This window comes from Polyangium sp. 6x1 (assembly GCF_029946515.1).
Lineage (GTDB): Bacteria > Myxococcota_A > Polyangia > Polyangiales > Polyangiaceae > Polyangium.
Map to the genome: position 1 here is coordinate 1 of NZ_JARZHH010000041.1, position 57,671 is coordinate 57,671.

The following is a 57,671-nucleotide window of genomic DNA, read 5'->3' on the forward strand; positions in this document are numbered from 1 at the left end:
GGCGGCGGCGGCTTCGGCGGCGGCGGCGGCCGTGGCGGTGGTGGCGGCTACGGCGGCGGCGGCGGTGGCCGCGGCGGCCGTGGCGGCGGCGGGCGCGATCGTTACTGATCGGCGCACGTCGGTCGGAAGCGGCGCGGCGGGTTTGCCGAAAGGCACCGCCGCGCCGATTCGTCTTTCCTTCCCATCTTCTCAGCCACGTCCTTCGGGACGCGCAGAACCTCAAGCGAAAGGCATGTCCGTATGCAGAGGCAGGGAGCGCTGAAGCGCCAGAAGGAACGCGCGCGCCAGGAAAAGCAGCGCGAGAAGTCCGCGAACAAGCTCGAGCGTCGCAAGGAAAAGGACGCGCGCGGCACGAACGCGCCGGGGGAAGATCCGGACATCGCCGGCATCGTCCCGGGCCCGCAGCCGCCTGCTTCGGACTGAGCCCGAAGCTGCGTTTGTGCGGGAGCGGAGCGGCGTGATACGCACCTCCCATGCGGCACGTGAGACATGCGGGTGTCGTGCTGGTCCTCGGGATCGCGGCGTGCGGCGGGTCGTCGGACAACACCGGTGGGGCGAACACCGTGGCCACGACGGCGGGCCCTCGAGACGAGGCGAAGGGCGGGGGCGACGTCGGGGGTGACGAGATTCCCAAGGCGCCCGAGTCGCAGAAGCCGAGCCGGTGCGCGAAGGGCGGGCCTTTCCCGCCGGTCTCGGCGACGCCGAAGCCCGCGACGGAGCCCACGCCGCTCGCGTGTCGCCCGAAGGAGCCGGCGGCCGAGAGCTCGATCGCGACCGACATGCGAGCGCAGTTCAAGCCCACGCGGCCCGGCAGCACGCTCGACGTCTCGTTCGGATGTGACGGGCTCGATCAGCCCCTTGCGAAGCTCGTGTACGAGCGAGGCGCCGGGCATGGAACGCGCCTCGAGATCGTGCAGATCTCCCGCTCGGATCCCGCGGACGCGGCGTACGACGTGATCGGGATCCGCGAGCCGTCGCGGTTCAGCAACAACCCGAAGACGCCGCCGCTCGAGGTGCTGCGCGGGAAGATCCCGACCGACGCCGTCCACGCGCGCATGCCGTTCGTGCGCGCCGCGCTCCGGACCACGCTGCGCGAGGTCCTTCCGAAGCCGGAGCCGAGCGGGTACTCGACGTTCGGCTCCTCGTCGACCGTGCACGTGCTCGTGCGCATCGAGGACGCGGCGGGGCGATCGATCGAGAAGAAATACTCGGACTCGATCAACAGCCGCGGCCAGAACCAGTACCTGCCGCTCCTGCGCGCCGACGCGGAGGTCCGGCAGCTCGTGGACAAACTGCCGTGGCAAGGCGAGCCGGCGTCGGAGGACGTGCTCAGGCTCTTCGAGGAGCGGTTCCTCGCAGCGATGGTCGAGTCCGCGGAGCCGGATGCGTGGTGGGTGCGCAGCGCCTACCTGGAGCTCGCGGGCCGCGCCGGGGCGCGATCGCTCGTGCCGTCGCTGCTCGGGATGCTCGGCGCGCCGAGGTCGGAGGGGCCCTCCGACGGCTGGCAGCGAGATCTGGAAGGTGCGATGGCCGCGCTCGCCGCGCTCACGGGGTGGGACCCGCGAAAGGACGAGAAGGGCGCGGCGCGCCCGAGCGACGTGGCCGCCCGTGAGTTCCTGGCGGAGTGCGGGAAGGTCCCGCCCGCCGCGCGATGACGCAGGCGCTCGGGCCGCTCCTCGGCGGGCTCTCGCTCGTGCTCGCCCTCGGCTTCGTGCTCGCGCGCGTGCGAGGCCTCGGCGCGCGCGAGGCCGACGTGCTGAATGGGCTCGTCGTCGACGTCACGATGCCCGCGCTCCTCTTCGCCGTGCTCGCGCGCGGCGGCATGGCGTGGGGCGCGGCGCGCGTGCTGCCGTGGTCCGCGACGGCGCTCCTCGCCGCGCTCGGCGTGGGCGCCGCCGTGGCCCGGGCGTTTGGCCTCGACGCTCGCGCGGTCGGCAGCGCGGGGATCGTCGCGTCCTTCAGCAACACGGGGTTCCTCGGTTTGCCGCTCCTGCTCACGCTCTTCCCGGGCGACGCGGCCGCGAGCTCGGCGGCGATGATGATCGACCTCGTCATCACCACGATCCTGCTCTGGACGCTCGGCCAGGCCTACGCCGAGCGCTTCGGCAGCGGCAAGGCGTTCGACGTGAAGGCCGCGCTTCGCATCTTCAAGAAGCCTCTCGTCCTCGCCGTCCCGCTCGGCGCGCTTGCGCACGCGCTCCACCTGCCGATTCCGCCGTTCTTGCTCACCACCCTCGAAGGGCTCGGGCGAACCACGACGTACCTCGTGTTCCTCTCGCTCGGCCTCTCGCTCGACGTGCGCGCGCTCTCGGGCCGCGTCGCGCCGGCGATCGCGATCTGCCTCGTGAAACTCCTCTTCGCGCCGGCCGTCGCGCTCCTCTGCGTCCGTGTCTTCTCGGTGCCCGAGCCGATCGCGACCGTCGCTGTTCTCCAGGCGGCGATGCCTTCCGCGCTCGCGAGCGTGATCATCGTCGCGCTCACGGGGTGTGATCGTCCGCTCGCGGCGGCGGTCTGCACGCTCGCGTCGCTCGCGTCGATGGCGACGTTGCCTCTCGTCTCCTGGATCGTCGAAGCGACGCGGCCCTGAGCCTGCTAAGGTCGCGGCCGTGCCGAACCCGAACTACATCACGCCCGAGGGGGCGCGCCGGCTCTCGGAGGAGCTCGGGCGACTACGCTCGGTGGACCGGCCGCGGATCGTCCAGGAGGTCGCGGACGCGGCTGCGCAGGGCGATCGGAGCGAGAACGCCGAGTACATCTACGGCAAGAGGAAGCTGCGCGAGATCGACCGCCGCATGCATTACCTCACGAAGCGGCTCGAGAGCGCGGTCGTCGTGGATCCGAAGGAGCAGAAGGGGGACAAGGTCTTCTTCGGCGCCGCCGTCGAGGTCGAGGACGAGGACGGCAAGCGGCACACCTATCGGATCGTCGGCGAGGACGAGATCGACAGCAAGGCGGGGCGCATCAGCTGGAAGTCGCCGGTGGGCCGTGCGCTGCTCGGCAAGACGCCGGGCGACGTGGTGACCGTGCGTCGTCCGGCGGGCGACATGGAGATGGAGATCGTGAGCGTGAAGTACACGTGAGGTGATAGGATGTCCGCGTATTCCGTCGAAGCGTGCTGCCCGACGGACCGGAGCCATCGATGCCGCCGCGTGTCTTCTTGCCGCTTGCTTTTGCCTCGTTCGTTGCCCTCGGCGCCTCCGCCGCGCTCGCGGCGCCTCCGGTTTCGCCGCCGCCCGCGCCGCCCGCCACGACGAACGTCGCGCCCCTGCCGAGCCCCCCGCCGGCGCCCCCGGCTGCCGCTCCCGCTGCCGCTCCCGAGGCCGCTCCCGAGGCCGCTCCCGCTCCCGCTCCCGCTCCTGCACCTCTCGTCGCGCCGCCTGTGCCTCCGGGCGCCCAGCGCCCTCCTCCGTGGGCGTGGCGCGCGCCTCCGCCGGCGTATGGGCCGTATCCCGGCTGGCGGCTCGAAGAGGAGGCGCCGAAGTCGAGCGAGACGAACGAACGGACGTGGTACGGCTGGCAATCGCTCCTTGGAATCATCCCTTCGCACGGGCTCGCCGTGGTGGGCGTCCTGGATCATGACCTCTATGGCCTGATCGTCGTCGGCGCCCTCGGGCATTGCTTCACCTCGCCGATCGTGCACTGGGTGCACGGAAATACGGGGCGTGGATTCATCAGCCTCGGGATGAACGCGGGCCTGCCGATCCTCAGCTCGGCGCTCATCAACGTGGCCTCATCGGCCGATATGTTCTTCGGCGTGGCCCTCCTCGCGGTCGTGGGCTGGCCCATCGTCGATGTCGCCGTGCTGAGCTACGAGGATCCTCCCTCGAAATCGAAAGAGAAGACCGCAGGCTTCATCGATTCCTTCGGGGTCGTACCGATGATCGACCGCGAGAAAAAAGGTTTGTCGCTCGTCGGCAGGTTCTGACGAATCCCCGGCGGTATGGCTCCCCAAGGTCCTCCCTCCGCCCGCCCCCCGTCCCCGCGCGACGCGGCCGTGTCGATTCTCCGGCCGCGGGACGCCGAGGGCGCGCTGCACACGTTCGTCGCGGTGTCCCTCACGGCCGCGGGGATCTGGCTGTCCTCGCGTTCGTCCTGGGCCGCGTGGTTCGCGGGGCAGCTCGTGTTCGCCGTCTCCTTCGCGAAATGGTTTTCCCTGCTGCACGAGGCCGGGCACCACACGCTCTTCGCGACGCGGGGCCTGAATACCCTCGCCGGCCACCTCGCCTCGGTGATCTCGGTCCTCCCCTATGCGAGCTGGAAAGCCATCCACCGCATGCACCACAAATGGACCGGCTTCCAGGACAAGGATCCCACGACCTCCTCGCTCGTCCCGCGCCCGCTCGGCGCCTTCGAGCGCGCCGCCATCAATATCGCCTGGCGGGCCTGGATCCCGCTGTTCTCGTTCCTCTACCGGGCGCAGAGCTTCTGGCACCTGCCGCGCCTCTTCCGCCTCTTTCCCGATTCCCGCGCGCGCCGCGCCTTCGTCGTCAATGCGATCGCCCTGCTCGCGCTTTATGCCGCCGCCTTCGTATTCATCGGACCCGCGGCCCTGCTGCGGCTCTTCGGGCTCGGGCTTTTTCTCGGGTTCGCGTGGATGGATGTGATCATGTTGAGCCAGCACACGCACATCCCGCTGGAGCTCTCGCAGGGGGCCGACGTCGCGCCGATCCCCGCGCCCGAGCAGGCGCCGTACACGCGTTCGCTCCGGTTTTCTCGATTCTTGTCGACGTTCGTTCTGACAGGGTTCGACGCGCACGAATTGCATCACGTCTTTCCTTTCGTGCCGGGCCCGCGCCTTCGGGAAATCCCGTGGACGCCGCCGAACGAGGCGCCCGCGTGGGCCTGGATTCGCGCCGCCAAGGCCGTCCCGGCCGAGGTCTTTCTCTTCAAGAACCGGAAGACCTCCGGCCTCTCGATCTAGGCCCGTGGAGCCCGTGGCGCTCTCTCCGCTTGCTTGTGCCGGGCTCCTCGTCGGGAGCTTCGTCGTTGGCGGCGCTTGCCAGTCCGCGTGGTTCGCGCACCCGCTCTCGAAGCGCTTCACGCGTCCGCTCGACGGAGGGCGCACGCTCCGGGGGCGACGCATCTTCGGCGACAACAAGACCACGCGCGGCTTCGTGGTCATCGTGCCCGCGACCGCGCTCGCCATGGCCGGCCTCGGGACCGCGGCCCAGCGCCTCGGCCTCGGCGTGTGGCCCGTGTCCTTGCCCGGGCTCCTCCTGCTCGGCGCGGTCGCGGCGCTCGGGTTGATGCTCGGGGAGCTGCCGAACTCGTTCGTGAAACGTCAGCTCGACGTCGAGCCGGGGGCGCCGCCGAAGCACCGCGTCGGGCGCGTGATCTCGGCCGTGGCCGATCGGCTCGACTCGGTCGTGGGCGCGCTCGTCGGCGCATCGTTGGTGGTCGAACTATCCTGGAGGACGGCGTTCTTCTGCCTCCTGATCGGGCCGCCGATCCACGGACTTTTCAGCGTTCTTTTGTGGGTGCTCGGGGTGAAGAAGAGGGCAGGATGAGGGGGCGCGGGGGCATCGGGGCGGTTCTTCGGAAGCCGCCGTTCGTGCGGGGGTTCGACGCCGTCGACGACGTCGCGCTCGTCGGCGGGAAGGGGCGATCGCTGCAGGAGCTCCGCGGCGTGGGGGCGCCCGTGCCCGAGGGCGTGATCCTGACGACGGCGTTCTCCGAGGCGCTGACGGACGAGGGCAAACCCATGCCGGCGCGCTGCGTGGAGGCGCTCGACGAGGTGCGCCGGAGGCTCGGCGGCGGCCCGCTCATCGTGCGGAGCTCGGCCGTCGGCGAGGACGGGACGACGGCGGCCTTCGCGGGCCTGCTCGAATCGATCTTTCCGGTCGACGGCGCGGATCCCGCGGCGCTCGTCGAGGCCGTGCGGCGCTGCGTGGCGTCGCGCGCGGCGGCGCGCGTGCGTGCGTACGAGGAGGCGCGGAACGTGCGTTTGCAGGGCGTCGCGGTCGTCGTGCAGCGGCTCGTTCCCAGCGCGGCGGCCGGCGTCCTCTTCACCGACGGCGTCATGCTGCGCGGCGAGTTTTGCCGCGGGCACGGCCAAGCGCTCGTCGACGGCGCGATCACGCCCGGCGCCTTCCGCCTCGATCGCCGGGCCACCGAGGGCGCGCGGCGTGTCGTACACGTCGAGCGTTTGCCCGAGGACGGGAGCCCGTTTCCCCTGACGGACCAGGCCGCGCGCGAGCTCGCGGCGCACGCGACCACGCTCGAACGGCGGCGCGGGCTCTCGCTCGACATCGAGTGGGCTGTCGATCCCGAGGGCAAGCTCTGGATCGTGCAGGCGCGGCCCGTGACGGATCGGCGCACGTTCTTGTGGTCGAACGCGAACATCAGCGAGAACTTCCCGGCGCCGGTGACGCCGCTGCTCGTCTCGTTCGCCCGCGCGGGATACGACGCGTATTTCCGCAACCTGGCGCGCGAGTTCGGGATCGAGGAAGCGCGCATCGCGGCCCACGACGAGGCGTTCCGGGGCATCGTCGACGCGCACGGCGCGCGGCTCTACTACAACCTCTCGCACATCCACGCCGTCCTCCGGCTCATGCCGTTCGGCGACTGGCTCGTGGACAGCTTCGACGTCTTCGTCGGCGCGGGCGCCTCCTCGCCCGAGGGGCGGCGCGTGACCGACGAGATCACGGCGCTCGGCCGCGTGATCACGCATGTGACGCGGGCGTATCGTGATCTGCCGGCGCGCGTGGCCCGCTTCGAGCGCGCCGTGGACGACGTTGCGTCGCGTTTTCCTCCGCGCGAGGTCCGGGCGATGCCCGCGCGCACGCTCGCCGAGGGGCTCGAAGCGATCCTCGACGTGCGGCTGCGTCGCTGGGTCGATGCCTCGCTTGCTGATTGCGCGGCGGCCGTCACGTACCGCGCGCTGCAAGCGCTGCTTCGCGTGATCGAGCGCGACGACGCGGGCGCGAGCGGGCATGGCGCGGACGATCCCGCGGCGCGGCATCATGCGCTGCTCAAGGGGCTCGACGTCGCCGGCGCGTGGTCGCTTCGCGCGCTCTGGGATCTCGCGGTCGTGGTTCGCGCGGGCGCACCCGCGCGCGAGGCGCTCGCCGCGTGCGGAGGGAGCTTTGCCGTGTTTCGTGGCGCGCTCGGCCCGGAGCTCGGCGCGCACGTCGATGCGTGGCTCGATCGCTTCGGTTTCCGCGGCTCGGGAGAGCTCTTGCTCACCGAGCCTTCCCTCGCGGAGGAGCCCGATCGCCTCTTGCCGCTGCTGACGCGGTACGTGGAAGCCGTTGGAGATCAAAGCATCGAGAGCCCCGCGCGCGCGTTCGAGCGCCAGCGCGCCGAGCGGGAGCGCGAGACGGCGCGGCTTCGCGAGCGGCTTGGGGGAGGGGCTCGTCGCGCCTTGCGACCACTCTTCGATGCGCTCGTGCTCGCGACGCAGACGTCCGTGCAGCTCCGCGAGCGCGCGCGATTCCGGCAGGCCTTGCTGTACACGCGCCTGCGCGGCGTCGCGCTCGCCCTCGGCCGTCAGCTCGCCCGAGCAGGCACCACGGACGTTGAGGACGACGTGTTTTTCCTTCGGTTCGACGAGCTCGCGGATCTCGCAGCGGGCCGCGGCTCTCCGGGGGATGTGCGCGCCCTCGTCGCGTCGCGCCGCGCTGAACATGCCGCGCTCTCCGCGCTCGATCTGCCCGACGTCTTCACGCTCGCGGCGGGCGCGTTCGTCGTGCCTTCCGCGCTCGAAACGTCTGCCGCACCCGCGCCCGTGCTCTCGACCGACGACGGCGTCTTGTGCGGCGTTCCGGCGAGCGGAGGCCGTGTTTCGGGGCGCGCCGCGGTGCTCGGGGGCCTCGCTGATGCGGCGAAGCTCGCGCCCGGCGACGTGCTCGTGGCGCGGCAGACGGATCCCGGCTGGGCGCCGCTGTTTTTCCTGGTGAAGGGCCTCGTCCTCGAGCGTGGCGGCATGCTCTCGCACGGATCGATCCTCGCGCGGGAGCTCGGCATTCCTTCGGTCGTCGGCGTCCCCGAGGCCACGGCGCGCATCAGCCACGGGCGCGACATCGTCGTCGATGGAGACACGGGGCATGTTCGCCTCGCGTGACGGTCATTGGTCCGTGACGTGGTTTCGCGAGCGCGTCCTCGCGTCGTGGTACCTGCTCGCGCCGCTCGCGCTCTTCATCGCGCTCGCGGGCGGGATCGGCAGGCTTTCGACCCGGACCACGACTGCGCTCTTCGCGATCGTCGCGTTTCGCTTGTGGGACGACGTCGCGGATCTTCCGCACGATCGAAAACACCACCCCGAGCGCGTGCTTTGCCGCCGCGTTTCCACGACCGAGCCCCTTCTCTTCGCGCTGATCGGGCTCGCGTTCACGGCGGCCTGGATCGGGTTCACCCGAGCCGCGATCGCGCCGTTCCTCGGCGCCGTCCTCGCGTCCCAGGGCGCCTTCGCCGCGCGCGTGGCGTGGCCGCACCTGCGTGGCCTGTTTGCCCATGTGATCCTGCTCAAGGTGCCCGCGCTCGTCCTCGGGCTCGCCCTGCCGGACACGCCCCCTCTCGTTGCGCTCGGCCGCGCGATCTCGCTGTACGGCGTGGTCGCCGCCTACGAGCTCGTGCACGACGAAGACGCGCGCCGCGGCCCTCTCGCGCCGGCGCTGGTCCTCGTCGACGTGGTTTGTCTTTGCGCTGGACCTGCGCTCTGGCTGCTTCACGGCGGCGTTTTTCCCTGAAGGACACGACGATGACGATCGAGGCGACGATCCCCGACACGAAGCCCCGCATGGAAGACAATGCCTGCCCTGGTTGCGGCGGGCGCGACGCTGATTTCCTGATCGAGGCCGAGGACGATCTCACCGGCAAACCCGGCCGGTTTCGATTCGTGCGTTGCCGTTCGTGTGACCTCGCCTATCAGCGCCCGCGGATCCTCCAGGACGACATCGGCGCGTATTACGATTCCGAGTACATCGCCCACCGCAAGAAGAAGGATTGGGGCGTGTTCACGCCTCTGTATGAATGGGGCATGAACGGACACGATCGCCGCAAGGTCGAGATTTGCGGGCAGTACGTCGCCCTGAGGCGCGGCATGCGCGTGCTCGACATCGGCTGCGCCGTGGGCAGTTTTCTCCAGATGCTCCGCCGGAAGCACGGCGCCGTCGTGACCGGGGTCGATTTCAAGGATCTGCGAGGAAACCCGCTGCTCGAAGGCGTCGACTTTCGCCTCGGCCTCCTCTCCGACATCGATTTCGGCGACGCCCGCTTCGATCTGATCACGATGTGGCATTTCCTGGAGCACGATTACGAGCCGCTCCGGACCCTCGAGCGCGCGCGGAGCCTGCTCGCGCCCGGGGGGCGCGTCGTCATCGAGGTGCCGCGCCTCGATTCGACGAGCTTCCGGCTCTTCAAGGACCGCTGGCCGGGGCTCCAGGCGCCGCAACACACGGTGCTCTTCGACTGGCGAACGCTCCGCGCGCTGTGCGAGAAGAGCGGCCTTTCGATCGTCGATCACCTGCCCTGGGGCGCCTTCCCGGCGTATTTCTACCTCTTCGCGGGTACGGCGTTCCACGTGCTGCGCGGCAAGGGGCTCGACGTGGGCAAGGCGATCGGCCCGTATTTCGCGGGACAGCTCGCGCTCTCGCCGGTCTTGCTCTTTGAAAAACAGCTCAACCTGGCCATGCAGACGATCGTCCTCGAACGGCCGGCGTCGGGGGCCTCGCCGTGAGCCTGAAGCGTATTCGCGGCGTCGTCGCCCTCGTCCTGACCATTTTCTTCGTCACGGCGCTCTCGCCGCTCTTCGTCCTCGTGCGTCTCTTTTTCGGTCGGCGCGCCGCCGCGGAAGGCCTCGGGGCCTGGGCCGCTTCCGTCGTGCTTCGCCTCTCCGGCGTCTCCGTCGAGGTGCGTGCGCCCGTGATTCCGCTGCCGGAGCGCCGCGTCGTGTACGTCTCGAACCACACCTCGTCGATCGACCTCTTCGTTTTGCTCGCGTTGCGCCTTCCGCGCGCGCGATTCTTCATGAAGCGCGGCGCGTGGGTGTTCCCGCCGGGCGCGCTCGTGGCCGTGTGTGTCGGCACGTTCTTCACGGTGCCGCAGGCGTATACCGAGAAACGCCGCAAGCTCTTTGCGGCGGCGTGCGAGGTGCTCCGAAAGACGGGCGACGCCGTGTATTTGAGCCCGGAAGGGACACGCGTGACGTCGGGCGGCGTGGGTCCGTTCAACAAGGGCGCGTTTCACATGGCGGCGGCGCTCGGGACGCCGATGGTGCCGCTGTATCTCGAGATTCCGCGGACCGAGAACCCCGGAAAGAGCTGGGTCATGACGCGGACGAAGGTGATCGTCCACGTCTTGCCCGAGATCGACACGAGCCACTGGCGACCCGAGACGGCCCGCGAGCACGCCGACCACGTGCGCGGCATCTTCCAGGCGTTCGAGGCCACGCTCGCCGCGCCAAACCCCGAGCGAGCGGCGGCGTGAGCGACGCATTCACGTTCTTGCCCCGGAAATTGCGCCGGCGCGCCGAGGCGCGGGGGGACGAGCTCGCGCTCGGTTTCCTCGACGACGGCGAGGAGATTTCGGCCTCGTTCACCGTGTCCGCGCTCGACGCGCGCGTCGATGACGTGGCCGCCGCCCTCGTCGAGCGTTTTCCGGAGGGCGCGCGGGTGCTCCTGCTCTTCCCGCCGGGGCTCGATTTCGTGGTCGCTTTCCTCGCTTGCCTTCGCGCAGGGAGGGTCGCGGTGCCGGCGATCCCGCCCGACCCCCACAAGCCGGCGCGGAGCCTCGCGCGGCTCGGCCACCTCGTCGCGAATGCTGGGCCCGAGGGAGTGCTCTCGACGGCCGTGATTTTGCCGTATCGGCCCATTCTCGACGAGGCCGTGCCCGCGCTCGCGTGTTTGCCGTGGATCGACGTGACGGAGGTCCCACGCGCGGGCCGCCGCGTCGAGGAGCCGCGCGAGAATGGCCTCGCGTTTTTGCAATACACGTCGGGCTCGACGGCCGCGCCCAAGGGCGTGCGCGTGCTGCGGAGCAACCTCTCGCACAACCTGCACGTCATTCACGGCGTCGCCCCCACGATTCCACGCGCCTCCGTGAGCTGGCTCCCGCAATTTCACGACATGGGGCTCATCGAGGGCATCTTGCTCCCGCTCGACGGCGGCTGGCCGGCGTGGCTCATGCCGCCGTGGGTGTTTCTGGAACGACCGCTGCGATGGCTCCGGGCCATCGAGCGATTCGGGGCGATGCGCAGCGGCGGGCCGAATTTTGCTTATGACCTCTGCGTGCGAAAGATCGATCCGGCCGTACGCGAGACGCTCGATCTCTCCGGCTGGGCCCAGGCGTATTGCGGCGCCGAGCCCATTCGCGCGAGCACGCTCGCCGCGTTCGCCGATGCATTCGCGCCGGCGCGCTTCTCGGCGAAAGCGTGGTTTCCCTGTTACGGGCTCGCCGAGCATACCGTGCTCGCTTCCTGTCGCACACACGCGTCCTTCACGGTGGAGCGCCTCTCGGCCGCGGCGCTCGCGCGAGGCGAGGCCGAGGAGGCAGGCGACGAGCGCGCGATCGACGTCGTCTGCGTGGGCGAAATTCCGCCACTCGTCACGTTGCGGGTGGTGGAGCCCGAGACGCGGCGGCCGCTCCCGGACGGGCGTGTCGGCGAGATCTGGCTGAAGAGCGGGAGCGTCGCCGATGGGTACTGGCAGGACGAGGAGACGACGCGCGCCGTGTTTGGCGGGACGATCGCGTCTCCGGACGGCGAGGCGGGGCCGTTCTTGCGCACCGGTGATCTCGGGTATCGACGCGGCGCTCGCCTCTTCATCGTGGGCCGGCAAAAGGACGTGCTCATCGTGCGCGGCGAGAACCATCACGCGCACGACGTCGAGCGCACGGCGGAGGGCGCGCATCCGGCGATCCGGCGGGGCTGCGTCTGCGCCGTGCTGCGCGAGGACGTCGCGGAGGGAGGAGAGCCGCGGCCCGTCGTCGTTTGCGAGGTCGACGGTCGGCTCGACGAGGCCGATCGCGCCGCGGTGATCGCCGCGGTCCATCGCGCCGTGTCGTTCGAGCACGGGATCTTCGTCGACGTCGCGCTCGTCCCGAGACATACGCTGCCGAAGACGTCGTCGGGCAAGCTCCAGCGGCGCGCGACCGAGGCGCTTTTGCGCGCCGGCGAGATCGAAATGCCCGTCCACCCGCCGCCCGCGCCCGACGTTTGCCCAGGGGAGGGGAGCGCGCTCTCCGCGGCGCATTTCATGCTCGCGAAGGTGACGGGGCTCTCGCTCGCGGAGATCGATGTGGAGGCTCCGCCCGCGCGATTGCCGCTCGACTCGCTGAAGGCCGCGGACGCCGCGGCGGCGCTCGGGGATCTGCTCGGTCGCACGATTTCGCTCGACCTCTGGGGGCGCGCGCCGTCCCTGCGAGCGCTCGTCGAGGGAATGGATGCGCTCGATGCGCCCTGGCTCCAGGATTTGGAGCGTCCTCTGCCGCGGGCGAAGCCACGTCGATCGGGCGGAGGCGTGATTCTCGTCACCGGCGGGACGGGGTTCGTCGGGCGCGCCGTCGTCGCCGAGCTCGTGCGGCGTGACAAACACGTTCTCGTGCTGGCGAGAGGCGCGGAAGGGGCCTCGGGTTTGGCCGGGGACGTCTCCTTGCCGCACCTCGGGCTCGGGGAGGATCGTTATCGTGCGCTCGCCCGAGAGCTCGATGTGGTCGTGCACGTGGCGGGGGCCGTGAACTGGGTGTTGCCTTATTCGTCGCTCGCGCCCACGAATGCCTCCGGGACGGCGGAGGTGATCGCGCTTTGCGCCGCCGCGGGGGCGCGGCTCGTCCATGTCTCGTCGCAGATCGTATGCCATGACGGCGCAGCCGCGCCGGGGGACGTGCTCGACGACGACGAACCCACGTCGGTCCTCCGCGCGCGGCTCCCGCGTTTGCCGCTCGGGTATGCGTCCTCGAAGGCCGTGGCCGAGCTCCTCGTGGATCGCGCGCGAAAGGAAGGGCTCTCGGCCACGATCGTGCGGCCTTCGCTCGTGCTCGGCGGGAGGGACGGCGAGGCGAGCGTGGACGACGTGGTGGCCATTTTGCTCCGCGCGTGCGTCGAGGCGGGCGCGGCCCCGGACCTCGATTTGCCGTTTTCGGTTTGTCCACGGGATCACCTCGCTCGGGTGCTCGCGGACCTCGTCGAAGCGGGGCCGGCGCTCGTTCACGTGGGCGACGAGTCGCGCTCGCTCCGTGAGGTGGTCGCGTGGCTCGCGCTCGCGGGGTACGACGTCGCGTTGGTTCCGTGGGAAGCGTGGCTCGCGCGTGTCGAAGGGCTCGGCCTTCACCAGCGGGGGCGATTGCGAGGCCTCTGGCCGTTTTTCCGCGCTGGTACGTTGCGACGATACGAGCGGCCGCGGCGCGTGCCGATATCGATCGCTCCTGCGTTCCGCGGGGCCGAGCCGGTGGATCCCGCTTTCCTCGACGATCGCGTCGCCGCATGGCAAGCGGTCTCCGCGCTCCCGCCACCGCCCCGGCGCGGCGCCCGCGCCACCGCGGCCTCCCGCGCGCTCCCGGAGGCCCCTCGGCGGGTCGTCGTCGACGGCGTATCACATGAGGTCACCTCGGCACGCGTGATGCCTGCGATCACGGGCAGCGGCCTCTTGAGCCGCCTCGCGTGCGGATTCTGTGATCGGCCCGTCGGCGTTTATCCGGCGGCGTTGACGCTCGACGACGGCCGCGTGCTCGACGTCGTCCTCAAAGCGTCGGCCCGCGGCGACGAGCTGCGCGCGCTTTGCACCGGCGTCGCGCGTGCATCGAGCCCCGCACTCGCGGCTGCGCTGGAGACGCATGGGCACTGGCTCGACGTCGCGGCCGCCCATACCCGCGAGCGGGCGCTTTATGGGCTCGATCATGCAGCGCTCGCGCGCGTGCGGGCGCGCTGTTTTTCCTCGCCGGACGAAGCGATCGGCAGTCCGTTGGTCCTCGAACGATTGCGCGCAGGCGAACAGGTGGAAGCGCTGGACGCCGTCACCGAGCCCTGGCCGATCGATGCGGTGCGGCGCGCGGTTCAGGGGCTCGCACGATTGCATGCGTCCTTGCGAGGTCCTGCCGTGGCGCTGTCCGTGGTGCCCTGGGCGCGGGCCGCGGGGACACGCGCGGCGGAGCTCGTGCCGCTCTGGGAGGCGCTTTTCGCGCACGCGCGGACACGGATCGACGCGGATGTCGCGGCGGCGGCGGCGCCCCTGCTCGACGACGTCGGCTGGGCCGAGGCGCTCGCCGTGGTGCCGGCGACGCTGCTGCACAATGACGTCAATCCGCGGAACCTTGCATTGCGGCGGGGGGAATCGGACGCGGGGATCGTCCTCTACGATTGGGAGCTCTCGGCGCTCGGACCCGGGACGCGGGATCTCGCGGAGCTTCTTTGCTGGACGCTTTCCCCGGAGGTGAGCGCGGAGGAGACGTTTTCCCTCGTGCGAGCCCACGCCGAGATGGCCGCGCCGGGGCTCGACGACGAGGTGTTGCGTGCCGCGTTTGGCGCGTCGCTCGCGTGGCTTTTTATGGATCGATTGACCACGTACACGGTGGTCTCGCCGGTGTTCGATTTGCCGTGGCTCGGGCGCGTGCTTTCGACGTGGCGGAGGCTCGTCCAGATGTTTGCGCCGGTGGGGTGAGGCCCACGCCGCGCGGAGCGGGCGTCATGGCCGACCCATTCGCCGCATGCATTCTCGCAAGCCGTCACGCACGTTCGCACAGGTGCGGACATCACCGATGTGGAGACCCAGAGACACTATCGTCTGCGCCACGTTCGGCCGGATACCCGTGAGAAGGAGGGGGGCGCCGAGCAAGGATGCCGCCTGCGCGATCTGCAACAAGTAGCCCGCGGTGGCCGTATCGACCACCAACACACCGGTGATGTCCATCAACACGAAGCGGGGTTGCCTGTCCTTGATGGCTGCGAGCACGCTGTCCATGGCTTGCGCTGCCCGACGAGAATCGAGAAGACCGGCGAGCGGAACGAGCAGCACACGATCCCAGATCTCCAGCACCGGAACGGAGAGCTCGAGAATGGCCTGCTGCATCCTTTCGATGAGATGAAGCCTCTCCTCGGCTTCGTGGTTCCCCCGCTGAAGCGTCTCTCTCTCCGCCTCCAGCTCCTCCGCGAGCCGCTTCTGCTGATCCGCTGCGAACCGGCGCTGAACGACTTCGCCGAAACAATCCGCGACGAGCGCGAGAAACCGCCTCTTTTGCAGCGAAAATGATTCCTCGCCCGCGGAGTCACCCACCCGGCGCACCTCCAGCACGCCGACGTCCTGCTCTCCGGCCACGATGCTCGTCGGATGGATCCCATCCGCCTCGCGGAAGCCCGGCGTGACGAACCGCTGATCCGCAATGGTCACCCGGGCGGCGATTGGCTCGCCTTCGAGGAATGCCAGCGGGACGAGGTCCACCATGCGCTGGAACAGCTCACCGAGGGGCATCGTGTCGCGACGCGTGAGGTCGTGGAACGCCTGGACGCACCCGAGCTCCTGCTCGCGTTCGCCGAGCGCGCCCCGTACGAGCGTGAGCTCTTCATGAAGCGCGTGAAGCCTTGCCTCGGCCGTCTCCATCGTGTCGTCCATGTCACCGGAGGATGCCACGAGGCTAGCCGTTCCGAAAGGAACCGCGCTAGGATGCGCATCGATGCCGAGCATGACCGCCGGACAGCACGTCACGCCGACGATCAAACTGGTTCGCAAGCTGGGCGCGGGCGCGATGGGCGAGGTATGGGCCGCGGAGAACCTCGGGCTCGGCACGCAGGTCGCGGTCAAGCTCATGACGCCGGGGTACGCCAACGACGAGCAGGCCATGCTGCGCTTTCGACGAGAGGCCCAGGCGGCTGCGAGGATCAAAAACCCTTACGTGGCGACGGTGTTCGATCACGGGACGACGGCGAACGGGCAGCCGTACATCGTGATGGAGCTGCTCGAAGGCGAGACGCTGCGCAAGCGCCTTTCGCGCCTCGGGCCGCTCCCCTGCGAAGAGGTGCTGCGGCTGTTCGGACAAACCGCGCGTGGCGTCGGCGCCGCCCACAAGCTCGGCGTCATTCATCGCGACATCAAGCCCGAGAATCTGTTCGTGATCGACGACGAGGGCGAGCCCTTCGTGAAGGTGCTGGATTTCGGCATTGCCAAGCAGCTCGACGTGGCTTCCGGGTTGACGTCGACGGGCACGTCCATGGGGACGCCCCCGTACATGAGCCCGGAGCAATTCGACGATACCAAGCGCGTCGATCACCGCACGGATCTCTGGGCGATGGCCGTCGTCGCCTACGAGCTGCTCACGGGCAGGCTCCCGTTCATGGGATCTACGTTGTTTGCGATGGCGATGACCATTGCAAGAGGCGAATTCGAGCCGCCCAGCGCGCAGCGGCCGGATCTGCCGATCAGGATCGACGAATGGATGGCGCGGGCGTTTTCGGTCGCCCCGGAAGGGCGCTTCGAATCGGCGATGGCCATGGCGGAGGCGCTGTCGTCCGCGATGAAGAGCAAGCCCGGGCAAGAACCCGGCACGTGGAACCCGCCCGCGCCGCGGGACCTCGTCTACGCCCCCACGGAGCCGCTCGAAGTTCCGCCCACGCCGGCGCTGGGAAAGTACGATCCGGGCCGCGTCGGCCATCTCTTCCAGCCGCGCAAGAGCTCGGCGCCGGACGAAGCTCGAAGCGGCGATGCGCCGCGGCTCGACGTCTCCGACGACCCGCGGCGCGGCCTGCTCACCCTCTCTTTGCCGGGGAGCTGGCCACGCAGCATCGCCTTCGACGATCGCGGCGCCGTCTTCGTGGCCTTCGCCATGGGCGAGGTGCTTTGCTTCGACCTCGCATCGAAGCGGCCACGCTGGTGGAGCCGATTGCTCGCAAGGCCGGTTTGTCTCGGCGCAGCCCCGGGCTTCCTCGCCGTGGGGTGTACGGACGGCAAGATTCGGGTGTTCGAGGCGGCCCGCGGGATCGTCCGGCACACCATTGCCCACGATACGTCGTCGATCCGCGCCCTGGCCGTCGATCCAGGCGCCGGGATCCTCGCCGCGTGTGGGACCGTCAAGCGCATCAGCTTGTGGCGATTGGCCACCGGCGAGTGCATGCAGTCCGCGGAGGAGAACACGGAGGGGATTCGCGCCCTCGCGTTCGACGAGAAAAGCGGCCTCTGGGCCTCGGGCGCGCGGTCGTCCACGGTACGGTTATGGGACGCTTCTCTGCGGAACGTCCACGTCCTGCGGGACCAAGGCATGACGGTGCGCGCCGTCGCATTCGCGCCGGACGGCAGCTATCTCGCGGCGGGCCGCGGCGACGGGAGCGTGATGCTCTGGGCGACGCGGGGCTGGGAGCTCAAATCCACGCTCACCGGGCATTCGAAGCGCCTCTGTTCGCTTTCGTTCCTCCCGGGCGTGGGGATCTCCGGCGCGCTCGTCTCCGGCTCGGAGGACGGCACGATGCGTATCTGGCAAGTCCGTAGCGCCAAGACGCACCTCACCCTCGGCTCGGGCAAGGGCGCCGTCGAATGCGTGGCCACGAGCCCCGACGGCAAGCACGTCGCATCCGCGTCCGCAGACGGGAAGGTCAGCGTCTATCAATGGCCGATCCATCCGAGCCTGACCGTGGCGGACGTGGCCGCGAAGTGATGGCATCTCGCGGGCGTGCCGTGACGGGGATGCCTCCGCGAGGCATCGGTCACGCGCGCCCGCGCGCCGGCGATCGACGTCGACCCACCAGGCGAGGTACGGGACGCGCCGGGGCCGAGATACTCGGGGCGACGCGGGCGGGGTCGACCTGCTCGACCGCGTCGGCGCCGCGCACACGCGGCTCCTGAAGGGCCGCGCGGGCGCTCTCGACGAGCACGTCGAAGCCCGCGCTCTTCGTGACGAAGGGCACCTGCAAGGCCTTCGCGAGCGCGGCGAGCATGTCCTGCCGCATGTCGGAGCAGAGCATCACGCGGGTACGGCCGAGGCCAAAGGCATCACGAATCATCCGCACGAGCAGGCAGCCGTCGACCTTCGGCATGTTGACGTCGATCACGACGAGCTCGCAGCGCGAGGCCCGCACGGCCTGCAGCGTGCCGAGCGGCCCTTGATGAAACGTTGCGTCGAGCTCCGCAGCCACGAGCCGACGCACGGCCTCCTTCCCGAAATCAGGATCGTCATCGACCAATAGAATTTGCGATTCCCCCACCATAACGACGAGTAGGTCACGACTGGAAGATGGCCGTCAAGTAGAGACGTGTACTACTTTCGTCCCATCGCTCGTGGGAGCCATTCATGTCGCGCCCATCTTCGCGTCACGCGCGCGGGCGTACCGCATGGACGCACGTCGAATTCGCGGTCGAACCCGTCAGCCGATCCGCAGCGACATCGAAATGTCGGTCACGTGCATCCCCGAATCGATCCGGAAGGCGTCCTTGCGCTTGCCGCTCTCCACGAAGCCCATCCGCTGGTAGAGGCTCCGCGCGGGGAGGTTGTGCTCGAAGACGCCGAGATCGATCCAGGAGACCTTGCCCGAGCGCTTCGCCCAGCCGATCGCGGCCTCCATCAATTGCTGGCCGTGGCCCTTGCGCGTGTACCCACGCTCGATGCCCATGCCGAGGATCGCCCGGTGCATCTCCGCCGAAAAACGCCCGCCGCGTAGCTCGAGGTGCCCCACGACCCAGCCCCGCACAGGCTCGACGAGCAGGAAACACCGGCCCCACTGCGACTCCTCCAGCGCGCGCTCCCAGCGCTGCCGCGCGTGCTCCCGGACGCTCGCGCGCTCGGGCGAACGCGAGATCGCGAAATGCAAGGAGCCCTCGCGCCCGCTCTCGGCCGAGTGGCGGACGATGTGATCGGCGAACCCGTCGAGGTCCGTGAGGTCCGCGAGGCGGATGAATGGGCGGCCCGACATGCGAGATCCGCTCCCACGTGTACCGCTCTCGGGCGCAAGCCACCAGGGGGAACGAGGGCCGAGGTCGCTCGGCGCGCGACGTCGAGGCCCCGGCTCGCCCGTTTTGTACTAGGCTCCGCCCGTGCCCCGGTTCGTGACCTTCGCGTGCCTCGCCTTCGCCCTCGCCGCGTGCGGCGGCTCCGCCATGCCCGACCCGAAGGACGCCGTGAAGGCCTACGCCGACGCAGCCGCGCGCGGCGACGCCGACGCGATCCACGGCATGATGAGCGAAAAGGCCCGGCGGAGCCTCTCCCGCGACGACGTGCGCCGCATCGTCGCCGAGGAGAAGAGCGAGCTTTCCGATCAGGCCAAGGCCCTCGCCGCGCCCGGCGTGACGATCAAGGCCCACGCCCGCATGCGGTACGCCGACGGCGAAGACGCGACGCTCGAGCTCGAAGGCGGCGTCTTCCGGATATCGGCCGCCGACGCGCTGCCCGCAGGCGCGAAGACGCCCGCGCAGGCGCTCGAACAGCTCCGGCGTGTCCTCGCGCGGCGCAGCTATGCAGGCCTTCTTCGCGTGCTCTCGCCGTCCACGCGGAGCGCGATCGAGAACGATCTGCGCTCGCTCGTCGAGGGGCTCGAGCACCCGGAGGGCCTGGAGGTGCAGGTCGCCGGCGATCGCGCGACCGTGCAAGTGCCCGGAGGCCACGAGGTGAAGCTGCGCCGCGAGGCTGGCGTCTGGCACGTCGAGGATTTCGATTGATGCGCGCGCGCGTGAGCTCGGTCCTCCTCGTGCTCGTGGCGGTCCTGCTCGTCGCGCTCGTGCCGCGGCCGTCGCGGGCCTTCGGGGAGGAAGGGGCGTTCAACCCGCGGATCCTGCTGACGGGGACGGCGCGCTGGGAAGGCGCGCGGACGACGGGGCCCGCGCGCTGGTCCGAGGAGCTGACGCGCCGCACGAGCGCGCCCGCGCGCCTGTCGCCGACGACGGTGCGCGCCGACGCGCCCGCGTTGCTCGCCGAGCCCTTCGCGATCTGGGGCGGCGAGGACGACGTGCCCGCCCTGACCGAGCGCGAGGTGCTCGGCATCCGGCGTTTCCTCGCGCTCGGGGGCGTGCTCTTCGTCGATGACTTCGCCCCCGAGTCGGGCACGTTTGGCAAGGCCGCGCGTCGCGAGCTCGCCCGCGTGCTGCCCGACGGCGCGCCCATCCCGATCGGCACGGAGAACGTGCTCTTCCGCTCGTTTTACCTGCTCCGTCGCGCCGTCGGGCGCGTCGAGGGCGAACCCAAGCTCGAAGCGATCCTGCGCGGCGGCGTGCCGCAGGTGATCTTCGCGAAGCACGACGTGCTCGGCGCGCTCGCCCGCGCGGCGAACGGGACGCATCCGTTCGTCGTGGTGCCAAACGGCGAGCCGCAACGCGAGCAGGCCGCGCGTCTCGCGGTGAACGTGGCGATGTTCGTGCTCTGCTCGAACTACAAGGACGACCAGGTGCACGCGCCCTTCCTGATGCGGCGCCGAGCTTCGGAGCCTTCGCCATGACGACGAGCCTCGCGCCGTCGGGGGATCTCGCGCCGTCGTTTCAGCTTCTCGCGGCCCTGCTCACGGTCCTCGGCATCGTGCTGCTCGCCGTCGAGCTCCGGCGCTCGCGTGGCTCGCGGATCGCCGCGTTCGCCACGGGCTCGCTCGCCTCGATCGGGCTGCTCTGCGCGGTGCTGCGGCCGGTGGCGATCCAGAGCAAGGGCAGCCTCGTGGGGCCACGCGTGGTCGTGCTCGCCGACGCGTCGCGCTCGATCGATCTGCCGGGCCCCGCGGGAAAGACGCGCCGAGAGGAGGCCGCGCGCGCGCTCGGCGAGCTCGCGAAGCACGGCGCCGAGGTGCGGCTCTACGGGCTCGCGTTCGGCAAAGGCGCGCCGGCGCCGCTCACCGGCGCTCTCGCGAGCGGCGCGGCCGAGGGGGCGGCGCAAGGCGGCGCGGAAGGTCGGCTCGGGCAGGCGCTGCTCGCGGCGCGGCCGATGCCGCGATCGGATCTCGCCGGCGCGATCGAGTCGGTCGCGCGCGCGGCGGACGAGCGGCCCGCGGCGATCGTGGTGATCTCGGATGGAAGGCTCGATCGGCCCGGCGAGGCGCAGGCGGGCGAAGCGATCCGCGCGGCGCTCGGGACGCTGACGGTGCCGGTGCACGCGGTCTCGGTCGCGACGGAGGCGCCGCGCGACGCGAGCGTGCGCGCCGTGCGCGCGGCAGGCGCGGCCGTAGCGCATCAGCCGCTCACGTTGCGGGTCGAGATCGGCTGCGCGGGCGGGCTCGATTGCGACGAGATCCCCGTGTCGCTGCGCGAGCTGCGCGAGAGCGGCGAGCCGACGGTGCTCGCGTCGGGCAAGGCGAACGCGTCGAGCGGATCCGCGACGCTCGAGCTCGAAGTGACGCTCGATCGGGCCGGCGCGCGCATCCTCGAAGTGTCGATCGACGCGCCCGACGGCGACGCAGTGCCGGACAACGACACGCGGTACATGACGATCGACGTCGCGCGCGACCGCGTGCGCGTGCTCCACGTGGCCGGGCGGCCGACGTACGACGTGCGCGCGCTCCGCATGTGGCTCAAGGCGGACGCGTCCGTCGACGTCGTGGCCTTCTTCATCCTGCGCACGCCGACCGACGACGTGGTCGCGCCGTCCGAGGAGCTCGCGCTCATCCCGTTCCCGGTCGACGAGCTCTTCAGCGAGCACCTGCCGAGCTTCGACGCCGTGGTGCTCCAGGACTTCAACGCCGCGCCGTACGGCCTCGCGAAGCACCTGCGCTCGCTCTCGCGGTACGTCGACAAGGGCGGAGGGCTGATCATGGTCGGCGGCCCGGACGCGTTCGTGCCGGGCAACTACGCGGGCACGCCGCTCGCGGAGGTCCTGCCCGTCGAGCTCGATCGTGGGGCGGACGCCGAGGGCGCGGACGTGGCGTCGTTCGTCCCGCGCACGACCGAGGCGGGACGCGCGGCGCCGGTGCTCGGGCCGCTCAGGGATCTCATCGGCGAGCAGTGGCCCGAGATGCCGGGCGCGAACGTGGTCGGCGACGCGCGGCCGGGCGCGACGGTGCTGCTCGAGCACCCGACGCGCAGGACGCCGAAGGGCGGGCCGATGCCGATCCTCGCGCTCGGCGAGCACGGTAGCGGGCGGACGATCGCGCTCGCCATCGACGGCTCGCACCGCTTGCTGTTCAGCGCGTTCGCGGCGAACGCGGCGGGCCGGGCGCACGGCGCGTTCTGGGACGCGATGCTCGGCTGGCTCATGCGCGACCCGCGCTTCGAGCCCGCGGTCGTGGAGCTCGCGGACGGGTGCATCGCGGGCGAGGACACGACGCTGACGCTCAGGCCGCTGCCCGGGCAAAAGGGCGACGCGAAGATCACGATCCGCAAGCTCGGCACGGGCGAGGAGGCGCGCGCGCTCTCCGCGCGGCTCGACGGCAAAGGCGAGCCGCTCTCGCTCGACGCGGGCAAACTCCAGCCGGGCGGCTATTCGGCGACGGTGGAGATCGTGCCGAGCGAGGCGGGCGCGGCGACTTCGGATGGCGCGGCCTCGGCGCAGCGCGGTCCGACGACGCGGCGAGACTTCGCCTGCGAGCGCGGCGGCGACGAGTGGGCGGACACGCGGCCCGATCCGGAGCGGCTCGCGGCGATCGCGGCGGCGACCGGGGGCAAGAGCGTGACCGTGGATCAGATCGGGAGCCTGCCGCTGCCGGCGGCGACGCAGATCGCGGCGGAGCGGCGGGTCTCGCCGCTCCTGCCTCCGTGGGCGTGGACGCTCGGCGCGGCGATGCTGGTCGGGGCGCACTGGATCGTGCGGAGGCGGGGCGGGCTCTCGTAGCGGGGGCGGGCGCCGTCAGGCCTCCCTTTTCGCGGGCTGCCTGATCAGGATCACCTCGCGCTCGGGTTCGAGGCCTGGATCGCCTTCAGCGCGGAGCGACCAGCCCGTCTTCAGCCCGAGGACAAACCACCCGAGCGCGAGCGCGCCCGCGGCGAAGATCGTATCTCCGACGACGCGCATCCATCGCAGCGTGTCCATGCGCGGCGTCTGGAGGAACTCGGCCGAGCGCGCGTACCACATGCCGTGCTCGACGCTGGCCCAGGTTTGGAGCAGGCCGACCGGCAGCAGGCTGAGGAGCACCATCAGCGCGAGCCCGATGTTGATCGCCCAGAACGCGAAGGAGAGCGCGCCCGTCTTCCACGCGCGGTGCGTCGACAGGCCCTTCAGGCAGAAGAGCATGAGGCCGATGCCGAGCATGCCGTAGACGCCGAAGAGCGCAGTATGGCCGTGGACGGGCGTCGTGTTCAGGCCTTGCATGTAATAAAGGGCGATCGGCGGGTTGATGAAGAAGCCGAAGAGCCCCGCGCCGACGAGGTTCCAGAACGCGACCGCCACGAAGAAGTAAATGGGCCACTTGTACGCCGCGACCCAGGGCCTCGCGCGCGACAGCGTGAGGTTTTCGTAGGCCTCGAAGCCAATGAGGACGAGCGGCACGACCTCGAGCGCGCTGAACGTCGCGCCGAGGGCGAGGACCGCGGTCGGCGTGCCCGTGAAATAGAGGTGGTGGAAGGTGCCGATGATGCCGCCCGAGAGGAAGAGCACCGTCGAGAAGAGCACGGCATGGGTCGCGGTCGCGATCCGCAAGAGGCCCATGCGCGTGAAGAGGAACGCGATCACGACCGTGGCGAAGACCTCGAAGAATCCCTCGACCCAGAGGTGAACGACCCACCAGCGCCAGTATTCGGCCATCGCGAGGTTCGTCTGCCGCCCCCACATGAGGCCTGCGCCGTAGAAGAGGCCGATCGCCGCCGATGCAATGAGGAAGAGCGCGAGCAGGTTCTTGTTTTCGCCGCCCTTCCGGAGCGCCGGCCACATCGCGCGGCCGACCAGGAAGAGCCATAAAAAGAGGCCCACGAGCAGGAAGATCTGCCAGAAGCGGCCGAGGTCGACGTATTCGTAGCCCTGGTGGCCGAACCAGAAATTCGCTTCGAGCCCGAGCTTCTGCCGAACGGCGAACCACTGGCCGGCGAGGGAGCCGACGACGATCACGAGCAGGCAGACGAAGAGGAAATGGACGCCCGCGCGCTGGAATTTCGGCTCGTGGCCGCCGACGGCCGGCGCCATGAAGAGGCCGGTCGCGAGCCACGCCGTGGCGATCCAGAAAATGCCGAGCTGGACGTGCCACGTCCGCGTCACGGCATAAGGCAACCACCGGTCGAGGGGAATGCCGTAGAAGCCCGAGCCTTCGACGCCGTAATGCGCGCTCACCGCGCCGAGCCCGATCTGCGTGACGATGAGCGCGGCGACGACCCAGAAATACTTGCGCGTCGCCCGCATCGAGGGCGTCGCCTGAAGGCCGACCAGCGGATCGCGCTCGGGGTAAACCGGCTCCTCCGTCGCGCGGTGGCGCTGGGTCGCGAAATACCACGCGAGCGCGCCGATGCCGGCGAGCAAAAGGACGAAGCTCACGGCCGACCACACGACGAGCGCGCCCGAGGGGTGATTGCCGATGAGCGGCTCGGAGGGCCAGTTGTTGCTGTAGGTGATGCTGGCTCCGGGGCGCTCGGTCGCGCACGCCCAGGCCGCCCAGAAAAAGAAGGCGTTCATGAGGCGCTGGCGCTCGGGGTCCTTGATCGTCTCGGCGGGGATGGCATAGGCGTCGCGCAGCTCGGCCATCGCGGGATCGGCGCCGAACACCGCGGCGTAATGCTTCGAAACCTCCTCGATCGCGCGGGCGCGGATCGGGCTCACCGTGAGCGTGCCCGTCGCGGCGTCGTACGTGTTCGTCCGTAACTCCGCCTTGAGCCGCTCGACGAGCGCGGCGCGCTCCGGGGCCGGCAGTTCATCGAAGGTCTTTCCTTTCTCGTCGCGCGCCCAGACGTCGAGGATCCACGTCGCCTCGCGGTGCAGCCAATCCGCCGACCAGTCGGGCGCGACGTACGCGCCGTGCCCCCAGATCGAGCCGACCTCCTGGCCGCCGAGCGATTGCCACACGTTCTGTCCGTCGCGAATGTCCTGACCCGTGAAGAGCGTGCGGCCGTCCGAGGCCACGACGACGCGAGCGGGCACCGGCGGTGCTGTTCGATAAATCTCGAATCCGAAGTACCCGAGGACGGCGAAGGACAGGACGATCACCGTGACGAACGCCGCCCACAGCCTCGTAGGACGCATTGAGACCTCCCGCGTCGGATGGAACCGACACGAACGTACGGCTCCGGGGGCGAAGGCGGGAGCGGGCGGCGGAAGCGAGGGGACCGAGCCAAATGTCCCTTCCCGAGGCAGCCGTCATCCGCTATGGTGGACGAACATCCGTCGTGTTGCTCACCCCTCTTGACCTCGCCCCTCGCCTGGACCCCGGCCCCTCGCTCGCTCCCCACGAGGGGTGGCTTCGTGTGCATTTCGGCGCGGGGAGCCCCTCGCACGCCGATTTCCACTGGTTCTGGCTCCGCCATCAATGCGACGTCGACCGGCATCCGTCGACCGGGGAGCGCACGCTCGATGCCTCCGAGGTCCCGCTCGGCATTCGTCCTCGGAGCGTGCACCTCGACGAGCAGCGCCGCCGCGTGCTCGTCACCTGGGAGGAGCCCTCCGGCCGGCAAAGCAGCTACGACCTCGAATGGCTCCGCGCCCACGCGTATGCGCCGGGCCGCGTCGAGGTCCCGCCGCCGCCCGCAAGCCTTGCGCGGGTGACGCTCGACGCCGGCCGATCCGAGAGCGTCTCCGCGCTCGTGGACGCCTGCCTCGCCCGGGTCCGCGACGAGGGGCTTTGCGTGGTGCGGGGTTCGTCCGCGGCGTGGGGGCGCTCGCCCGAGGACGACACCGAGCCGCTCATCGAAGCCTTCTCCGCCGCGGGGCTCTCCATCATCGGCACGCATTTCGGTCGCGTGGAGGATCTACGCACCGACAACACGACGAACGAGAACACGGACCAGCTCGGCTATACCGACGCCGGGATCGATCTCCACACCGATCAGCCGTTCCTCGACGTGCCGCCTCGATACCAGCTCCTGCAATGCATCCGGGCGGCGGACGCGGGCGGGGAGAGCTTTCTTTGCGACGCCCTCGCCGCCGCGCGGTACGTCGCGTCGATCGACGCGCCGGCGTTCGAGCGGCTGACGACGTTTCCGGTGCGGTTTCACCGCAAGCAGAAATCGTTCGAGCGGATCGTCGATGCGCCGCTGCTCACGATGGAGGGCCCGAGCGGCTTTCTCGTGCGATACTCGTATTTCACGCTCGCGCCGTTTCTGGCCTCGTTCGCGGAGATGGAGGCCTGGTACGCGGCGTACGCGCGGTTCGCGGCGATCGTGCGGGATCCACGGCACCAGGTCCGCTTTCAGCTCGAGCCGGGCGATTTCGTCCTCTACGACAACCACCGGATGCTGCACGGCAGGACGGCGTTCTCCGGGGCCCGATGGCTCCGGGGGATCTATTTCGATCAAAAATGAATCTCGCGAGATCGAGCGGCGAGGGGCGCTCCTTCGCGCCCCTCGCGCTCACGGCCATTCCTCGATTACTTGCCGCCTTGGCCGCCGGCGCCACCTTGGCCGCCCTGACCACCGGCGCCACCTTGGCCACCCTGGCCACCGGCGCCGCCGGCGCCGCCCGTGCCACCGCCCTCGCCACCGGCGCCGCCCGTGCCGCCGCCGGCGCCGCCTTGTCCACCCGAGCCCGAGCCTGAGCTCGAGCTGCTGGACGTCGAATCACCGTTCTTCTCGTCGTCGCCGCAACCGGTCATGCCCGAAAGCGCGACCACGGCGAGCAACGAGCCAAAACCCAGGGCGAAGACCGAGCTTGTTCGCGAATTTTTCATGCAAGCGCTCCTCGACGTCCCAACACGAGGCAAGGAAGGAAAGCGACCTCGGTCGTGGCGTCCGTCATGACGGATGGTACGACGTTGGAACGGACGAGGCAAGCGCCTCGGCGTCAAGATTACGCGCTGCGTTTATGTGGTCTGGAGCGCAGAGTCAGCCGCCTCCACCTTTCCGGCGCAAGGCGATCCCCACGCCGAGCAGGCACATGAGCGCGGCCCAGCCGACCATGTCTTGATCCGACCCGCCGACCTCACACCCCGCGCATCCGCCGTGGCCCGGCGCCTTGGGCGCGGTGGGCGGCGCTCCGACCGGCTCCGCATCGCCCGGGCCCGGCTCCGTGGGCGTGAGGGCCGCGCCGGCGTCCTCGGGCGCAGGCGGCGTCATCGGCGTATCGTCGGGCGGCTCGGGGACGTCGGGCAGGGCAGGGAGCTTCTGGCCCTCCTTGAGCACGGGATATCGCGGCGGAGCCCCGCCCAGTTGGCTCGCCTCGTACGGCGCGGGGACGGCGCTCGCGGGCACCTTCTTGGCGGCCTCGATCCGCGCCGCCTCGTGTTTCCGCGTCGCCGGATCGACGCAGGTCAATCGTTTTTCGCACGTGGTGCCGGGAGCACCGGCGCAATCGGCCTGGGTCCTGCACGTGCCGTGGGCGACGGGCATCACGAAGCGGCTCATGTGCCTCTGCTCGATGCAGAACGAAAGCTCTTCGCATGCGCCGGAGGAGCACGCCTCGCCCACCTTGTCGCAGCGGTCGTTCAGCCAGCACGAGCCCTTGTCCGGCCCGTCCGACCGCCAGTGCAGGCCCTTGGGGCAGGGCGCGGGAGGAGGCGCCTCGCAATAGGACGTCGAGTGGCGGACCTGCGGCACATACCCGGCCGGGCAATCCGCGCGCATCGGCGGGACGCAATAAGGGCCGTTGTGGCTCAGCTGCTTCTCGGTGCCTCTCGGGCAGGTGATCGGCATGTCGTGGACGACGTCGGCGACGGCCAGGGGCGTCCACGAGGCCGCGCTGAATCCAAGGGCGAGAGCAATCGCGAGGGGGCGCATTGATATCGTGCTCGTGTGGAAGGTTTCCCATCCTCCACCCGGCGGCGAACCGCGTCAAGAAGTCGACGACGACACGAAGCGTGCGTCGAGCGTTCGCGCCTTCAGCTGCCGCGGTGGAGGCGTTCGAGGATCGCCTCCGCCCGCGCGAGCGCATCGCCGTAGGCGTTCGGCGGAAGACCGCCGTCCATCTTCCAGCGCGGTGCGCGGCCGCGAGCGCGGTCGACCTGCTTCTTCACGCCACGACCGCCGACCGAGGCCGCGTCGCACATCGCATTCCAGTGCTGAAGGCTCTCGGCCATGAAGGAGAAGCCCACTTCGTGCGAGTAGTAGAGGACGACGGCGTCGTCGTCCGGAGCCTCGAGGAAGACGAGCACGCCGACGTAGTCGCCATCCGCTCCGGCGATGGGGAAAAACGGCGCGTCGAATCGGGCGCCGACGAGCTCGTCCCAGTCGGGATCGGCGCCCAGCCAATCGAAATTCGACATGTCGAGCGACGGCTTGCCCTTGGACGTCAGCGCTTTCCCGTGCTCGACGAAGAAGTCCTCCGAACGTTCGCCCTGGGGGTTTTGCAGCGCGGCCGCGAGCGACGGAGAGACCGCGGCGACCGCATCGAGCGGCCGTGGCAGCACGCTCAACGCGTCGCGCTTCGCGGATTCGCGCGCCTCGCTCGCCGCGCGTTCCTGGCGTACGAGCTCGGGCTCGGGAATGTCGATCTGGTACTGGAGTCGGTGGTAGAGCCGTGCCTGCTCTTTTGCATCGCCGATCTCGGCGAGGTGATCGAACCATTCGCGAAGCGCGCCGAGCGCCTCCTCGATGAGCGCGCTCGGATTTTCGAACGCGTCGGGCGTCGTCTTCATACCGAACAAGAGCGTCCGGTCCCCGTCGAAGAAGCTGCGTAACGCGAGCAGGTCGTCGATGGCGGTGATCGTTCGCGACGGCGGGCGAGCCTCTTCGATCATCCGCATCGCCCAGCTCTGCATTTTCTCTTTTGAGATGGCCACGCGGAGAATGTTCCACGGCAACGGCCATCGCGCACGCGCGATGGTCGAAATTCGTCGACGTCGAGCGCGTCGGCGCGGAGCTTCGGCTCGCCCGCGACGGCCCTGCGCAGCGCCCCCTGGCCGCCCTTCCAGGGGCGATACATTTCTCCGCGACTCAGGCGGCGGGCACCCAGTTGCCGTGAAAGCCATAGGGAACGCGGTGCGGCAGCCGCACACGGGCCACGGGCTCACCCTGAATGTCCTCTGCATCGAGCACCCAGAGATCGCTCGCATTGCGTGCCTGATTGTAGACCAGCACCAGCACGTACCCGTCGCCCTCGTCGCTCTCCGAGTTCTTCGGGACGAAGAGCGGCTCCCCTGCTCCGTTGCCCTCGCCGAATGCGCGGGACTCGAAGGTGCCGCGCTCCAGATCGTACCGCCGCACCGCGGTCCAGAGGGACCTGTGCGTGCTCCCCTCGGGTCCCGCGGCCGCGGCGTATCCGTAGCGGTGCTTGCGGCCGACGCGGCGCTCGTCCACGCGCGGGAACTCGATCGATACGTCGTCGAGGGCTTGGGATCGCACAGCGCCGCCCTGGAGGTCGATACGATAGCGATGCAGCCGGGCCGCCTCGTCGGCCTCCGGGGTCGGATTGCGCATGGCTGCCGGGGTCATGAGATCCATCCGACCATAACGGGCCACGTCGAGCACGATGGAGTCGCCGTCGTCATACGCGTTCATCGGATGGAACACGTAGCCCCCCTCGACCTCGAACCAGCGCACGGCCGCGCCCTCACCTCGCCGCGGGAGCACGCCGATGCGCATTCCGCGCTCGGGCTCCCAGGAAAACGGGTTCTTGCCCTCCGCGAGGCGCTCCGGCCGGAAGACCAGCGAGCCGAGGAGGAAGACGGCGTGGGCCTCGGTGATCGCGAAATCGTGCACCATGGAGGCCCAGGGCAGCGTGATCCGCGTGGAATGCACGAGCGCGCCCGCGCGGTCGGCCACGTGGTAGCTGAAGGCCGCGGCGTCGGCGATCGAATTGCCGAAGAACACGAGCTCACCGGTCTCGGGATCGATCTTCGGGTGGGCGGTCATGGGGCCGAGCAGCCGACCACCGAAATCGTATTCGCCCAGGGTCTCCAGGCTGCCCAGGGTGAGCTCGGTGGGCAGGCAGGCCTCGACGAGCGCGAGCAGCCGGCCCGCGTGGGCGACGATGTTGGTGTTGGCCGTGTTCTTGCGCGGTCGCTCGGGGTTCGGACGAAACATGCTGCCGGAGAGTGACCTGCCGGCGGCGCGCTCCTCGACGAGGCCCTGGCTCTTCACGTAGCGATTGCGGTACGAGGCGCGGCCGTCCTGCAGCGTGATGGCGTGGATCATCCCGTCGCCGCCGAACCAATGGTAGGGCCCGGTCGGCTCGTAGGCGGGGTTCGGGCCATTGCGGTAGAAGGTGCCGCGCAGCGCGGCAGGCAGCTCGCCTTCGATGTCGAGATCCCAGGCATCGCCCTCCATCCGCCAGGGAGCAAAATTGCCTTGCAGGTAGGGGTTCACGTCGGATTCACGCTGGCTCATGGTTTGCTCCTTTTCGTCTTTGCCGGGCGGCGCGCGCCGTCGCGCGGGCGGGTGATGTGGGCGATGACGGCGTCGCGCACGAGCGCGCTGGCCGGGGCATCGGGCGGCAGGTAACCGGTGGCGATGAGCGAGGTGACGCCGTGCATGGCAGACCAGAACGCCTTGCACGCGTCCTCCAGGGGCGGCACGAGCAGGCCCTCTGCCTCCGCGGCGGACACGACGTCCACGAGCCGCTGGAACGCGGCCGTCGCGGCGGGGATGGGCGTCGTGTGGGCGAGGCGCACGAACATGATGCGGTAATGCATGGGGTGCGCGACGCCGTAGGCCACGTAGCCATCCCAGGCCCGCGCGAGCGCCTCGATGGGATCTTGCGGCTTGTCGAGCGCGTCGACCGTCTGCACGAACGCCGTGAAGCTGTCCTCGAGCACCTTCAGGACGAGCCCATCCTTGTCGCCGAAATGGTGATAGACCGTCGGCGCCGTCACGCCTGCGCGTGCGCAGACCTCGCGGATCGAGAGGCGCTCCGCCCCCGCTTCGGCAAGCAGCTCCGCCGCCGCGTCGAGGATGGCACGACGCGTGGCCTCGGTGGCATGGGAGGGCGCGGGCATGGTCGGGATATATAACGACGTTATATATCCGTCAAGGGGGGGCTGTAACAGCGTTATATTTTCCAAGAAAAGCACGGGCGGGGCCACGGCGGAGGCCGCTCCCTGCCTCGCCGTCGAGCCCCCCGCCCTGATCGGACTCCGTCGCTTGCCTCGTCCGCGAGACCCTCGCCCTGATCGGACCCCGTCGCTTGCCTCGTCCGCGAGCCCCCCGCCCTGATCGGACCCCGTCGCCTGCCTCGTCCGCGAGACCCCCGCCCTGATCGGACCCCGTCGCCTGCCTCGTCCGCGAGACCCCCGCCCTGATCGGACCCCGCCGGGGCCTCGCCGACCACGCAACCGACGAGGTCCGATCCCCTCCGGGGTCTCGTCGACGAGGGATCCGGGGGAACTTACGTCGTGGTTGCGTGTAGGTATCCCATGAGGCGTCCTTCGTGTCTTCGCGCCGCCTTCGGTGGACCCGTGTGGTGCGAGGGGCGGCTACCCAAACTATGCAATCCCCCTCGCCACGGCATCCCCGAGCCGCGGCACCTCGGGTGAGAAGCCGAGATCTTCGCGGATCCGCTTTCCATCCATGACGGCCTCGAAGGCCCTCGCACGCTCGGGGGTGGAGCCGTCCGGGGGAGGCTCGCCCACCGAAGCGAACAGCGTGGCGAGATTGGGAGACTCGTCGTCCACCAGGTTGTACACGCGATGGGAAGGGGATGGCGCGTCGAGCAAACGCGCGACGGCCTGGGCCACGTCGAGATGATGGGCAATCGACATCCGTTGCGTGGGGGGGAACGTTCGCATGAACGGCACCACGTCGGCGATGTGCGGATCTCCGTCGCCGTAGACGAACGGCAATCGAAGGACGCGCACGTCGAGGCCTTCGAGCGCGAGCAGGAAGCGCTCGGCGGCGAGCTTGCTCTTGGGATAGCTCTCGATCGGGTCGCAGGAGTCGTCTTCGTGCGAGAGGCGTCCACGAACCGCGCTGGGCCCGTAGACGAGTCCGGTGCTCGTGAAGACGAAGCGCTTCACCGAGGCTTCGCGGGCCGCGTGGGCGAGGTGCTGCGTGCCGAGGTCGTTGACCGCGTGCGCCTGCTCCGGCGTCGCGCCACGAAAGAAGGCTGCACAATGCACGACCGCGTCGACCCCGCGCACCGCTGCGGAGAGGGCGCTCGGCTCGAGCAGATCGCCCAGAGCGAGCTCGATGTGGGCTTCGCGCAGGTCTTTTGCGCGCGCTTCGTCGCGAACGAGGGCACGCACGTGATGGCCGCGCTGAGCGAGCCGTTTGGAGAGGCGACTTCCGACCTTACCGGTGGCACCGGTGACGAGGATCTTCATGCCCCGGACTGTAGTGACCACGTGTTTTGGCCGATTGGAAGAAACGGACAAGCACCTCGCCGAGCTTGCGTGCGCCTCGGGCCCGTAGCATGAGATAGCTCGTGCACTCGCCCATCGTTCAAGAGCCTCGTGTCGCGCGGGCGTCGCTCCCGTCGAGCGGATCCCCGGTGGCCGAGCTCTCGGTCCTCGAGTGCGACCGAGATGGACAGCACGTCGCGCTCCCCTATGCCGAGCTTCAGATCGTCGCGCGCTTCGGGGTGTCGGCTCGTGGCGGTTTGGATGCGCACGCGATGGGCGTGGGGCAGAGCGCGCGTCGCAAGATGCTTCGGCGCGGGCAGCGCAGCGTGATGGCGCGCCTTCGGCTGGGCGCGAGCGAGCGCGTGCTCGGCGTGTCGGCTCCGGAATTGACCGGACGAATCGTCGCCCTCGAAGACCTCTGGGGCAAAGCCGACACCGAGCACCTCTACGAGCGCCTCGCCGGGGCACGAGACACGGTCGCCGCGGCCGCCATTCTGGAGAGTGCCATCGTCGCGCGATCCGCACCCGCCCAGGCGGTCCGCGCCCACACCTCGCTCGCCCTGGAAGCGGCGAAGCGCCTCGCCACGCGAAGTGCGAGCAGCGTGAGCGCCGTCGCCGACGAGCTCGGGGTGAGCGAGCGTCACCTTCGCCGCCTCTTTCTGGAGACACTCGGTGTCGGGCCCAAGGCTTACGCCAAGCTCACGCGCTTTCACCGCGCCCTGCGCGCCGCGCGGGAGAGCCGCCCGGCCGGTTGGGCCGGCATTGCCGCCGGAGCCGGCTATTATGATCAAGCGCATCTGATTGCCGAGTTTCGCTCCATTGCAGGAGTGACCCCGCGCGAGCTACTCGGCGAGCTGCGCACCTCGGGGGCCATCGGCCGAGTGTGACGCGCGAGGTTGTTGACGGCTGCCGGCTACGGCCCCCCGACGCAGCTACGAGCTCAACGGGACACATTCACGCCCACGTTTTCGGGGCCGCCCTCATGGAGCGGCGTCTCGACCAACGGGGCTACACGGTTGTCCGTCGAGGTCGCGGACAATGACGCATTCTTCCCGGATCCGGTTGGCTCGTTCCAGATCAACAACGCCGACATCATGCGGGCGGTCCGCGAAGGCAGGGTGGTGCAGATACGCGTCGACAATCAGACCAGCCGGCAGATCTTGTTCGCAGCGATGTCCGCGATGCCAGAATGAACCGAACGCCGCGTGGCCTCCGCTCCCCGCCGTGTGCTTTTTGCCCATCCATCGTCGAGCCCCTTTGCCTCTGGTACAACGACCCGCGTGGATGACACCACCCCCGAAGACCTCGCGCTCCGCAAAGCCGTACGCCTCGACCGCTACGCCGAGATCCTCGCGCACGTCGTCCACTTCGGGACCGACCGCACCGAGGAGGTCGTGCAGCGCTTCAGCCTCACGCTCGAGCGATGGCGCGCCGTCGATCAAGCATGGACCCGCGAGCTCGCGCTGGGCCTAAAGCGACAACAACGCGAGCAAGCCCTCCGCTTCTCCGCCACGTTCAACAACCGCAGAGAGCGCCTCACCCGACTTCAGCCGCCCGTCGCCTCGATCGGCGACGCTTCCGCAAAGGCTGCCGAAACATCGCCCGAGCCCACACCTCCGGATGTCGCGGCGAAGCCCTCGGGCCTCCCATCCTTCATGCTCGCCGCTGCCACCGCGCCGCCAGCAGCTCCGTCGCCCGCGGCCGTGTCGCCGTGGGCCGCCCCCGCGGCCATCCCCGTCCACACGGCGGCTCCGGCGACGACCAAGCCTTTGCCCTTCGTCGAGGGCATCCCGTCCACCGCGGCCCTGCAATCCGCCGTGGAACACGCACAAGTGACGCAGGGCGCCCCGCCGCTCGCGTCCTCGATGGGCGGAACGCTCCCGGCAAATGAGGAGATCTCTTCGATCGCTCGGAAGCTCCTCCCCTTCGGCACCCAAGCTTCCCGCAACGAACCTCCGACACGCGAACCCGAGCTCACGCTCGAACAGCACGCTTCGTTGCATGTCGAGCTCGATCTCGACCCCGAGCAGAGGTCCGAGATTCTGCGCCGTTACGGCCTCAGCGCCGAGCAACATGCGCGCCTCCAGACAACCTGGAACGCGCGCATGACCGCGGATCCGAAGCTCGCAGCGGCATGGCAGCAAGCCGTCGCGCAGTACCGCGCTTGGATGTCCGGCACGCGCGTGCGCTGACAGGAGCATGCTCGATGCCCAAGCTCGTCGTGAACGGCGCGAAGCTCGAGTGCAGCGAGGGAACAGCTCCCTCGACGCTGACGGTCCTGCCCCAGAGCCCCGCGGATGCGATCGATCTGCCAGTGGCAACGGTGCTCGACCACAAGCCGATGGTGAACGTCGCCCCGTTCGGCATGTGCAAGACGCAGGCGAACCCGCAAGTCGCGGCCGCCACGGCGGCAGCGCAGGGCGTGCTGACGCCGCAGCCGTGCGTCCCCGTGATTCCGGCGCCCTGGTCGGCGGGAGCAGCTCGGGTGACGTTGCGGGAATTGAAGGTCCTCACAGAAGGGTCGACGTGTATGTGTCAATGGGGCGGAACGGTTGAAATCACGGATCCGGCCAATTCGGTCGAGGTCGAGTAACGGACGCCATGCAAACGACCACCGCTCCTTCCGACGGCCCCATCTCCCTCTCCGCCGCTGCCTTCGGCCCCGATCCTCGCCCCGTCGTCCAGCTCTCCGGCGTCGAGGAGGTCTCCCACCCCTTCCGCTTCGTCGTTCACATCGTCGTCGACGATCCCCGTGCCCTCGTCGATCGCCTCCTCGGCATGCCTGCGACGCTCAAGCTCCGCGCGAGCACCGGGGCCGAACGCCGCATCCACGGCGTCGTCGAGCGCGCCTCCGTCGGCGCCTACCTCGCGGGCAACATCGACGGGCACGACGCCGTCCTCGAGCTCGTGCTCGTCCCGCAACTCGCGCTCCTCGGGCATCGCACCCTGAGCCGCGTCTTCCAGGACATGGCGATGCCCGCCGCAGCATCGAGCGTCCTCGCCGAGCATCGCATCGCGCATCGCTGGACCGTCACGCGCACCTACCCGCCGCGCGAGTATTGCGTGCAGTACCGCGAGTCCGATCTTTCGTTCATCGCGCGAATCGCTGCCGAGGCGGGCATCCACTACCACTTCGCCGACGCAGTCGAAGACACGGCGCTCGTCTTCTGCGATGCCGTGTCGCTTCTCAAGCCCGTTCCCGGAGCACGTCAGCTCAACGCGCGGCCCCTCGGCGACGACGTCGGAACGACGGCCAGCGATCGCCCGTTGCGGGAGGATCAAGTCGCCGGGTTCCACGTCACGCGTCGCGTGGCGCCCACGTCGGTGCTCATGCGTGACTACGACTTCGAGCGACCTCTGCTCGAACTCCGCGGCAAGAGCGCGCTACTCGCTGCCCCCATGCTCCACGAGGAGGCGCCCATTCCAGCGCAGCCCACACCTGGTTTGTCCATCTACGAGCATCACGGCGAGTACGAGGAGAGCAACGTGGACGGGGTCAACGCGACCATCCTCCTCGAACAGGTCCGGCACGACGCGGAGGTCGGCACGGGCGATACCGGCTGCCGTTTGTTCGCTCCGGGCTTCCTGATCGAGCTCCACGATCACCCGATTGCTGCGCTCAACGAGGGGTATGTCGTGACGCGCGTCGAGCACACCTACGAGCGCACGCGTTATCAGGCACGTTTTCACGCGGTTCCGCAGCGGAAGGCCTACCGGCCTGCGCCTCCCGAGAGGCGTATCGTGCAGACGCTCGAAAGCGCAACTGTCACCGGGCCCGCCGGCCAGGAGATTCACACCGACGAACATGGTCGTGTGCGTGTGCGCTTCCACTGGGATCTGCGAAGCGGCTCGGAGGAGCGAACGAGCTGCTTCGTGCGCGTCTTGCAGCCGTGGGCGGGATCCGGCTGGGGATCGCAGTTCATTCCGCGGATCGGCATGGAAGTGCTCGTGTCGTTCCTCGGCGGTGATCCTGATCGGCCCGTGGTGCTCGGCTCGATGGTGAACGCGACGCATCCGCACCCGTTCCCGCTGCCTTCGGCGACGCGTTCGGGCATCCGCACATCGAGCACGCCAAACGCGCGAGGCTACAACGAGCTCTCGTTCGAGGACGCGACCGGCGCGGAGGAGCTGTTCCTGCGTGCCGAGCGAGACCTGCGGGAGAACGTGCAGAACGACCGCATCACGGATGTGGGACGCGATCGGCATACGCGTGTCGCCCGAGACGATCACGCTTCGATCGAAGGGATGAAGGTCACGCGTGTCGGCGGCGACGAGGTGCACGGCGTCGAAGGAAGCCTCTCGCTAAACGTCAGCGGTGGCGCGAACCTCGCCGTCGCGGGCAACACGATGGCGACCGCACAAGGCGATCACACGATCGTGTCGACTGGTTCGGTCGCGGTTGACGCGGGCGGCGGCGTACGTGTCGCGGGCGAGGACTTCATCACGCTGCGCGTGGATCACGCGGGAAACGCGGGCGAGATCACCGCGGACGTGGCCGGCGATGCACGGACGATGGCAACGCGCGAAGTGCTCATCCGCGGGGATGAGCGTGTGCGGCTACGGTCAGGCGACAACGAGATCCTGTTGACCCCTGAAGGCATCACTTTGAGGGCCAAGCAAATTCGGATCGAGGCTCTGGAGAAGCTCGATCTAGCCGGCAAAGGTCCGTCCCTCTCGCTGGGCGAGGAGGCGGAGCTCGTCGCGAAGAAGGTGCGGATCTACGGCGAGAAGAGCGCGCTCGAGCTCGATCGTGATGCGCGTGTCTGGGGCGACAACTTGAAGCTCCAGCCGCCAGCCAAGCCTCCGCCCGAGCGGGATCCCGAAACGAACGAGCCGAAGACAAAGCCTCTTTCCCTGCGTTTCCTCGACGACCAGCACGAGCCCTACGACGGCCGCACCTACCAGCTCGTCGCAGGCGGACAACGCTTCCGCGGGGAGCTCGACGACGACGGCGTGCTGAAGGTGGACGTCCCCGAGAGCGCCGTGACGGCCGACGTCACGATCTGGATCGACACGTTCCCCGAGGGGCGCAGGCGGCGTTACTCGTTCCAGATCGGCGAGCTTCCGCCCGCGAAGACGCCGCGCGGCGCGAAGCAACGGCTCAAGAGCCTCGGCTATTTTCCCGGCGAGGTGAACGACGTCGCCGATGAAGCCTTGCGCCGCGCGCTGCAATGGTTCCAGACCGACTACGATCTCGCGACGAAGACCGGCGCGCTCGATGGCAGTACGGCCGTCGAGCTCGAGAAGCTGTTCGGCCAGTGAATCGGAGCTTGTGAGGGAACGATGGGAAGCCCGAAGCTATCGGTGACGAGCGACGGTCGCATCACGTCGGTGGCCTACACGGCCGAGACAAAGCTGCCTCCGATGATCCTCGTGGGCATCAACGACGCGGTCGCGGACGTGCCGCCCGAAGCGACCTGGCGTTCAAAAACCGACTACAAGTTCGAGCATTCCGTCTCGCCCGAGGAGATGAAAAGCGCAAACTTCCTCGAGCACGTGCTTCAGTGGATCTATGCGCGCCTCGATGCGGGCGGCTCAACGATGAACGCGGACCTGTCCGGGCCGATCCACGGATATCTGCGTGAGGCGTGGAAGAGCCAGGAGCCCATCATCCTCGACTGGGCCGAGGATCCGATGGGCCTGGAGGAACAATGGGCGCAGGTCTTCTCGGAGCTGTTCTCCGCCATCAACTACGACGGCACGGGCGTCGGCTACAAGATGGGCGAGGGCGACGACAAGGCCTGGGATGAATACATCTTCTCGCGGCTGCAGAGCGAGTACCTCGAGCACGCGACCGTCCGCAAACAGAAGATGGAAGGCGGTCAGGCAAAGATCGACACCATCGGCCGCAGTGTGACGTCGTGGGAGGAGCCGCAGCAGCGATTCATCGCGGATGCCGAGGACGCCGCGCGAGCCTGGAAGCCGAACGAGGATCCGGCTTCACCCATGTGCTGCGCGTGCCAGTATCTCGCGACGTACGGCCTGATCGCGCGTGGATATCGCATCGAGTATGCGAAGCGGGAGCTTCAGTACATCAAGGGCGTGGTCGGTCTCTCGGCGGCACCGGCGGACGGGTTCAAGAGCCTGGATTGGTCCTGGAAGGACGACAAGCCGGTACGGGAAGTGGCGAAGATGTGCGCGGAGTCGCCGCCGCTCGCGCCCGGATCGGTGTACACGTATCACAAGTATCACCAACTCGCGAATGTCAGCGTTCAGGTGAAGGCCGTTGTTTACCCAAATGACAGTCGCGTTGCAGCCCTGACGTCCCTTATCGAGCTTAGAACCAGCAAGAGGAAAGACAAACTCAAAGAGGTGGTCGCCGCGATCGAGCAGGAAGAAACAGCTGGTTTCGAGGGGCAAAAGGACACGCCCGGTGCCGAGCTCCGTCCCGTGAAAGTGAGCTGGCAAGGCCAGCCGGGCGGCTCGCACATCCACCAAATCCTGCGCATCCACAAGGACAAGACTCGCGTCCAGCTCTTCGATGCAAACGGCGGGAGCCAGTCGAGGAGCGCGATGGAGGCGGAGAAGGACGGCGATGGCCGCTCTCTCGGTCGTGGCCTCGTGCTCGAGCCCGGAACGGGGGCGAACATGGATACGCGAGCCTTCTCGAGCGTTTATAGCTTGGATTCGGGCCCGAACGGGGTGGGGATCCCCAAGGCGGTGCCCGATCTGCAGCGGCAAATCGAGGTGATGAAGAAGGCTCGGCCCGTCGGCCTCGCGCGGCTCGTGCTGACGGAGCGCAAGGGGACGACGACGGAGCTCATGCCCGAGCACGTGCTCTTCGTGAGCAAGCTCCTCCGGACCTACGGGGACGAGGATCATCAGAACTACACGGTGACCCGTTATCTCTGGTCGCTCCGGAACACCCCTGGTTTTTCCTCCGTGCAGCCGTGGTGGTTTCTGTTTCTTCCGATCGGCGTGCTTGCGCGGTGCATGTGGGCCGTGGGAGGCCGAAAGATGAAGCTCTCGGATTTCATGGCCAAGCACGGCCCCCATGCGCCGAAGGGGAGTAGCTGGTTCCGGTTCGGCGGAGACGGCGGACTCTCGATCGACGTGAACTACTGCGAGGCGCAAGTCCTCACGAACGTCGCCGACCCGGCGTTTCCAGGGCGCGCGAAGATCATCCGGCGGTTGAAGAGCGAACCAGTGCAACCGAACGGCGCGCGGCTCGTGGCCGAGGGAATGACGATGGTGCCCGCTGCCTTCACGAAGGCACTGCCAGGAGTTCCGGGCCCTCGAAACATGATCCTGCCCGTATACGAAAAAGGTAACACCGTCGCGCATACCACGGATGCGGTCCTCGCATGGGACTTCACCTACGTCAGGTCCGATGTCGAGGGGGCCGAGCGGCTACGCGCCCTCACAGGCCCATTGCTAGATTATTTCAGGGAAGGATGACGTCCGCCATGATGCGAATCGCTCGCCTTTCGGCGCGGGGGAAGTGGGCTCTCCTCGCAGGGGTCGTCGGGGTCGTGAGCTGCAACCGAGAGAAGGCGACGCCGCAGCCGGAGCCTGCTGTCTCGAACGCACCCGCGCCGATCCCCTCGGGGTCGTCGAGCGCCGGGAGCCAGGCGCAGCGTGCGGCGTGGCGGATGTCGCCGAACGAGCGGTTCGAGGCGCTTCGGAAGCAATGCGACGAGGGGGCGGTGAAGGGCTGCGAAGACACGCTGGTCCTCGTGCTCGAGGCAGAGCACGCCTACGGGGCCCAACCCTTCGGGCGGCCCAACATCGAGCGTGTCCCGGCCATCGCGAGGCGCGGCTGCGACCTCGGGAGCAAACTTGCCTGCGCGTTCATCAAGAGGGCGGAGGTCGACAAGCTCGAAGTTCGCTACGACGAGCGCTGGAACGCGATGGTGAAGGACCTCTGCGATACCGGAGGAGACCCGCTCTGCCTTGCGTACCGTTTCGGATCCACGATCGATTCATCCGCTTGGTCGTCAAAGGCTTGCGAGCGGGGTCTCGGCACCGAGTGCCTCACCATCGTGAACAGCTCTGGCGACGACAGCATCGCGACCGATGCGGATCGGAAGCGCTTCGCGCAGAAGGCATGCGATACGTATATCCAGACCTGCCACGACGTCGTTCGGAGTCTCCTGCGGGAACACCCGGAGCGGAAGGCATGGAAGGAGGTACGCGCCATTCACGAGCGGATCGCGACCGAGCAATCGAAGCGCTGCGCCGAGGGGCATCCGACGTGCGGTGACGCGGCGTATTCGATGCTCGAGCTGGGGCGCGACCTCGCCGAGACGCGCCGCTATGCCGAGGCGGGGCTCGAGGACGAGGACCAGCTCGCGGCGTACGTCCTGGGGCGGCTCGCCGAGGAGGGCCTCGGACAACCGGCCGATCCGGCAAAGGCCGCGAAACTCTACGAGAAGTGCGGCTTCATCATGCAGGATGACGAGAAGTTCTGTCACGCTCGGCTAGCCGCGCTCTACGAGGAAGGGCGAGGCGTCCCGAAGGACGTGAACGTGGCTTTGAAGCACGCCCAGCTCGGCAAACACTGGGGGCGCCCGACCCCCACGGTGCTGCGCTACTTTCGCTTGCTGCGCGAGCAATCGCCGCCCCCGTCGAAAGACGAGCTCGTGAAGAAGGTCAAGGGCAATTGCTTCGAGAAACTCGACCGGCGTTGTCCGACGTTGTGGAAGCTCGTGGAGGAAGGGAAGCCGATTCCGGAGGCGTTACCGGAGCGGTAAACAGCCCTGACCCTCGAGGCCGCGCGCTCGGAGCCAGATTCACAGGCGCAGAGTCTCCCCCCGGCTCGCCGCGGCCAACCTCTCCACGTCGCCCGTCAGCCGGCGCATTCCCATTTCTATCGAGAACTCATCTCATAAACCGTCCAGGAGTCTCCTGAGATACACGACGATGCATCCGAGGTGGACGAAGCCGAGGAAGTTTTCGACGTGGCGCTCGTACCGTACCACGATGCGGCGTGGAGCTGATGGACCTACTGGATGGTTTATGGGATGAGTTCTACTCTCCGACTGCGCTCACTTGCTCGGATAACCGAACTTCCCTATGGGATGATTCAAGTGGGGTGGGGAACATGAAGATCCGTTTTATGAACGTACCCGTTGCGGCAGTCGTGGTTTTGTTGGCGCACGATTCCTGCGCAGACTGGGATGGTTTGTCGACTTCCCAACCGACCACCAATGCAGAGTCGAAAATCACCGTTGATTCATCCGAATCCGAACCGAAGGTCGCCTCAGAATCCGACGTTTCTGTGGATTCATCCGAGTCCGCGTTGACTGTCGAAAGCGAAACCTGGTGCCAATGTCCGATGATACGATGCGGTCGTGCAATTGAACCGCAGTGTAATGCAAAGTGCAGTGGTGATGGTGCTGCGATTTGCTCCTGCGCAAGCTGTGATGGAACAGGAATCCAAGGTGAAACAGTGTGTACGTGCAAGAGGCGCCGTCGCAACAGGCGCCATCATCGATAGCGGGTCTACCCTCTGACGGCCGTTCTCCTGCTCTACAGCTTTTCTCAGCAACGGCTTGAGCCTTGCGCCGACCGGCAATTCGTCGTTCAAACGTACCTCCGGCGCGAGCCGCAGAGAGCGCCTCGCCAGACTTCAGCCTCCCGTCGCCGCGATCGGGCGATGCCTCCGCGAAGGGGGCCGAGGCGCCATCGGACGACGGGCGTCCAATGCACGAGTACATCGAGTAGGCGGGATCGACGGGCGTCCGATGCACGAGTACATCGAGTAGGCCCCCCTGCCCGTTTCGATCCATCGAGGAGATCCATGCACGAGTTGAGAATGAAGCCCCAGTCGTTCGGGCCGAAGTCCTGGATTCCTCTACCCACCCTTTGGCATTGATGTCTCCGTAGGCAAAGCCGTAACACCAACCGCCTTCGCATCGTTCCACGAGGAACGTTTGAGGGCGGAAAAGGGTGCCCGAACGGGCGCCACCCCCCCCGGATCCGAGCGGGGCCCGCAGGTCGGAGAGCTCACCGTCGTTTCATGGCCCGAAGTAGCGTGCCGACGGCCGCGTGCGCCGACTGCGCGGCGGCTGTGCTGTCATCGGAGGCGATCATCGAGAGGAGTCGGCCAGCGGCATCGTGCGCGACCATCGCGGCATCGAAGTCGCCGGCCGCCGCCGCCGTGACCTCCCCTTGTACGAGCACGGTCAGAAGGGTCCTGCGTGGACTGGCGCCGGGGATGCCCCAAAGGGCGGCCAGGGGGTCGGAAGTGGCACCAGGTCGCGCTAAAGGGGGCGATCCGGCGTCTGCGAGACGCGGATCCACCGGGGTACGCCGAGTCAGGGGTGCCGGAACCCGTAGCGGGAGCGGAAGCGGAGGCTGATCTCGATGAGAGATCGGTCCGTTCAGGGGCTCGGATATGACCAGCGCAGTGCTTTGGCGCTCGTGAAGCCGTAGCAGCAGTCGCTCGCCTCCTCGGGTTTGAGCTCTGGCTTCAATCGACCTCCGTCGACGACGCCCTCGTAGAAGTAGTAACGGGTCCCGAGGAGCAGGAGCGCCTCCCGGCGGGTCGGATCTCGGAGCTCGATCTGCTGCAGATCGGCGGACGCAAGATCTGGAGCGCCGGTTATCGTGAAGGTGTTTTTCCAGGAACCCGACGGGAAGTCAGGGGGACCGTAGGCTTTTCCGACCGCGAACGCTTCCTCGATCACGCAACGATCCGCGACGCTGCCGAGCACGAGCGTGAGCGTCATTTCGTGTCCGTAGCTATCGGGCGCTCCACAATCGAGGGAGTGGAGATCCACCGGCAGATCGAGCTCGAGTCGGTGAGCGCTTCGTCGATGAGAGGCACCGTGCTCCTCGTAGACGCGAAACAACGGGAGCTCGTCGCAGGCGCTGGGCGAGCTCGAGGCGGCCTCTCGTGGAGGCGGCGGGCCGCCGTGAGAGCAGCAGGTCAGGAGGGCGCCGAGCGCGAGAAGAGACAAACGGCTGCGCATGGTTTCGATGACGCTCGCTGAGCGGACCCTATTCCGCTCGGCCGAGCTCGTGAGAGCAGACGTAGCAGCTCTTCCGAGAAGCCTGCACGGGATAGCCGCAGCGAGGACAGTTGCGCGAGGCGTCGAGGCGCCCGTCGAGGACCGTGGTGATACCGCGTTCTCGAGCTCGACCGGAAGCGGGAGCGGGAGCGGAGGCGGGGAGCGGAGCGGGGGCGGCGCGCGGCGCGGCCCCCTTCGAATCACATGCCCGTGCCCTTCAAGAGGGTCGTGGCCTTGGTCGAGAGCCCCTGCACCGACGCCGAGAGCGTGGCGGCCCGGAGCCCCGTGCCCGCGGGCATGAAGCGCACGTCGGCCGTGAACGTGCCGCCGGCCGGGACCGTGACCGGCAAGGGCGCCGAGGGCGTCACCGAGAACTCGCCAATATGGCTCCCGCTCAGCGTGAGCGCCGTGATCGTCTGCGGATTGCTCGACGGATTCGTGTACGTCATCGTCTGCGGCGCGCTCGGCGTGTAAATCGCCTGGTCCGCGAACGTGAGCTGCTGCGCCGTCGTGAACGCCGGCAGCGGCATCGAGGCGAGCAGCGCATTGCGGATGAGCTTCGCAGCGTCGGTCGTCGTGTCCCAGCCGATCGTGCTGTTGCCCGTCGTCGAAAGGCCGAAGCCATTGATTTCGATGAGCGGCCGCCCCGCCGCGGGGCCGCTCGCCACCACGCCGCGGACCACAGCGGGCGTGCTGTCCGAGAACAGCGCGACGACAATGGGGTTGTTCTTGTTGAATGCCGACGCCGGCATGTGGTACGGCGACGTGCCCTGATAGCCGAACGTCGTGACGCCCGTGAGCAGCGGGCTGCCCGGCTCGAGGATGGTGCCGAGCGTGACCTTCGTCGTGAGGAACGCGACGTCCGCGATCGGCGTCGAGAGCGTGTACTGGTTGGCGAATCGGCCCTTCAGGGCATACGTGCCCGTCTCCTGCGACTCGTAATCGAAGAGCACGACGCCGCCGCCCTGCTCGTAATAGTCGGCCAGGTTGTCGCCGAACGTCGCCGTGACCGACAGGTACGTCATGACGGTGACCGCGTCGTAGGCCTTGAGCTGCGCCAGCGTCGGCGTCGTCGAGCTGATGTTGATGAAGCCGACGGACGAGAATGCGCTCGTGGCCTGGAGCTTCGTCTGGAGGTCGATCGACGAGCCCGCGTACAGGACGCCGACCGTCGGCGGGACCGTGCCCGTGTACGTGCCGCCCACCCTGCCATTGCCGTTCGCGAGGTTCGCGCAGACGCCGGCCGCGCAGACCTGATTCGCGCCGCACGTGGTGCCGCACGCGCCGCAGGCGAGGCTGTTGTCGGAGAGGTTCACGCAAGCTCCGGCGCACGCGCTCTGCCCGGGGAGGCAAGCGCAGGCGCCTTGCGCGCAGACCTGGCTCGACGAGCACGCATTGCCGCACGCGCCGCAGTTCGCCTTGTTGCTCGACGTGTCGACGCACGCGCTGCCGCATTGCGTGGTGCCGCCGCCGCAGCTGAGCCCGCAGGCGCCTTGTGAGCAGACCTCGCCGGCCGCGCAGGCATTGCCGCAGGCGCCGCAGTTCGCCGGGTCGTTCGTCGTGTTCACGCACGCGCTGCCGCATTGCGTGGTGCCGCCGGCGCAGCTGAGCCCGCAGGCGCCGTTCGAGCAAACCTCGCCGGCCGCGCAGGCATTGCCGCAGGCGCCGCAGTTCGCCGGATCGTTCATGGGGTCGACGCAGGCGTTGCCGCATTTCACGGTGCCGCCGGCGCAGGTGAGCCCGCAGGCGCCCTGCGAGCAGACTTCGCCCATCGCGCAGGCGCTGTCGCAGGCGCCGCAGTTCGCCGGGTCGTTCGAGACGTCGACGCAGGCGCTGCCGCATTTCGTGGTGCCGCCGGCGCAGGTGAGCCCGCAGGCGCCCTGCGAGCAGACCTCGCCCATCGCGCAGGCGCTGTCGCAGGCGCCGCAGTTCGCCGGGTCGTTCGAGACGTCGACGCAGGCGTTACCGCATTTCGTGGTGCCGCCGACGCACGTGAGCGAGCAGGCGCCGCTGCTGCAGACCTCACCCGCGGGGCAGGCGTTGTCGCAGGCGCCGCAGTTCGCCGGGTCGTTCGCGGTATCGACGCAGGCGCTGCCGCATTTCGTGGTGCCGCCGGAGCAGGTGAGCCCGCAGGCGCCTTGTGAGCAGACCTCTCCGGCGGGACAGACGTTGTCACACGCGCCGCAGTTCGCCGGGTCGTTCGCCGTGTCGACGCAGAGATCTCCGCACTTCGTGGCGCCGCCGGCGCAGGTGAGCCCGCAGGCGCCCTGCGAGCAGACCTCGCCCATCGCGCAGGCGCTGTCGCAGGCGCCGCAGTTGACGGGGTCGAGGTTCGTGTCGACGCAGAGATCGCCGCATTTCGTGGTGCCGCCGGCGCAGTTGAGGGCGCAGGCGCCGTTCGAGCAGACCTCGCCCGCCGGGCACGCCTTGCCGCAGGCGCCGCAGTTCTGCGGGTTCGTATCGAGATCGACGCACGCGCCGTTGCACGCCTCCTGCCCGGGGGCGCACGTACCCGCGCCGCCCGCGCCGCCGCCGCCGCCCGCGCCGCCGGTGCCGCCGTTGCCCCCGCCGCCGCCGTCGGAGCAGCCGACCGAGACGAGCGCCGCGAGGAGCGCGGAGAGCGCGAGCCCGCCACGCGCGCCGAGGAGCATCGTTGATTCACGTTCGTAAGTTCGGGATCTCTTCATTGCTTCATCCCCGTAAGAGGTGATTGGTCCCCAAAGGAATTCAGACCAGCCTTCCATGGTAACATCGTCTGCACCCCAAAAAGAAGGCGCGAGCGATTCCAGCGCCACGGTGACGGGCGATGTGATGGGAGAGCTCGTCGGTGCGCTTACGCGTGTGTCAGGCGGAGCGCCCGAGCGCTTCGAGGGATATCGACTGCAGGAGGGCCTTGCCGATCGGCCTCTTGTCCTCCCAGAAGACGCGCGCCTCGAAGAAGGTCCGCGCCGCCTCGCTCCGCAAGGCCTGGAGCGCCGCCTCGGCCTCTTCGCGCGCCTCGAACGGGAGAAAATAACAGGTGTCGTCGAGCACCACCGGGCGCCCCTCGTGCGGCTCGACCAGCGAGAAAGAGAATTTCTTGTAGAGCCCGCAGATCGCCACCTTGTATGGTGCGAACGTGTAGGGGCCGATCCCGAACACCGAAAACGGCGGCTGGTCCCGATAAATGGAGCTCTTGCGGACGTCGAGCTTCCCTTCGTGCCGGACGAGGTAGGCCCAGGCCCGCGGCGCCTCGGCCTCGAGCGTCCGCGTCTCCTCGCCGAGCGAGCGTTGCGTGACGAGCACGAAGCGCCTCCCCGGGCGCCGGCCATTCGCCACGTCCGAGCCCTTGAGCAGCGGGAAGACCACGGAGTCCTCGATGTCGACCCGCTCGCCGAGCCCATTCACGAGCGCGCCATCCTTCGCTTGGAGCTCCATCACCGGCGCGCAGTCGTGCTTGAGCCCCGAGCGCCAGGCCGGCGTGCATTGGCCTTCGAGGCCCTTCGTCCACTCGAATCGATCGATGTCGCTGTAGACGCGCCCGCCGTGCACGCCCATCGTCTGCCGGGGCGCCTCGGCGTCGAGCGAATCGAAGACCGCCCAGCCGCGCGCCGGCGGTTTGTCCGGTGGATCCGTCGCGAGCGTCATCACCACGGCCGCCGTCGCGACGTCGAACGCGCCGCGCGCGTCGATCCGGTACGTCGCGCCCGAGACCGGAAGCCCCTCGCGCGCCACGTGCTCCATCACCCGCCGCGCCACGCTGCTCTTGCAGAGCACGACCACGCGGAAATCACGGCCCCGGAGCGCGGCGAGCAGGCGCAAGAGGATCCACTCCGACACGTCGAAATTGCTCTTGCCCGTCCGCGCGTCGAGGCCCCGGAAGCGCTTGAAGTTCGATTTCGGCGGCAGGTTCCGCGAGCCGAGCGCGCCGAGGCCCGCGCTCGTGACCCACGGCGGATTGCCGAGCACGAGCACCGGATCCGGCATCGCCGCGAGCACGTCCTCCCACGCGACCTCGAAGCAATCCCCGAGCCGAACCTCGACCGGGCGACCCACGAGCGCGAGGCGCGCCGCTTCGACGTACCCAGGGTCGATGTCGAACCCAAACGCGGGTACGTCCGGAAAAACTTCGGCGGCGGCCGTGAGGAACGCGCCCCGGCCGCACGTGGGCTCCAGGATCGAGGCCGGGCGCGCGCCGAGCCGCGCAGCGAGGCGGGAGACGCGCCGCGCGAGGTCGAGGGGCGTCTGAAAGTCCCCACGCTCGACGCGCGAGGGCCGTGAAGGCGCTGTCACGGCGACGCGTCCGCGACCTGCGCGAGCATCTCCGCCTCGGCGCAGAGATGGCCGTCGACGCGCGCTTCGCCCCGGAGCTTCCACACGGGTCCCCGGCGCTGCAAGGCCGTGGCCGAGAGATCGAGCCTGTCGCCCGGGACGACGGGCCTGCGGAAGCGCGCCTTGTCGATGCCGAGGAAGAGCACGACCTTGGGACGCGGCCCCGGCGTGGGGTCGGATGCGTGCGCGAGCAGGCCGCCGATCTGCACCATGGATTCGACGATCAGGACGCCGGGCATGATCGGATGCGCGGGGAAATGGCCCTGGAACCAGGGCTCGTTGTACGCGACGCACTTGTGCCCCGCGATGCGCTCGCCCGGGACGAGCTCCGTCACGCGATCGACCATCACCATCGGATACCGGTGCGGCAGGATCGTGAGGATCTCGCGCACCTCGATCGGGAGTTTTACGTTCGCCCCTTCGGTCACCCGGACCGCCCCTTTCGTTTTCGCTCTGTACCTTCGAGAATTCGCGCCGTCGCGCGGAGCCACCGCGATTTCTCCACCGCGGGATACCCACCGTACACGGCGCCCGCGGGTACGTCGCCGATGACGCCCGCCTTCGCCGCGAGCCGCGCGCCCGCGCCGACCTCGCAATGATCGGCGACGCCCACCTGCCCGCCCACGAGCGCGCCCGCGCCGATCCGCGACGAGCCCGCGAACCCCGATTGCGCCGCGATGAGCGCGCCCGCGCCGATGGACGCGTTGTGGCCGACGTGCACGTGCGCGTCGAGCTTGGCGCCGCGGCCGATCACGGTCGGCGCGAGCGTGCCGGCGTCGATGGTGCAGAGCGGGCCGATCTCGACGTCGTCCTCGATGATCACGCCGCCGAGCTGCGGCACGCGCACGACGCCGCCCGCAGGCGACGCCGCCCAGCCGAACCCAGGGCGTCCGAGGACCGAGGAGGCGCCGACGGTGACGCGCGCGCCGAGCGAGACGCCGCCATATACGACGACGTGCGGCTCGATGCGGCAGCGCGGGCCGATCTCGGCGCCGGCGTGCACGACGGCGAAGGGGCCGATGATCGCCGTGGGATCGACGTTCGCGAAGGGATCGATCCGCGCGAGGGCGCGCGCGTCCTCGGGCTCGGGCTGGGGCACGCGTTCGAGCACGCAGGCGAGCGCGTACGCGGCGCGCGGGTGGATCCAGCGTTTGCCCGCGGGCACGAGCGAGGCGAGCGGCGCGTCGACGAGGAGAAGGGCGCCCGTCGCGCGCGCGGCTTCGACGTAGCGGCGCGACAGCAGCGGCGCGAGGGTCGTCGCGCCTTCGGAGATGTCCGCGAAGGCGGGAGCGACGCGGGACACGACGGCGTCCTCGAGTCCCGGATCGAGCATGCCCCCGTGCGCCGCCGCGAGCTCACGGAGGAGCACGGGCGCGGGGAGGACGGCGCCGACGTTACTTCTTTTCGTCGCCGCCTCCCGACGGCTTGTCGCCGCCGCCCTCGGGCGGGGCGTCGCCGCCGCCGTCGCCGCCGGAGTTGTACATCTGCACGACCTGCTCGGTGAGGTCGAGATCCGGCCGCGCGTAGGGCGTCGCGGAGCGGTCGAGGATGAGCTCGTAGCCGCTCTTCTTCGCGAGGCGCGTGATGATGCCCATCATCTTGCGGAGGATGGGGCCCGTCAGATCGCCCTGCTTCTTCTGCAGCTCTTTGTTGTAGTCGACGAAGCTCGTCTGGAGCTCGACCATGCGGCGCTGCCAGTCCTCCATGCGGCGGGAGAGGGCCTCGCGCGAGAGCACGCGGGCCTGGCGCTCGATGTCCTCGCGCGCGCGCTGGAGCTCCTCCTGCTTCGCGTCGAGCTCCTTCTGGCGCTTGTCGAAGAGCTTCTTCAGCGTGCCCTGGGCGCGGATGCCGTCCTCGGTCTGCATGACGGCCTGCTGGACGTCGACGACCGCGATCTTGCTGTCGGCCGAGGCAACGCCAGGGGCGAGGGAGACGAGCGCGGAGAGCACGGTGGCGGCGAGAGCCGCGTGGAGGCGGGGGAGGCGACGCGGTAGCATGAAGAGGATGACGCTCGCTTACCTGCGCACGGTGAGGCGGTCAAGCACGCCGCACGCCGCGATCGCAGGAAGCAGATCCCGGCGACCGCGAGGCGCGGCGGAGAAAAGCGGGAAGGGTGCGCGGCATCGCCCTTGCGTTGTGTTTGTCACCGCGGTTATGTCGGAGCACCGTAAGAGGACCTCATGGGAATGTTCGACTTTCGCAGGCGCCGAGGGCGCAGCATCGCGCTGCTGTTCGGGCTCGCTGCCACCACGCTCTCCGCGGCCGCGACCGCGCAAACCTTCCCCGCCGCCGCGACGTGGGCGCCGCTCACGCGCTTCGACGCAGGCTCGGGCACGCACCTGCCGATCGGCGACGCCTCCGGCGACGCGACCGTCCCGCGCGACATCGTAGGCAACGCGGCGAACCCCGTGGCGTACGTGCACGCCGACGGCACGCACTTCTACTTTCGCCTGCGCGTCAACGCGACGGCCCTCGCCTCCGTGTCGAACTTCGAGAACACGTCGAGCTTCGGCTGTTTGATCGACACGGACGCCGACGCCACGGACTTCGAGTTCAGCGCGATCGTCGACGGCATTTCGGTGCCGGACGCCGTGCGCTTCTGGGCGAACACGACGCAGCAAACGCCAAACTCGCCGACCGACACGCCCGAGGTGATGGTGAAGGCCTACCTCGGCCCGCTGCAGCTCGGGCAGCCGGGGTTCGGCTATGCGCGGCACAGCTCGGCGGGCGCGGTGTTCCCGCTCGCGGCGCCGGACGCCGATTTCTTCGTGGACTGGGCCGTCGAAAAATCGCTGCTCCAGGCCGCGGGGGTCGGAGACGGGACGCCGCTCCGCTTCGCGTGCGGGACCGGCGTCAGCACCTCCACGCTGTCGACCGATTTCACGAGCTCGCCGACGCTCGCGCTCATGCTGAGTGATCCGTACTTCTGCGGCGGATCGGGCTGCATTCCGCAGACCTGCGCTGGATACGGGCAGCCCTGCTCCGCCGGGACCGGCGGCTGCGAGGCGCTCGGTTCGTTCTACTGCAACGCGGCGGGTCAGGCCGTGTGCAACGCGTTCCCGGGTGAACCCTCGGAGGAAACGTGCAACGCGGTCGACGACAACTGCGACGGCGTGGTCGACGACGGAAACCCCGAAGGCGGCGCGGCCTGCGTGACGGGCCTCGCCGGCGTGTGCAGCCCGGGGACGGAGAACTGTCTCTCCGGCGTGATCCAGTGCACGCCGAACGTGGCGCCGGGATCGAACGCCGAGGCGTGCAACGCGCTCGACGACGATTGCGACGGCCAGACGGACGAAGGTTTTTTCCTTGGTACGAGCTGCACCGAGGGCCTCGGCATCTGCGAGACCGCGGGCGTGATCGTCTGCGACGGGCAGGGCAGCACGACCTGCGACGCGACGCCGGGGACGCCGCAAGCCGAGACGTGCAACGGGCTCGACGACGATTGCAATGGCTTCGTCGACGACGGCGATCCGGGCGGCGGGACGCCTTGCGTGACCGGCCTCGCCGGCGCTTGCAGCGTGGGGATCACGGCCTGCGCGTCGGGCAGCATCGCGTGCGTGCCGGCGGTCTTGCCGGGCGAGCTGCCCGAGACGTGCAACTTCGCGGATGACGATTGCGACGGGCTCGAGGACGAGGATCTCGGCCTCGGCGCCGCGTGCGTCGAGGGCATCGGCGCCTGCGCGGTCCTGGGCTCGATCGTGTGCACCCCGCAGGGCGGCACGGCGTGCAACGCCGTCGCGGGGACGCCGAGTGAAGAGATCTGCGGCAATGCGATCGACGAGGATTGCAACGGCGCGCTCGACAACGGCTGCCCCGACACCGACGGCGACGGGCTGATCGACGCGATCGAGCAGCAGATCGGGACCGACCCCGCGGACGCCGACAGCGACGACGACGGCGTGGCCGACGGCAAGGAGACGGACGTCGGGATCGACACCGACTTCGACGGGCTCGTCAACGGGCTCGACGCCGACAGCGACGACGACGGGCTCTTCGACGGCACCGAGGTCGGCGAGGATTGCAGCGGTCCCGGTACCGACGTCACCGCGGGCCATTGCAGGCCCGACGCGGACGGCGGGCTCACGACGACGGACCCGCTCGACCCGGATTCGGACGGCGGCGGCATGATGGACGGGTCGGAGGACGCCGACCTCGACGGCGCCGTCGACGCTGGCGAGACCGACCCCACGGCAGGCCACGGCGCAGACGACGTCCAGACGACGGACACGGACGGCGACGGGCTGAGCGACGGGCTCGAAGAGACGATCGGCACGAATCCGAACGACGAGGACAGCGACGACGACGGCCTGCTCGACGGCGACGAGCCGAACCCGTCGGACGACACCGACGGCGACGGGCTCGTCAACACGCTCGATCCGGACAGCGACGACGACGCGCTCTTCGACGGCACGGAGTCCGGAAAGAACTGCTCGCACCCCGCGACGAACCCCGCCGCGCAGAACTGCCGTCCCGACGCGGACGGCGGCTCGCTCCGGACGTCGCCGGTCGATCGAGACACCGACGGCGGCGGCGTGAGGGACGGGGCCGAGGATCGCAACCTGAACGGCCGGATCGACATCAACGAGACCGATCCAACCGAGGGCAACGCGCCGGACGACAAGCAGCTCTCGAACCTGGACAACGATGGCGACGGCCTGACGAACCAGCTCGAGATCTTCCTCGGCTCGAACCCGAACGACGACGACAGCGACGACGACGGCGTGCTCGACGGCGACGAGTCGAACCCGTCGGACGACACCGACGGCGACGGCAAGATCAACGTCCGCGATTCGGACAGCGACGGCGACGGGCTCTTCGACGGGACCGAGGTCGGAAACGATTGCTCGAACCCCGCGACGAACCCCGCGGCGAACGCATGCCGCGCCGACGTCGACATGGGCAAGACGCGCACGTCGATGGTCGATCCGGACTCGGACGACGGCGGCGTGCCCGACGGCATCGAGGACAAGAACAAGGACGGCGCGATCGATCCGGGCGAGACGAACCCGACGAAGGGCAACGGCGAAGACGACCCGCTCGACAGCGACGGCGACGGCCTGCTCGACAAGCAGGAGACGATGCTCGGCACCGATCCCTTCGACTGGGACTCGGACGACGACGGCGTCTCCGACGGGCAGGAGCCAGACCTCGGCGCCGACACGGACGGCGATGGGCTCATCAACGCGCTCGATCCCGACAGCGACGACGACGGGCTGCCGGACGGGCTGGAGATGGGCAAAAACTGCAGCAATCCAGACACCGACCCGTCCGCGGGGCAATGCATCCCCGACGGCGACAACGGCGCGACGAAGACCGATCCGCTCGATTGGGACACGGACGACGGCGGCGCGAGCGACGGAGCCGAGGACAAGGACAAGGACGGCGTGAAGGACCCGGGCGAGACGGACCCGACCGCGGGTCACGGCGCCGACGATCCGCCGGACACGGACGGCGACGGGCTGTTCGACGACGACGAGGAGGTGCTCGGCACCGATCCGAACGACGCCGACACGGACGACGACGGCGTGCGCGACGGCGACGAGCCGGGTCCGGGCGTGGACTCGGACGGCGATGGGCTCATCAACGCGCTCGATCCCGACAGCGACAACGACGGGCTCTTCGACGGCACGGAGCTCGGCCTGGATTGCACGGACCCAGCGACGAACATCGCGGAAGGCCATTGCGTGGCCGACGCGGACGGCGGGCTCACGAAGACGGACCCGCTCGATTGGGACACCGACGACGGGACCGTGAGCGACGGCTCGGAGGACTGGAACCTCGACGGCAAGATCGATCCAGGCGAGACGAACCCGACGGCCGGGAACGGCGCCGATGACGTGTTCGTGGTGGACACGGACGGCGACGGGCTGAGCGACCAGGTCGAGGAGACGATCGGCACGGATCCAACCGATCCCGACACGGACGACGACGGCGTGATCGACGGACAGGAGCCAAACCCGACCGACGACACGGACGGCGACGGGACCATCAACGCGCTCGATCCGGACAGCGACGACGACGGGCTCTTCGACGGCACGGAGATGGGCAAGGATTGCAGCCCGCCGGCCACGGATCCGGCCGCAGGGACGTGCATCCCGGACGCCGACATGGGCGCGACGAAGACCTCGCCGCTCGATCCCGACACGGACGACGGCGGCGTCGATGACGGCGACGAAGACACGAACGGCAATGGCGTGGTCGATCCCGGCGAGATCGATCCGAACGACGGCAGCGACGACGCAACGAAGCTCGACAGCGACGGCGACGGGCTGACAAACGCCGAGGAGGCGCAAATCGGCACCGATCCGCTCGACGCCGACTCGGACGACGACGGCGCGCCCGACGGCGCAGAGCCAAGCGTGGGCGTCGACACAGACGGCGACGGGCTCATCAACGGGCTCGATCCGGACAGCGACGACGACGGTCTCTTCGACGGGACCGAGCTCGGCTTCGATTGCTCAGGGACCGGGACAAACCCGATGGCCGGGAACTGCATCCCCGACGGCGACAAGGGCGCAACGAAGACCGATCCGCTCGACGCCGACACCGACGACGGCGGCGTGCGCGACGGGCTGGAGGACAAGGACAAGGACGGCGTCGTGGACGCAGGCGAGACAAACCCGCTCGATCCAGCAGACGATATCGTCGGGGCCTGCGAGACGGACGAGGACTGCGGCGAGCCGAACAGCGGTCAAATCTGTCTGGAGGGCTCGTGCACGGAGGGCTGCCGCGGCGAAGGCGGCAACGGCTGCCCAACAGGCGAGGTGTGCACGTCGACGAGCACCGCGCCGGGGCAGTGCGTGTCCCCAGAGGAAGCCGTGCGGCTGGCAGGCGGCGGCTGCGCCTGCACCACAGGGCAAACGGAAGGCGCGCCAGGCGGCGTGGTGCTGGCGTTCGTGGCGCTCGGGGCGCTCGGGTTGCGTCGGAAGCGGCGCGCTTGATGGGGGCTCATCGGGGGGCGCCGCGCCGGGGCGCTGCCCCGGGCCCCGCGGGGGCTATCCGCCCCTCGACCCGGACCAGGGCCAGCCCTGGACCTCTGGGCATCGACTGCGCGAAGCGCAGTCGATGCGGGGAAAGTTTTTAAGCTGTCCGCCCCCTCTTTGCAGGGCCAGCCCTGGACCCTTTGGGGAAGAACTGCGCTCCGCGCAGTTCTTCCCACAGGCCGGTGGCAAGACCATGGCGGTCGTCTCACGCTTCGACGGGCGTTGCCGGTGGAACCGTCGTGGCTGGCAGGGTCGCCCGTGGTCTTGACCTGGCCCGTTCGAGGAACTGCGCATCGCGCAGTTCCTCGACCCCGAGTCCAGCGCTTGCGCTGGTCCGGGTCCCGGGGCGGACAGCCCCGGGTGGGGCCTGGGGCAAAGCCCCAGCGAAACGCCTTCGAGAAAGGCTCCCTCAGCCCGGAGCCAGCTCGAGCAGTGAGTGATAAATCCCGAGCCGCTCGTGCGTCGCTTGCAGCACGAGCCCTTCCTCGCGGGCGAGTGCGAGGATGTCCTCGGCGCGGTACATGCGGCTGTTGCCGTTCGCGATGGCCGTGAAATAGGGGGACGTGTTGATCAGGCAATAGGCGGCGGCGTCGAAGCGCTGCGTGTCCCAGAATGTATCGAGGATCCAGAGCCGGCCCCCGGGGCGCAGCGCGCGCCTGGCGCGGCGTAGGATGGTCCTCACCTCGTCCTCCGAGAAGCATACGAGGAACTGGCTCATCCAGACGGCGTCGAAACCCGAGGGGAGCTCGGCGTGGGGATCGAGCACGTCCACGGGGCAGGGCACGGCGCGGCTGTCGAGGCCTTTTTCGCGCAGGTTCTGCATCGCCATTTCGAGCTGGCCGGGCAGGTCGACCAGCGAGGCGCGGAGCTCGGGGGACCGTGAGAGGCATAACGACGCCCATTTGCCGGTGTTGCAGCCGATGTCGAGCAGGGTCCGCGGCTCGCGTTCGAGCACGATCCGGCTTGCTGCGGGGAAGGCTGCGTCTGAATAGAAATGGTCGAAGCGCAGCCAGGCGCGCCTTGCGTCCTCGGGCAGGTGCGCGAGGGCCTCGTAGACCGTCTTCCATTCGCCGAAGACCTCGAGCCCTGCGGGTTTGCCGAGCTTCAGCGCGTCCTCCAGCTTGTGCATGCCGAGGTAACAGACCTCGTGCACGAACTCCATGTTCACGGCTGTCATCTCGTCGCGGCGGATGAACGCGCCGAGCGTCGTGATGACGAATCTTCCGTTGTCGTAGGCCACGAGATCGGCCGAGAGCCCGCATTCGAGCAGGACCGTCGCGGCGTAGATCGAGAGCCCGGTCTGCGCGGCCGCGTCGGCGGCTGTCATCCCCTCGGCGCCGCGGCCCTCGACGGCTTCGAGCAGCCCTGTCGATCGCAGGAGGCGCGTGGCCTGGAACACGATCGGGGCGAAGGCGATCCGTTGGGCGTCAAAGCGTGTTTCCAGGCCAGTCTTGTCGGTACCGAAGCGTTTGTGTAGCACCATCACCTCCGCAGGGGAGTCGCATCATGCCCGGGACGGAGGAAAAGTCCCACGATAACTTTACGCCGATGCGCCTGTCGCGTGCGCGTGGGGTGAGGACTGCTGCCCTCAATTGCGGTGTCTTGTCCTCATTTCGAGAGTGGTAAGTGGGAAGTGCAGGCGCAAGAAGTCGGCACATTCATGATCTCGTCCGGCATGGTTCTTGTGATATGTGTCCCTGACGATAGCCATGAACCCCAGTCCGAGGGAGAACATGAGACGAAGAAGTAAATTGGGGCACAAAACAATCGTGAGCGGCGTCGCTCTCGTCGCGGGCTTTCTGGGGCTCGCCGTGCCCGTCACGGCGCGCGCGCAGACGTTCCCGGCCGACGACGCGACGTGGGTCCCGCTCGAGCGCACGGATCCGATGACGGGCGTGACGACGCCGCTCAGCGACCCTGAAGGCGATACGGCAGGCCCGCGCGACATCGTCGGCAATGAGCAGTTCCCGCTCGCCTACGTGTACAGCGACGCGACGCATTATTACTTCCGGATGCGGATCGACGAGTCGGTCCTGCAGAACGCGACGAACTTCCAGCCTTTCGGCTGGGGATGCGTGATCGATACGGACAGCGATCCGAGCGATTACGAGTACAGCACGCTCGTCAACGGCACCTCGAACCCGGACGAGGTGCGGCTCTGGGCGAATACGACGCAGCAGACGCCGAACGATCCCGGCGACGCACCGGAGATGCTCCTCAATGCGTACTCCGACCCGCTCACGATGGGCGCGATGGGCTACGGGTACGCGCGCGAGGCCGCGGCGGGCTCGAACTTCCCGCTCGCGACGCCGGACCCGGACGTCTTCATCGACTGGGCCATCGAGCGGAGCGCGCTCGTCGCCGCGGGCGTGAGCCTCGATCAGCCGCTGCGGATCGCCTGCGGCACGGCCTCGAACGGCACGTTCCTCTCGCAGGATTACACCGGCCCGGCGAACCTGCCCGATCTGCTCAGCGATCCGGTGAGCTGCGGCGCCGGCGGCTGCATTCCGCAAAACTGCATGGGCGCCGGCGAGACGTGCTCCGCGGGCGTGGGCGTGTGCCTCGCGACGGGCGTCATCATCTGCGACGCGCAAAACCAGCCGATGTGCACCGCGTTCCCGAACGAACCGGGGACCGAGGAGTGCGGTGATGGCCTCGACAACGATTGCGACGGCATTACCGACAATACCTGCCCCGACGCCGACGGCGACGGCTTCCCCGACGGCCACGAGGAGGTCATCGGGACCGATCCGAACGACGCCGACAGCGACGACGACGGCATCCCCGACGGCGAGGAGCCGGCCGCCGGCGTGGACACGGACGGCGACGGGCTCATCAATGCGCTCGATCCGGACAGCGACGACGACGGCCTCTTCGACGGGACCGAGGTCGGCAATGGTTGCAATGGGGCCGGGGTCGATCCCGCGGCGGGCCATTGCGTGCCCGACGGCGACATGGGCGAGACGAAGACGAACCCGCTCGACGCCGACACGGACGACGGCGGCGTGTCCGACGGCGCGGAGGACAAGGACCGCGACGGCGCGATCGACGCCGGCGAGACGAACCCCACGAGCGGGAACGGCGCGGACGATTCGACGAACACGGACACCGACGGCGACGGGCTGAGCGACGGGTTCGAGACGGGCATCGGGACCGATCCGAACGACGCTGACAGCGACGACGACGGCCTGCCCGACGGAGAGGAGCCGAATCTGACGCTCGATTCGGACGGCGACGGGCTCATCAACCCGCTCGATCCGG

Annotated in this window: 44 protein-coding genes (1 of these 44 running past the window's edge); 26 read left to right on the forward strand and 18 right to left on the reverse strand. The window is 69.0% G+C overall.

The window, feature by feature from the left end; genetic code table 11:
- The first annotated feature begins 240 nt into the window (after positions 1 to 240).
- From QHF85_RS31250 to QHF85_RS31305, 12 genes are all read left to right on the forward strand, one after another.
- Positions 241 to 423, forward strand: coding sequence for a hypothetical protein (locus QHF85_RS31250; protein WP_281331028.1), 183 nt, complete (start codon positions 241 to 243; stop codon positions 421 to 423).
- A gap of 50 nt (positions 424 to 473) precedes the next feature.
- Positions 474 to 1,655, forward strand: a complete 1,182-nt coding sequence (locus QHF85_RS31255; RefSeq protein WP_281331029.1) for a hypothetical protein — start codon at positions 474 to 476, stop codon at positions 1,653 to 1,655.
- On the forward strand, positions 1,625 to 2,587 hold the full coding sequence (locus tag QHF85_RS31260) for an AEC family transporter (protein WP_281331030.1): 963 nt from the start codon (positions 1,625 to 1,627) through the stop codon (positions 2,585 to 2,587). Before QHF85_RS31255 ends, QHF85_RS31260 begins: the two co-directional genes overlap by 31 nt.
- Positions 2,588 to 2,606: 19 nt before the next feature.
- Positions 2,607 to 3,080: a transcription elongation factor GreB gene (greB, locus tag QHF85_RS31265; RefSeq protein ID WP_281331031.1), complete on the forward strand. Its 474-nt coding sequence runs from the start codon at positions 2,607 to 2,609 to the stop codon at positions 3,078 to 3,080.
- Between the two features lie 59 nt (positions 3,081 to 3,139).
- A complete protein-coding gene (locus QHF85_RS31270) occupies positions 3,140 to 3,925 on the forward strand; it encodes a hypothetical protein (RefSeq protein WP_281331032.1) in 786 nt (261 codons plus the stop codon).
- A gap of 69 nt (positions 3,926 to 3,994) precedes the next feature.
- Positions 3,995 to 4,921, forward strand: a complete 927-nt coding sequence (locus tag QHF85_RS31275) for a fatty acid desaturase (protein ID WP_281331033.1) — start codon at positions 3,995 to 3,997, stop codon at positions 4,919 to 4,921.
- Between the two features lie 13 nt (positions 4,922 to 4,934).
- Positions 4,935 to 5,507, forward strand: a complete 573-nt coding sequence (locus tag QHF85_RS31280; RefSeq protein WP_281331034.1) for a CDP-archaeol synthase — start codon at positions 4,935 to 4,937, stop codon at positions 5,505 to 5,507.
- A complete protein-coding gene (locus tag QHF85_RS31285) occupies positions 5,504 to 8,062 on the forward strand; it encodes a PEP/pyruvate-binding domain-containing protein (RefSeq protein WP_281331035.1) in 2,559 nt (852 codons plus the stop codon). The genes QHF85_RS31280 and QHF85_RS31285 overlap by 4 nt, the downstream gene beginning before the upstream one ends.
- Positions 8,046 to 8,687: a hypothetical protein gene (locus QHF85_RS31290; protein WP_281331036.1), complete on the forward strand. Its 642-nt coding sequence runs from the start codon at positions 8,046 to 8,048 to the stop codon at positions 8,685 to 8,687. The genes QHF85_RS31285 and QHF85_RS31290 overlap by 17 nt, the downstream gene beginning before the upstream one ends.
- Before the next feature lie 11 nt (positions 8,688 to 8,698).
- The gene (locus tag QHF85_RS31295) at positions 8,699 to 9,676 is read left to right on the forward strand and encodes a class I SAM-dependent methyltransferase (RefSeq protein WP_281331037.1); all 978 of its coding nucleotides are present in this window, start codon (positions 8,699 to 8,701) and stop codon (positions 9,674 to 9,676) included.
- On the forward strand, positions 9,673 to 10,425 hold the full coding sequence (locus QHF85_RS31300) for a lysophospholipid acyltransferase family protein (RefSeq protein WP_281331038.1): 753 nt from the start codon (positions 9,673 to 9,675) through the stop codon (positions 10,423 to 10,425). The genes QHF85_RS31295 and QHF85_RS31300 overlap by 4 nt, the downstream gene beginning before the upstream one ends.
- Positions 10,422 to 14,591, forward strand: a complete 4,170-nt coding sequence (locus QHF85_RS31305) for an AMP-binding protein (RefSeq protein WP_281331039.1) — start codon at positions 10,422 to 10,424, stop codon at positions 14,589 to 14,591. Before QHF85_RS31300 ends, QHF85_RS31305 begins: the two co-directional genes overlap by 4 nt.
- A gap of 24 nt (positions 14,592 to 14,615) precedes the next feature.
- On the opposite strand, the gene QHF85_RS31310 is transcribed toward QHF85_RS31305, so the two are convergent.
- A complete protein-coding gene (locus QHF85_RS31310; protein ID WP_281331040.1) occupies positions 14,616 to 15,611 on the reverse strand; it encodes an STAS domain-containing protein in 996 nt (331 codons plus the stop codon).
- On the opposite strand from QHF85_RS31310, the gene QHF85_RS31315 reads away from it, so the two are divergent.
- Positions 15,601 to 17,571, forward strand: coding sequence for a serine/threonine-protein kinase (locus QHF85_RS31315; RefSeq protein WP_281331041.1), 1,971 nt, complete (start codon positions 15,601 to 15,603; stop codon positions 17,569 to 17,571). The two genes, QHF85_RS31310 and QHF85_RS31315, sit on opposite strands and share 11 nt — an antisense overlap.
- A 49-nt stretch (positions 17,572 to 17,620) precedes the next feature.
- Here the strand turns inward: QHF85_RS31315 and QHF85_RS31320 are convergent, their stop codons facing one another.
- Both QHF85_RS31320 and QHF85_RS31325 read right to left on the reverse strand, forming a co-directional pair.
- Entirely contained in the window at positions 17,621 to 18,121 is a 501-nt protein-coding gene (locus tag QHF85_RS31320) for a response regulator (RefSeq protein ID WP_281331042.1), read from the reverse strand.
- A gap of 156 nt (positions 18,122 to 18,277) precedes the next feature.
- On the reverse strand, positions 18,278 to 18,823 hold the full coding sequence (locus QHF85_RS31325) for a GNAT family N-acetyltransferase (RefSeq protein WP_281331043.1): 546 nt from the start codon (positions 18,821 to 18,823) through the stop codon (positions 18,278 to 18,280).
- A gap of 121 nt (positions 18,824 to 18,944) precedes the next feature.
- On the opposite strand from QHF85_RS31325, the gene QHF85_RS31330 reads away from it, so the two are divergent.
- Genes QHF85_RS31330 through QHF85_RS31340 form a run of 3 tightly spaced genes read left to right on the forward strand, consistent with a single transcriptional unit; the run spans position 18,945 to position 22,650 of the window.
- Positions 18,945 to 19,565 (forward strand): hypothetical protein, encoded by a 621-nt coding sequence (locus QHF85_RS31330; RefSeq protein ID WP_281331044.1) that lies wholly within the window; start codon positions 18,945 to 18,947, stop codon positions 19,563 to 19,565.
- Entirely contained in the window at positions 19,565 to 20,338 is a 774-nt protein-coding gene (locus QHF85_RS31335) for a DUF4159 domain-containing protein (protein WP_281331045.1), read from the forward strand. Before QHF85_RS31330 ends, QHF85_RS31335 begins: the two co-directional genes overlap by 1 nt.
- Positions 20,335 to 22,650, forward strand: a complete 2,316-nt coding sequence (locus QHF85_RS31340; protein ID WP_281331046.1) for a glutamine amidotransferase — start codon at positions 20,335 to 20,337, stop codon at positions 22,648 to 22,650. The genes QHF85_RS31335 and QHF85_RS31340 overlap by 4 nt, the downstream gene beginning before the upstream one ends.
- Before the next feature lie 15 nt (positions 22,651 to 22,665).
- Here QHF85_RS31340 and QHF85_RS31345 read toward each other — a convergent pair whose 3' ends face one another.
- A complete protein-coding gene (locus QHF85_RS31345; protein WP_281331047.1) occupies positions 22,666 to 24,981 on the reverse strand; it encodes a nitric-oxide reductase large subunit in 2,316 nt (771 codons plus the stop codon).
- 146 nt (positions 24,982 to 25,127) lie between these two features.
- Here QHF85_RS31345 and QHF85_RS31350 point away from each other — a divergent pair, with 146 nt between their 5' ends.
- A complete protein-coding gene (locus QHF85_RS31350; RefSeq protein WP_281331048.1) occupies positions 25,128 to 26,255 on the forward strand; it encodes a TauD/TfdA family dioxygenase in 1,128 nt (375 codons plus the stop codon).
- A 65-nt stretch (positions 26,256 to 26,320) separates the two neighbouring features.
- Here QHF85_RS31350 and QHF85_RS31355 read toward each other — a convergent pair whose 3' ends face one another.
- The 6 genes from QHF85_RS31355 to QHF85_RS31380 form a co-directional block, all read right to left on the reverse strand.
- Positions 26,321 to 26,620 (reverse strand): hypothetical protein, encoded by a 300-nt coding sequence (locus QHF85_RS31355; RefSeq protein ID WP_281331049.1) that lies wholly within the window; start codon positions 26,618 to 26,620, stop codon positions 26,321 to 26,323.
- A gap of 154 nt (positions 26,621 to 26,774) precedes the next feature.
- Positions 26,775 to 27,665: a hypothetical protein gene (locus QHF85_RS31360; protein WP_281331050.1), complete on the reverse strand. Its 891-nt coding sequence runs from the start codon at positions 27,663 to 27,665 to the stop codon at positions 26,775 to 26,777.
- Positions 27,666 to 27,766: 101 nt separating this feature from the next.
- The gene (locus QHF85_RS31365) at positions 27,767 to 28,666 is read right to left on the reverse strand and encodes a hypothetical protein (protein ID WP_281331051.1); all 900 of its coding nucleotides are present in this window, start codon (positions 28,664 to 28,666) and stop codon (positions 27,767 to 27,769) included.
- 154 nt (positions 28,667 to 28,820) lie between these two features.
- Positions 28,821 to 30,212, reverse strand: a complete 1,392-nt coding sequence (locus QHF85_RS31370) for a carotenoid oxygenase family protein (RefSeq protein ID WP_281331052.1) — start codon at positions 30,210 to 30,212, stop codon at positions 28,821 to 28,823.
- Positions 30,209 to 30,820, reverse strand: coding sequence for a TetR/AcrR family transcriptional regulator (locus tag QHF85_RS31375; RefSeq protein WP_281331053.1), 612 nt, complete (start codon positions 30,818 to 30,820; stop codon positions 30,209 to 30,211). The genes QHF85_RS31370 and QHF85_RS31375 overlap by 4 nt, the downstream gene beginning before the upstream one ends.
- A 486-nt stretch (positions 30,821 to 31,306) precedes the next feature.
- Positions 31,307 to 32,194, reverse strand: coding sequence for an NAD(P)-dependent oxidoreductase (locus QHF85_RS31380; RefSeq protein WP_281331054.1), 888 nt, complete (start codon positions 32,192 to 32,194; stop codon positions 31,307 to 31,309).
- 50 nt (positions 32,195 to 32,244) lie between these two features.
- Here QHF85_RS31380 and QHF85_RS31385 point away from each other — a divergent pair, with 50 nt between their 5' ends.
- From QHF85_RS31385 to QHF85_RS31415, 7 genes are all read left to right on the forward strand, one after another.
- Complete coding sequence (locus QHF85_RS31385) at positions 32,245 to 33,048, forward strand: helix-turn-helix domain-containing protein (RefSeq protein WP_281331055.1); 804 nt, start codon at positions 32,245 to 32,247, stop codon at positions 33,046 to 33,048.
- A gap of 129 nt (positions 33,049 to 33,177) precedes the next feature.
- The gene (locus tag QHF85_RS31390; protein ID WP_281331056.1) at positions 33,178 to 33,354 is read left to right on the forward strand and encodes a hypothetical protein; all 177 of its coding nucleotides are present in this window, start codon (positions 33,178 to 33,180) and stop codon (positions 33,352 to 33,354) included.
- An 87-nt stretch (positions 33,355 to 33,441) separates the two neighbouring features.
- Positions 33,442 to 34,353, forward strand: a complete 912-nt coding sequence (locus QHF85_RS31395; RefSeq protein WP_281331057.1) for a hypothetical protein — start codon at positions 33,442 to 33,444, stop codon at positions 34,351 to 34,353.
- Between the two features lie 14 nt (positions 34,354 to 34,367).
- Positions 34,368 to 34,754, forward strand: a complete 387-nt coding sequence (locus QHF85_RS31400; RefSeq protein ID WP_281331058.1) for a DUF4280 domain-containing protein — start codon at positions 34,368 to 34,370, stop codon at positions 34,752 to 34,754.
- A gap of 8 nt (positions 34,755 to 34,762) precedes the next feature.
- Complete coding sequence (gene tssI / locus QHF85_RS31405) at positions 34,763 to 37,423, forward strand: type VI secretion system tip protein TssI/VgrG (RefSeq protein ID WP_281331059.1); 2,661 nt, start codon at positions 34,763 to 34,765, stop codon at positions 37,421 to 37,423.
- A 21-nt stretch (positions 37,424 to 37,444) separates the two neighbouring features.
- Positions 37,445 to 39,559 carry a hypothetical protein gene (locus QHF85_RS31410; protein ID WP_281331060.1) on the forward strand — a complete coding sequence of 705 codons (2,115 nt, stop codon included), beginning with the start codon at positions 37,445 to 37,447 and terminating at the stop codon, positions 39,557 to 39,559.
- Between the two features lie 8 nt (positions 39,560 to 39,567).
- Positions 39,568 to 40,854, forward strand: a complete 1,287-nt coding sequence (locus QHF85_RS31415; RefSeq protein ID WP_281331061.1) for a hypothetical protein — start codon at positions 39,568 to 39,570, stop codon at positions 40,852 to 40,854.
- Positions 40,855 to 42,109: 1,255 nt separating this feature from the next.
- Here the strand turns inward: QHF85_RS31415 and QHF85_RS31420 are convergent.
- The 7 genes from QHF85_RS31420 to QHF85_RS31450 all read right to left on the reverse strand — a co-directional run bounded on the left by QHF85_RS31420 (position 42,110) and on the right by QHF85_RS31450 (position 49,424).
- Positions 42,110 to 42,286, reverse strand: a complete 177-nt coding sequence (locus QHF85_RS31420) for a hypothetical protein (protein WP_281331062.1) — start codon at positions 42,284 to 42,286, stop codon at positions 42,110 to 42,112.
- A 200-nt stretch (positions 42,287 to 42,486) separates the two neighbouring features.
- Positions 42,487 to 42,834, reverse strand: coding sequence for a hypothetical protein (locus QHF85_RS31425; protein ID WP_281331063.1), 348 nt, complete (start codon positions 42,832 to 42,834; stop codon positions 42,487 to 42,489).
- A 482-nt stretch (positions 42,835 to 43,316) separates the two neighbouring features.
- Positions 43,317 to 45,803 carry an MXAN_6577-like cysteine-rich protein gene (locus QHF85_RS31430; RefSeq protein WP_281331064.1) on the reverse strand — a complete coding sequence of 829 codons (2,487 nt, stop codon included), beginning with the start codon at positions 45,801 to 45,803 and terminating at the stop codon, positions 43,317 to 43,319.
- A 157-nt stretch (positions 45,804 to 45,960) separates the two neighbouring features.
- On the reverse strand, positions 45,961 to 47,388 hold the full coding sequence (locus QHF85_RS31435; protein ID WP_281331065.1) for a hypothetical protein: 1,428 nt from the start codon (positions 47,386 to 47,388) through the stop codon (positions 45,961 to 45,963).
- The gene (gene fabZ / locus QHF85_RS31440; protein WP_348652777.1) at positions 47,385 to 47,825 is read right to left on the reverse strand and encodes a 3-hydroxyacyl-ACP dehydratase FabZ; all 441 of its coding nucleotides are present in this window, start codon (positions 47,823 to 47,825) and stop codon (positions 47,385 to 47,387) included. The genes QHF85_RS31435 and fabZ overlap by 4 nt, the downstream gene beginning before the upstream one ends.
- 26 nt (positions 47,826 to 47,851) lie before the next feature.
- Positions 47,852 to 48,796, reverse strand: coding sequence for a hypothetical protein (locus QHF85_RS31445; protein ID WP_281331067.1), 945 nt, complete (start codon positions 48,794 to 48,796; stop codon positions 47,852 to 47,854).
- Between the two features lie 25 nt (positions 48,797 to 48,821).
- Entirely contained in the window at positions 48,822 to 49,424 is a 603-nt protein-coding gene (locus QHF85_RS31450; protein ID WP_281331068.1) for an OmpH family outer membrane protein, read from the reverse strand.
- Between the two features lie 183 nt (positions 49,425 to 49,607).
- Between QHF85_RS31450 and QHF85_RS31455 the strand changes: the two genes are divergently transcribed.
- A complete protein-coding gene (locus QHF85_RS31455; protein WP_281331069.1) occupies positions 49,608 to 54,368 on the forward strand; it encodes a MopE-related protein in 4,761 nt (1,586 codons plus the stop codon).
- A 451-nt stretch (positions 54,369 to 54,819) separates the two neighbouring features.
- Here QHF85_RS31455 and QHF85_RS31460 read toward each other — a convergent pair whose 3' ends face one another.
- Entirely contained in the window at positions 54,820 to 55,893 is a 1,074-nt protein-coding gene (locus QHF85_RS31460) for a class I SAM-dependent methyltransferase (RefSeq protein ID WP_348652776.1), read from the reverse strand.
- Between the two features lie 286 nt (positions 55,894 to 56,179).
- On the opposite strand from QHF85_RS31460, the gene QHF85_RS31465 reads away from it, so the two are divergent.
- Positions 56,180 to 57,671, forward strand: the 5' portion of a protein-coding gene (locus QHF85_RS31465) for a hypothetical protein (RefSeq protein ID WP_281331071.1). The gene runs 1,193 nt beyond the window's last position; the window shows 1,492 of its 2,685 coding nt (coding positions 1–1,492); it begins with the start codon at positions 56,180 to 56,182; its stop codon lies beyond the right edge, outside the window.

Bases quoted from the DNA above. Each gene is read 5' to 3' on its own strand.
- QHF85_RS31250 (WP_281331028.1), top strand. From the start codon at position 241: ATGCAGAGGCAGGGAGCGCTGAAGCGCCAGAAGGAACGCGCGCGCCAG.
- QHF85_RS31255 (WP_281331029.1), top strand. From the start codon at position 474: ATGCGGCACGTGAGACATGCGGGTGTCGTGCTGGTCCTCGGGATCGCG.
- QHF85_RS31270 (WP_281331032.1), top strand. From the start codon at position 3,140: ATGCCGCCGCGTGTCTTCTTGCCGCTTGCTTTTGCCTCGTTCGTTGCC.
- QHF85_RS31285 (WP_281331035.1), top strand. From the start codon at position 5,504: ATGAGGGGGCGCGGGGGCATCGGGGCGGTTCTTCGGAAGCCGCCGTTC.
- QHF85_RS31290 (WP_281331036.1), top strand. From the start codon at position 8,046: ATGTTCGCCTCGCGTGACGGTCATTGGTCCGTGACGTGGTTTCGCGAG.
- QHF85_RS31295 (WP_281331037.1), top strand. From the start codon at position 8,699: ATGACGATCGAGGCGACGATCCCCGACACGAAGCCCCGCATGGAAGAC.
- QHF85_RS31315 (WP_281331041.1), top strand. From the start codon at position 15,601: ATGCCGAGCATGACCGCCGGACAGCACGTCACGCCGACGATCAAACTG.
- QHF85_RS31310 (WP_281331040.1), bottom strand. From the start codon at position 15,611: ATGCTCGGCATCGATGCGCATCCTAGCGCGGTTCCTTTCGGAACGGCT.
- QHF85_RS31320 (WP_281331042.1), bottom strand. From the start codon at position 18,121: ATGGTGGGGGAATCGCAAATTCTATTGGTCGATGACGATCCTGATTTC.
- QHF85_RS31325 (WP_281331043.1), bottom strand. From the start codon at position 18,823: ATGTCGGGCCGCCCATTCATCCGCCTCGCGGACCTCACGGACCTCGAC.
- QHF85_RS31335 (WP_281331045.1), top strand. From the start codon at position 19,565: ATGCGCGCGCGCGTGAGCTCGGTCCTCCTCGTGCTCGTGGCGGTCCTG.
- QHF85_RS31340 (WP_281331046.1), top strand. From the start codon at position 20,335: ATGACGACGAGCCTCGCGCCGTCGGGGGATCTCGCGCCGTCGTTTCAG.
- QHF85_RS31345 (WP_281331047.1), bottom strand. From the start codon at position 24,981: ATGCGTCCTACGAGGCTGTGGGCGGCGTTCGTCACGGTGATCGTCCTG.
- QHF85_RS31355 (WP_281331049.1), bottom strand. From the start codon at position 26,620: ATGAAAAATTCGCGAACAAGCTCGGTCTTCGCCCTGGGTTTTGGCTCG.
- QHF85_RS31360 (WP_281331050.1), bottom strand. From the start codon at position 27,665: ATGCGCCCCCTCGCGATTGCTCTCGCCCTTGGATTCAGCGCGGCCTCG.
- QHF85_RS31370 (WP_281331052.1), bottom strand. From the start codon at position 30,212: ATGAGCCAGCGTGAATCCGACGTGAACCCCTACCTGCAAGGCAATTTT.
- QHF85_RS31375 (WP_281331053.1), bottom strand. From the start codon at position 30,820: ATGCCCGCGCCCTCCCATGCCACCGAGGCCACGCGTCGTGCCATCCTC.
- QHF85_RS31400 (WP_281331058.1), top strand. From the start codon at position 34,368: ATGCCCAAGCTCGTCGTGAACGGCGCGAAGCTCGAGTGCAGCGAGGGA.
- tssI (WP_281331059.1), top strand. From the start codon at position 34,763: ATGCAAACGACCACCGCTCCTTCCGACGGCCCCATCTCCCTCTCCGCC.
- QHF85_RS31410 (WP_281331060.1), top strand. From the start codon at position 37,445: ATGGGAAGCCCGAAGCTATCGGTGACGAGCGACGGTCGCATCACGTCG.
- QHF85_RS31415 (WP_281331061.1), top strand. From the start codon at position 39,568: ATGATGCGAATCGCTCGCCTTTCGGCGCGGGGGAAGTGGGCTCTCCTC.
- QHF85_RS31425 (WP_281331063.1), bottom strand. From the start codon at position 42,834: ATGACGCTCACGCTCGTGCTCGGCAGCGTCGCGGATCGTTGCGTGATC.
- QHF85_RS31430 (WP_281331064.1), bottom strand. From the start codon at position 45,803: ATGAAGAGATCCCGAACTTACGAACGTGAATCAACGATGCTCCTCGGC.
- QHF85_RS31450 (WP_281331068.1), bottom strand. From the start codon at position 49,424: ATGCTACCGCGTCGCCTCCCCCGCCTCCACGCGGCTCTCGCCGCCACC.
- QHF85_RS31455 (WP_281331069.1), top strand. From the start codon at position 49,608: ATGGGAATGTTCGACTTTCGCAGGCGCCGAGGGCGCAGCATCGCGCTG.
- QHF85_RS31460 (WP_348652776.1), bottom strand. From the start codon at position 55,893: ATGGTGCTACACAAACGCTTCGGTACCGACAAGACTGGCCTGGAAACA.